The sequence below is a fragment of the Flavobacterium quisquiliarum genome (assembly GCF_019308285.1).
Classification (GTDB): Bacteria; Bacteroidota; Bacteroidia; order Flavobacteriales; family Flavobacteriaceae; genus Flavobacterium; species Flavobacterium quisquiliarum.
Genome location: NZ_WWEM01000007.1, coordinates 1 through 57671, shown reverse-complemented (window position 1 = coordinate 57671; position 57671 = coordinate 1). Strand labels below are relative to the sequence as shown.

The following is a 57671-nucleotide window of genomic DNA, read 5'->3' as shown; positions in this document are numbered from 1 at the left end:
CAACAAATACAGCTATCCAAGGAGGAGAAACAGTAACTTATACCGATTCGTCAACAAAAGTGCGTGCCATAAAATGGACTTTTCAAGGCGGTTCGCCAGGGGCCTCAATTGAGCCAAATGTTGAAGTAAAATATACCAAAGCAGGAACTTTTACCACTACTTTAGAAATCACTTTTGTAGATAATACCATTCAAAAGAAAACGTTCACAGTTGAGGTAGAAGCACCGCCTACGCCGCCAATTGTTATTCCAACAGATGCCCTTAAAATCTACTCTGAAAATCCTGACTTTACCAAAACGGCTCCAGTTTTAAATTGGGTTTCAAGCAATCAGTTTGTAATTAAAGAAGTAGCAACTGATGGATATGAAGGCGCTTACAGAAACTTTTCTCTTCCAGCAACACCGCCAGCTGCAGAAGCAAAATGGGCAATGGCAATTTTATCATTTGTCAATTTCACAGATATTTCATCTTATACTTATATCAATATGGCCGTAAGAACCACAAGTACTGGAAAAATCAGATTTAGAATGAAAGATGCTTCCAATACTGGTTATGTTGAATTTGACGCCACAAGCAACTTATACGGACTAAAAAGAGATGGAAGCTGGAACATGGTTCAAATTCCAATTGCAGAATACAAAAAGCAAAATCCGGCATTAGATTTAACTAAAATCAAAGACATTTTGGTATTAAGAAGTGTTGATCCGGAAGATGTAAGAGCATTAAACAACTATACGTTTGATTTCGATCACATTTATTTGTCTAAATAGTTTTTTAAACACATAGGAACATAGATTTTTTTAGACTTGGAAAGAGTATAGAAAGAAACTAGTTTCTAACACATAGCTAAACTTTGTGAATGTAGATAATTAAAAATCTGCACCATCTGCAAAATCTGAGAGAAATAGCAGAAAATAAAATCTGGCTATGTGCATTTATGCAAGTGAAACGCCTTCTATGCTCAAAGTAAAGCTATGTTTCTATGTGTTAAAAAAAATGAACACAGTATTTCCTCTCAAAAAAATAATTAAAAATGAATTTAAAGAAACATTCCATTTGCGTATTGTTCTGTTTTACAAGTATGATATCGTTGAATGCTCAGAATAAAATTACCTATCAAAAAGTTGAAGCCAGACAAAATGCTTTAGATCCAAAATGGGTGGTTTATGATGCTAAAACCATTGATAAACTGCCTGGATTTAAAATAAAAAAACAAGAACCGACTTCAATTTACGGTGGATCGAAAGTCTGGCAGAAAGAAGCAACAGGATTTTTCAGAACCGAAAAAATAGACAACAGATGGTGGATTATTGATCCAGAAGGTTATCCTTATATCTATAAAGGAATTGCGGTTTTCAATGCAGGACGTTCGGTAAATCAGCAGAAAGCTTTTGATAAAAAATACGGAAGCAAAGAAAACTGGGTAAAACAGGAATCAAAACTACTTCGCGATAACGGATTCAACGGTGTAGGAGCATGGTCAAATGTTGATTTAGTTCGAAATGCTGCAAATCCGTTGGTTTATACCGTAATTATTTCGCCAATGGGAATGTATCATTCCGATCACATCAAGAAATACGGCGGAAAATACAAAGAAGCCAGCTGGCAGAATTACCGTTTTGATCTGGTAATGGTTTTTGATAAAGAATTTGACGCTTACATCGAAAAATCGGTAAAAGAGGTTGCCCAGTACAAAAATGATAAGTATTTGATGGGTTATTTTACTGATAATGAACTGCCTTGGTATAACGACGCATTAGATAAACATTTAACTTTATTGGCCAAAGATGAACAGGGATATCTTGCTGCAAAAGAATGGTTAGATAAAAGAAAAGGTTTTAATGCTTCCGTTTCAGATATCACCCAGGAAGACCGAATGGCTTTTACCGCTTTTTATTTTGAAACCTACATGAAAAAGGTAACGGAAGCACTTCGAAAAGCAGATCCAAACCACATGTATTTAGGATGCCGTTTCAATCAGGATAAAGAACAGGAATTGACCAATCCGGAGATTTTTAAAGTGGCAGGAAAGTACATGGATATTATTTCCATCAATCATTACAGAAAATGGGAACCAAGTCAGGATTTAATGAACAATTGGGGCGAGTGGTCAGGAAAACCGTTTTTAATTACAGAATGGTACACCAAAGGAGAAGATTCAGGACTGCCCAATAATACAGGTGCTGGATGGCTGGTTCGAACACAGAAAGAACGAGGGCTTTTCTATCAGAATTTCACTTTGGAATTACTGAAAAATAAAAATTCTGTAGGCTGGCATTGGTTCAAATATATGGATAACGATCCGCTGGATTTAAGTACGGATTATTCCAACAGAGATTCGAACAAAGGAATTGTGAACAGCAATTTCGAACCGTATCAGCCTTTATTAAAAGAGATGAAAGTGATTAATGATAATGCTTACGAATTGACGCGTTATTTTGATAAAATGTAAAATTTTTTATGATAGAAGCAAGATAATCAATGTTGTCTCAAAACGCTTTTCGTGGTATTGTCATTTCGACCGAAGGGAGAAATCTCCGCAAGTAGCTCCACAAAGATTGGAGAAATTCTATGCGGAGTTACTTGCGGAGATCCTTCCTTCGTCAGGATGACAAACTGGACAGAGAAATACTTTGTGTTTAAAAAATAAATCTGCTAAATCTGCGAGAGAAATTTTCGCCCGCAGATTTAGCAGATCAGCAGATAAATTAGTTTTGCGTAGATAGAACGCGGATAAAACAGATTTGCATTCGCAAAAGCGCAGAAAAAAACAGATTTTATTTTGTTGAAAAAATCCGTTTTTATCCGCGTCTTCGTGATAACGAATCCGTTTAATCAGCGTCCTAATAGAGCTCCTGAATTAAATCAGATAATTAAAAATAAAAACTATGAAAAAAATTGTAATGCTGTGTTGTACTTTTCTATTGATGGGAAAAGCCATAGCACAGGAAGTTCCATTAGTTTCCAATATTGCAGCCCGAAACAATATTACCTTAAACGGAAAATGGAGTTATATCGTAGATCCACTGGAAAATGGATATTACGATTATCGCTTAATGCCTTTTAAAAACAACGGATTTTTCGAAAACAAAAAATGGAATACCACAGATTTAACGGAATATAATTTCGCGACTTCTGCCACAATGGATATTCCGTCAGATTGGAACAGCAAAGACGAAAGATTGTTTTTTTATGAAGGAACGGTTTGGTTTCAGAAAGACTTTAATTATAAAAAAGATTCTAAAACCAAAGGGATTCTTCATTTCGGAGCAGTCAATTACGATGCTAAAGTGTATGTAAACGGAAAACTGGCAGGAACACACGTTGGAGGTTATACACCTTTCAATTTTGATGTAACCGATTTATTGGTCGACGGGAATAATTTCGTAGTTGTAAAAGTCGATAACAAACGTCATAAAGACAATGTACCAACCGTAAACATGGATTGGTGGAATTACGGCGGCATTACAAGAGACGTGACCTTAGCTCAGGTTCCGAATACTTATGTGGAAGATTATTTGGTTCAATTGGATAAAAAAGAAAAAGGAAAGATTTCCGGCTGGATAAAACTGAATAGTGAAACAGCAAATGAGTCGGTTTCGGTTTCAATTCCAGAATTGAAAATCAAAAAGAGCGTTACTACAGATGCAAAAGGAATGGCCTATTTTGAAATCAAAGCCAATCCCGTTTTATGGACACCTGAAAAACCAAAATTATATGAGGTAACCATTTCTAAAGCTGATGAAAATATTGTAGATCAAATTGGTTTTAGAACTATTGAAGCTAAAGGAAAAGAGATTCTGTTAAATGGAAAAAAAGTCTTTTTACGTGGCATCAGTATACACGAAGAAGCGCCTTTCAGATCGGGAAGAGCTTGGTCAGAGGATGATGCTATTACGTTACTGAATTGGGCAAAAGAATTAGGCTGTAATTATGTTCGCTTGGCGCATTATCCGCACAACGAAAACATGGTAAGACAAGCTGAAAAAATGGGAATTATGATTTGGTCTGAAGTTCCAGTTTACTGGACAATTTCATGGACAAATCCCGAAACTTATGCCAATGCAGAACGACAATTACACGATATGATTTACAGAGATAAAAACCGTTGCGGTATCGTGATTTGGTCAATTGCAAACGAAACACCACATAGTGACGAAAGAGATGTTTTCTTAAGCAAATTGGCAAAGTATGCACGTACACAAGACAATACTCGTTTAATCAGTATGGCGATGGAAGTTACCAAAAGTCCAAACAATGTAAATACACTTCATGATAATATGAATGAATATGTAGACATTGTAAGCTTCAATCAATATTTAGGTTGGTACAGAGGAACAAACGAATCTTGTAAAGATATGCAATGGGTAATTCCGTATAACAAACCTGTAATCATTAGTGAGTTTGGTGGTGAAGCGTTACAAGGTCTTCACGGAGACAAAAAAGAACGCTGGAACGAAGAATATCAGGAAGAATTGTACATTCAAAATACCCAGATGTTTAATAGAATTGAAGGTTTAGCAGGAGTTTCGCCTTGGATTTTAGTTGACTTTAGATCTCCAAGAAGACAATTGCCAAATATTCAGGATTTCTTTAATCGTAAAGGATTAATCTCAGATCAGGGAATTAAAAAGAAAGCTTTTTATGTGATGAAAGATTGGTATGCACAGAAAGAGAAAGAATATAAGTAAGTTATAGTTTTAGATAAAGTGGAAAAACCTTCAAAGTCAGAAATGATTTTGGAGGTTTTCCTTTTTTACTGTTATAACAGTAAATGTGGGTTGATTAGATTAAAAATAATCAAAAAAGATTTTTTAATATGTATTTTTACTGTTATAGCGGTAAAAATGAACTAAGTTTTTCTGAACGTAATTAATTTGATTTAAAGAGATTCGGAAGAAACAATAAAAAGAAATTGTGACAAAATGGATTATAAAGACATAGCCCAAAAAATAATAGAACTAAAGAATGCCGATTTCGCATTGAGAGAAAAACTTGTTCTTGACGGAAAACTTTCAGAAGGATATAATCCAGAAATGGAAAAATTGCATAATAAAAACGCAAAAGAATTAGAAGTTATAATAAACCAAATTGGTTATCCTTCTATTGAAAAAGTTGGAGAAGAAGCCAGTCAAAATGCGTGGATTATAATACAGCATGCAATTGCACTGCCTGATTTTATGCGAAAGTGTGCCAAAGAATTAGAAAAAGCAGTAAATGAAAATAAAGCAGATCCAATAAATCTAGCTTATCTGACAGATCGAATTGCTGTTTTCGAAGGGAAACCTCAGTTGTACGGAACTCAATTTGACTGGGATAAAAGCGGTGAAATGAGCCCGAATTTTTTTGATGATGTAACCAAAGTAAACGAAAGAAGAAAACAGATCGGTTTTAATACTTTGGAAGAACAAATCGGAATTATGAGAAAAAGAGTTAAAGATGAAAATCAATTTCCACCAATAGATTTTGAAAAAAGAAAACTGGAAATGGAGGAATGGCGAAAAAAGACTGGTTGGATAAAATAGAAGACATTCTTTGATTTATTTTGAAAACAAAAAATCCTTAAACAGTAACGTTTAAGGATTTTCTTTTTCCAGGCATATAATTTTATTTCACCAAATAATCAACCTGATCTGCTTCGCAAAGTCTGAAATAACCAAAAGCAAAGTCATTCGCATTACTGGTATTTATAATATTTCCTCTGATATTTCCTGGAGGAACAAGAAACGGATTTGAACTTGATGCTTCCAAAATTAATTTCCAATAATTGAAGAAATTTTTAGAAACACCTCGATGTGTAATTTTTACTGTATTTCCAGCTTTCATGTCTTCGTTAGAAAATCGGGTGCTGATTTCGTTTCCATTATAAAATTCATCATTTGTGATTTCATATTCCGGATAAATCAAAAATTCGCTTTGATAATCGGTTACATAAAAATTGGTTTGATCAGCTGGGTCGTTGTAATAAAAAGTTAATTCAATAACATCTTTACCTCCAAAATCGGGAACCATTTTTTGCTCTACTTTATTAATTGGAGTAGCAGAAGTTAGTTTTTCTGTTGCGGTATAACTTTGTCCTTCGGCAGTTACAAACAATTTATACTCCATATCAATTACAGGAGCAAAATTGATGCATTTGTAAACTCCAGCTTCTGTTTCATTAAAGGTAAAAACATCTCCGTTGCTGTTTTCCACTCTAACCTGCGCACCAGAAACTTTTGGTGTTGAACCGCTGTAATAAGATGCCGTTTTACTGACTTTTATAATTTGTTCGTTTCCTGCAGTTCCTTTTTTCCAAATAATTTCAGCATCAATTACCAATTTGGTTTCTCCTGTTTCCAGATCCAGATTTACTACATCTTCGCAAGAAGTAAAAGCGAATACAAAAAGAATACTTATTAATGCCAGTGCTTTATTCATTACCGTATATTTTTTCAATTTATTCATAGCATTAAAATTTAAAATTATATGAAACCCCAGGTACAATTCCGAAAATCGAAAGTCTTCTCGTTTCATTTGCGCCAGTATCTTCATTGGTTGTAAAACTCATAGAAGCTGCATTTTTTCTGTTGTAGATATTGTAAAGGCTGAATACCCAATAGCTTTGCCAACCTTTCTTTTTGTCTGGTTTTGGCGTATATGTTGCCGCAACATCTAAATGATGGAAAAGCGGTAATCGATTTTCATTTCTCAAAGAATAATTTGGAACATGAATACTTCCCATCTCGTAATAACTGTTTGCATACGTTACAGGCTGACCAGACTGCAAAGTGAAGTTTCCATTAAAAGACCATTTTGGGTTCAATTCATAACTTCCTACAATACTTAGGTTGTGCAGTTTGTCGTAGCCAGATAAATACCAATTACCGTTTGCAACGCCTGGTTCTTCAGCAGTTCTTCCTGGTGTTTTTTGTTCCGCGCGAGACAAAGTATACGAAACCCATCCAGTAAAAACACCAACGTTTTTTCTAAATAATAATTCCATTCCATAAGATCTTGCTTTTCCGTTTAGGATTACCTGCTCAATATTATTGTTAGCCAGAACATCAGCTCCGTCAATATAATCAATACGATTTTGGACATTTTTATAAAATAATTCGGTTTCTAAAGAATAATCGCCGTCTCTGAAATTTCTGAAATAACCCATTGCATATTGATCCAAAAGCTGAGGTTTTGTAAAAGGCCCGCTTGGAGTCCAAATACTCATTGGTAGCGGAGATTGTGTATTGGATAAAATATGAATGTACTGCGCCATTCTGTTGTAACTTGCTTTTATAGAGGTTTCGTCATTAAAAGCATAAGACAAGGCTGCTCTCGGCTCTAAATTATTAAAAGTACTGATTGCCTGCCCTTTTTTGTAATTGATGGTTCCAGTCGGTGTTCCTTCTTCGTAGATTTTATATAAAGGATTGTAAACAACCGCCTGACCATTTTCGTAAGTACTGATTGGTTCTGGTCCTAAACGATAAAATGAACTGTAACGAAGGCCGTAACGGAAATTCAATTTCTCTGTAATTTGGTTTTCAAAATCAATAAAAGCAGAAGCTTCCAGAGCATATTTTTTATCTAATTGTTTATAATTGAACCGAGAGTCTGAAGTGGTTGGCTGTACAACTCCTGGATTAAAATTATAATACAAACCGTCAATACCGTAGTTGATTTTAAACTTCTCAGATGGCTGGTAATTCCAATTGTATTTCAATCCGTAGCTCTGAATGTTGCTGTCCCATTTGAAGCTTTCAATCGGAATTTCAAGATTAAATCTGTAATCGCTGTAAAAACCAGATAAATTGCTGTTTAAACGATCTGAAAATTTATGTTTCCAGCTTAAAATACCCATTGTGCTACCGTAAGTACTTGCAAAACGATCATTAATATCAAATAAATCATTTCCGAAATAACCAGAAAAAGACAGCGTATTATTGGCATTAAAGCGGTGATTTATTTTTGCGTTCAAATCATAAAACATGGCGGAGTTTTTATTATCCGCCAGTTTCATGAACAAATGCGCATACGAAGCACGTCCGGAAAGGATGAACGAACTTTTCTCTTTCTGTATTGGCCCTTGAACCAATAGACGACTCGAAATAATTCCGATTCCTCCATTTACTTTATATTCTTCAAAATCTCCTGTTTGCTGTGCTACGTCCAAAACAGAAGAAACACGGCCTCCAAATTTAGATGGAATTCCTCCTTTATATAAATCTAAGCCATTTACGATATCAGCATTAAAAATAGAAAAGAAACCAAACATGTGTGAATCAGCATAAACTGGAGCACCATCTAAAAGAATCAAATTCTGATCGGCAGCACCTCCGCGGACATTAAATCCTGAAGAAGCTTCTCCAGCGTTGGTAACTCCTGGCAGAGTCAAAATCGATTTCAACGGATCTGGTTCTCCCATCGCAACCGGAATCTTTTTGATTTCCTGCATCGAAAGCTTGTTGACACTCATTTGAGTTGTTTTAATATCAACGGCTTTGTTATTCATGACAATAACTTCTCCCAATTGCTGGCTGTCTGAATCTATGTTGAAATTAACTTTAGTATCATCAGAAACAGCAACACGTTTTTCCTCATTTTTAAATCCAACATAACTTACCTGAACTATATAACTTCCGTTTGGAACTTCCATGCTGTATTTTCCGTTAACATCTGTTACAACACCAGTTTCCAGTTCTTTAATGTAAACATTGGCGCCAATAACAGGTTGTTTTTCATCGTCAAATATGTGTCCGGTTAACTTGCTTTTTTTTTTAGCCGGTTTAGTTGTTTGAGATTTCTGTTTCACAAAAATATTATTGCCCACTATGGAAAATTGTACAGATGCTGTTTTGTTTAGTTCTGCAATAAGCTTTTCAATATCAGTCTGCTTAAAAGTACTTTTTTGATTAAAGTATTTTTTATTGGTGTCAATTTGATCTGTAAAGGCAAATTTATAATCGGTTTGATTTTCAATTTGCTTAAAGAATTCTTTTAAAGTTACATTTTGATCTACAGTTACTGTAACGCTTTGAGCGGACATACATAAGCTGAATAAAAAAAAGCATGCTGAAATTATATGCTTCATGAAATTTTGTATTTTTGAATAATTATTAACTGGAATAACCTCGTGTTATCCTGAATATGAGGAGGATGTGGAGTTTCGCGGCTTACATCCTTTTTTCTTTTCTACTGAAAAGTAATCTGCTTTAAATCTTCATTGATCTCAAAGTTTAGGTTATACATTTCTGATATTAATTGTACAATTGTTTTTAAATCTTCTTTTTTATTGATTCGGATTGTGATTTTCTGATTCAGGTATTCACTTGGAAGAATAACTTTATAACCATAGTTTTCATCTATATATTTGCTTAGGTTGGTTAGTTTTTCGTTTTCAAAATCTACAAAACGGCTGAATTCGGTTACCGATGCAGTTTGATTTCCATACGTGAATTTCTCGCCTGGTTTTAAAATCCATTTTTGATCCTGACCTTTTACATTCATTTGAACGCTTCCTTCAAAAAGTTCAACCGTTATTTGTTCATTTTCAGCTTCTTTTACAATAAAGGATGTTCCTAAAACCGTAGTTGTCGTTTCATTGCAAAAAACCTGAAAAGGATGCTGTTTGTCTTTTTTGACTTTAAAATAAGCTTCACCGTCAATTTGAATTTTTCTGTTCAAAGCAAAATTGTTGCCGTAAGAAATTTTAGAGTTCGGACTTAATTCTACTTTCGAACTGTCTGGCAGAATCACATATTTAATTTTTGAAGTTGTATTTTCAATTATATTTTCTGTTGAGGCAATTGTATTTTTTTCCAAAGGCTGATTGTTGAAATAAATTCCAGTTCCAATCAAAACAAAAAGCAATACAGATGCTGCAACGAGATAACGCCACGGCTGCGATTTGCGTTTCTTTTCGGCGAAAGCCTTAGAATGAAATTCGTCCCACGAAGCTTTTTTTATTTCATCTGAATGTGAGGCAGGGGTTTCGTTCCATATTTTATCAAACTCATCATCAAAATTTTCCTTTTCCATGTTTGTTAAGTGTTAAAGCTTTTTACAATAAAATCCTTGTTTGGTAAAAACACCATAAACCATTTCCTTGATTTCTCTATTGGTTTCGATTCTAAGAATTCTTTCACGTTTTGTGAAATCAAAATTTATGATACAATCGGAAATAACGAATTGTAAAAGAGCGACAATCAAACTGGCGTCTTTTTTAGTTCGAACATTGGTTTTATAAGCCTCAATATGCATTTTTTGTTCTTGTTTTTATAGATAACAAACGAGAACAAAAAAGTTCCTAATGGTTTTTGATTTTTTTTCGAATAAATTTACTGGCGAGATAAATATGATTGGCAATGGTCTTTTCAGAAAGATCCGTCATCTCTGCAATCTCTTTATAGCTAAGGTTTTCCAGTTTGTGTAAAGTAAATATTTTTTGCTGTTGTTCAGGAAGCTGATCGATAAAGTTTTGTAGTTTTTCTTTTCTTTCTTCAAAAATTCCTGAGTCGGTTTCTTCGTCTAAGATGTGAACTTGGGAAGGATCAAGCTGTACAATTCTATTTTCTCTGTTCACATGATTTATAATAATGTTTTTACAGATGGTATATAATTGCTTATCAAATAAAATATCTTCGTTAAGTAAATCTCTTTTATTATATAATCTTAAAAGACTTTCCTGAACAAAGTCATCTGGCGTAAGTACCGTAAGATTAAATCGGCGGGCAATGTTTATCAGTTTATCATAGTAGTCGAAGTAAACCTTTTTGAAGGCTTCCTCATTCCCTTTTTTCAAACTTAAAATAAACTTTTTATTGTCCATAACGAAAATATCGCGACTAGTTTTTAACTAATCTAAACTCATTGGTTTCAATATTATTGCATTCAAAAATTATCAGTTTTATATTATGAATGCAATAAGTTGCAAAGAACCGTAATTTAATTTAAGTTTTGACGCTGTTGTCAAAAAAATGTTACATGCTTATGCTTTAAAATACTATAAATAGTCGGATTTTTTGAGCTTTTAAAGAAATAAAAGAATTTTTATGCTTAAATTGTAAATAACAAAATCCAATTATCATGACGTTAAAAAAACTTTTAGTTGTACTATTTATCCCTTTTTTATTTTCCTGCAATGACAAAAAAGAACAAGAACTAACCAAAAGAGAAAATGAGCTTCTTGAGCGCGAAAAGAAATTTGCTGATAAGGAAGCGGAATATGAATTATTATTAAAAATGAAAGATAGTATTCAATTGACTCTTCAGGTAAAAGATACAATTCCTAAAATACAAATTTGGCCAGATAGTCTAAAGATTAAATGGAATAGTAAAATGATCTGCAGAGAATCAAATTGCAGTAATTATGTCATTGGAGACCAGCGTACAGAAGTTTGGGATTTTGTATCAGATTCTACAGGAATGTATACCAATGTGGTAAGTAATAAAGAAATTAAGAGAGTTTTTAGAGGACAATATTTGGTTAATAAAGTAATACTTGATTCAGCAAAAGAGACCTCTGCTAAAAACAATATAAAAGTTAGTGTCGTATTGGATGATATTAAAAAGAATATCATAAAAGGAACGCAAACGATAACAGGTCAAGACAATTGCACGGCAAAATTCTCGGTTGAACTTACGCCATCTAAAAAATAATTTATGTTTTTAAGTATACATCATATTAGTCTTCCTATTGAAGATCCGCTTTTAAAATTTCTTATAGAACTAATTATAATATTATGCATTCCGCTTTTATTAAATAAGATTAAAGTGCCTCATTTATTGGGGCTTATCATTGCGGGAGCAGTTATTGGTCCAAATGGTTTTGGAGTTTTGTCAAGAGACAGCAGTGTTGTGGTTACAGGAACTACAGGACTTTTGTATATCATGTTCTTGGCTGGATTAGAAATCGATATGGCCGATTTTAAAAAAAATAAATGGAAAAGTATCTTGTTTTCGCTTTATACTTTTGCTGTGCCTTTTATATTGGGGCTTGTTGGAGGTTATTTTGTACTGGGTTTTTCGTTATTAACATCAGTTCTTTTTGCTAGTTTGTTTTCATCGCATACCTTAATTGTATATCCAATGGTTAGCAGTTTAGGAATTGCAAAAAATCTTTCTGTCAATATAACCGTCGGAGGTACAATGATTACCGATGTTCTTTCGCTTTTGGTTTTGGCAGTTGTGGTTGGAATGTCGCAAGGAGAAGTTGGAACTGCTTTTTGGCTGAAACTTTCTATTTCGATGATTCTTTTTACGCTCATTGTGTTGCTGATTTTTCCAATAATTGCCCGCTGGTTTTTCAAAAATGTAGAAGATAAAATTTCGCAGTATCTTTTTGTTATTGTAATGATTTATCTGGCTGCACTTCTAGCCGAACTTGCCGGAATAGAATCTATCATCGGAGCATTTTTTGCAGGATTAGCCTTAAACAGATTGATTCCGCATACTTCCTCTTTAATGAATAGAGTAGAGTTTGTGGGAAATGCTATTTTTATTCCTTTTTTCCTGATAAGTGTCGGAATGCTAATTGATTTCAGTGCTTTCATTCAAAGCTGGGAAACATTATGGGTAGCAGCAATTATGTTAGTGGCTTCAATTGGAGGGAAATATTTTGCAGCCATGCTTACTAAAAAAACATTCAAACTTACAAACGATGAAGGCCAGCTGATTTTTGGAATGAGTGCAGCGTCAGCAGCGGCGACATTAGCCTCTGTAATGGTCGGATATAATATTATTATTGGGGAAAATGACGCAGGCGAACCGATAAGACTTTTAAATGATCATGTTTTAAATGGAAGTATACTTTTGATATTAATTTCATGTACCGTTTCTTCTTTTGTTTCTATGGCAAGCGCCCAGCGAATAGCAGAAGCAGATAAAGACAATAAAGTATCGGGTAATAGTGAAGAAAAAGAGAATATTCTTTTGGCACTTAATCACGAAGAAACTGTCGAAAAAATGGTTAATCTTGGCCTTATTGTGAAAACTTCAACAAATAAGGATAGGGTTTTTGCTGTGAATGTGATTAACGAAGAAGAAAACGAATCATCAGTAAAAAATGCAGAAAAGATTTTAGAGACAGCCGTAAAAGCAGCGTCTGCAGCCGATGTTAAATTGAATCCAATTACTCGACATGATAATGATACCGCCACCGGAATAAGTAATGTAATTAAAGAAAAAGAAATAACAGATCTTATTATTGGACTACAAGGTGAAAAAGGTTTTTCGGCTTCTTTTGGATACAATTTGTATAATGGTTATCTTCAGAATAAAAATATAAATCTGATGGTTTATCACGCTGTACAGCCTGTATCTACAATTAAAAAGTACGTAGTATTAATACCTGAGAATGCAGAGATGGATGCTGGTTTTTTTCATTCAATGTTAAGAATATGGAACATTGGACGTAATTCAGGAGCTAAAATGAATTTTTATGGAAAAGATAAAACCATGAAGATTTTAAAAAGAATTGTAAAGAAAGCAACAATTGAGGCAACATTTGATATTATTGGTTCTTGGGAAGAAGCTCAAAAAACAGCTTTTGATCTAAAAGAAGATGATGGACTAATTATTATGATGGCTAATAAAGGAATGTATTCTTATTTTTCAAAGATGCAGGACGTACCAAATTTATTGAACAGTAAGCTAAGTAATAATAATTACATGCTCATTTATCCTTTTTCAAAAATTGAAAAAAGTACTGCTGAGAAAAGGGCGGTAAGCAGTCACGACGATTTTGCAGAAATCGGTAAAGTGATTCGCAATATTTTTAAATGATTTATAAACAACAAACCCTTAAGCCTTTTCTGTTTAAGGGTTTGTTGCTTTTAGGACTAATTCAGTTTTTGTAAGCCTCTAAAAGTTTATCCAGAAATTGAAAAAGCTTCTCATTCATTTCAGTATAGTCGTAAGAAAGAATTGTTTCAGAATTTTGAACAAAATGATATTGCTGGCTTTCAGTTAATGAATTTAATAAGTTGCAAAGAACCGTAATTTGATTTTTATATTTTGATGCTGTTATTCGAAAATGTTACAGTCAAATGAATATTTTTTTATCTATTAAGAATTTACAGGTTCTCGTTTTTGTATAAATAGTGATTTCAATTTAGAATTCTTTTTTATTTGAAAACTAAATTAAACCAATAATTCCTACATTAGCCCCAACCAAAACCTAAACTATGGAGAATTTTATTCTTTTTGCCTTAATCGTGTGCATTGTCGTGTTGTTTAATAAGTTTAATAGCTTAAAAGAAGAAAATGATCATCTGGATTCACTTTACAGAAAAAACAGGGACGATTATAATACTTTAAAAAATGAGTTAGCCGAAATCAAAAGGCAACTCTCACAATCTGATTTTATTCCTGAAAATCCAAAACCTGTAATTGAGGAACGAGAGATTATTCTGGAACCTGTAGAAGAAGTTTTCTCGCCCGTTGTTACAGATTCATTTGTGGTTAGCGAGGAAGTTCAAAATGAAAAAGAGGTTATTGAAGAATCAATCGAGCCAGTGGTAAGTTTTGAATCTGCTTCAATTCCTGTGTTGGATAAAACTGAAATTACAGCGCAAAAAGAAACTCCAGAATTAGAAGAAGTTTTAGAAACGCATTCATTTAATGCATTGGAATCCAAGCCAGAAACGCAGGTTCGTGAAGAAGAAGTTTATGTAGAAAGTGCTTTTTCCCTTTTCATGAAAAAGATGGAACAGCAGTTTGTCGAAAACTGGACGGGAATTCTTGGAACGGCAATTATGGTTTTAGGAATTGGCTATCTGAGCATTTACACAGCTTTGAAAGTGTCGCCAATGTTTAGGATTTTAATTCTTTGGTTATATGCGGGAATTTTGGTTGGATCATACTATTTTCTGGAGAAAAAAGAAAAATGGTTTAAAACAGGACTTTGGTTACGCAGTGCGGGAGCGAGTTTGTTTTTGTTTGGCTGTTTTGGTGCTTCGCAAATTCCAGCATTGACTTTTATAACTAATATCCCAATTGCTTATTCGCTAATCGGATTCGGGATTGCGCTCAATTTGTATGTCGGATATATTATAAAACAGCAGACCTTTTTATCTCTTCATGTAATTTTAAGTATTTTGATTTTATGTGTAATTCCGGAGAAACTCTTAATTACATTTTTATTGGCTTCGTTAACTGCAACAGCGGGAATTGTTTTGTCTTATAAAGAAAAATGGGAATATCATTTATTAATTGTTATTTCAGGCTTTATCATATTTGATATTTGGTTTACGCAGGGCGCAAATGCTTTGACTTCAACAGAAAATCTTTTTGCGATAATAGGAATTATTTTGGTTTCAGTAAGCTGTATGTACATGCAGTACAGAAGTATTTATGCCGATACTCGTTTTGATAGAATTGCTTTTATTACACATTTAACCAATTGGGTTTTATTTGCGGCAGGTTTAATATTACATTCTACAGGCAGTAAAATCAAGATTTTTGTTTTACTAGTGGCGGGGATACTTTGCCTTTTTGCGACACTTTTTGCCAGAAAGAAAAAGATTTTTTGGCTGTATCATTTAGACGGAATGGTTTCCTTTATCCTTTTTTCTCTAAGTATGATTATGCTTAACGATTGGAAAATTGGTTACGATATTATTATTTGTGGTCTGTACTTTTTAATTGTCACTTGTCTTTTCATCGTTTATAAAAACAAAGAAACATTACTGCATAAAATATTTTTAGTGATCAATCATATTTTTTGTGTGTTTATCTTCATCTTTTTTATTTCGCATATTAATCCGTTTTTTGTTCAAACCTACATAACAAACACTTTTGCTGCGCTGATAGTACTTGTAATTACATCATTAATGGTTCCAGTTTTTTGCTCAGTAAAAAAAGAATTTTTGGAGGTTGATGCTTTTATTTCAAAACAAAACTTGAGTTTAAACGGAATTTTCTCTGTTGTGTCCTCCATATTGTTTTTTATAAGCTGGTATCATACTATCGAAATTTCATTCTACTATCCAATTGTGTTTATTGCTTTACTGTGGTGTTCTTTACGATTTAAATTCGAAACAAATACTTTTGATCTTGGCCGATTTGTGTTTTTATTAATTGCTATTGGTGTGGGATTAACTTCGATTCTGGTAGAGCCAAAATCAAATTTAGATCTTCTTTTTGCTTTAGGAATTATCGTTGTAATAACGCTTAACTGGTTTGTGAAATCTTTTTACAAAGACGATTCAATTGTCAAAACAATCGGAATTATTGGGGTAAATGCTTTACTTCTTTCGATTGAGTACAAATATTTAACATCGGATGATATTATTCAGATTTTTGGATTGTTTGCAATCGCTTTATTGAATCATGAATTTTTATGGATTCAGTTTAGACAAAAACGACTTTCTGTAGGGAATCAAATTTTATTATATGGTTTTTGTCTTGCTTTTTCGGTATTTGGAAGTTTGTTGTTTTTACATAATACGAGATTCTTAAATAATACTGAAATCGGATTAATTGCCGTTGGGATTTCTTTAATTGAAGTTTATATTTTCTTTGGAGAAAAAATCAGAAATAAATCAAACGAAATAATATTGGGCTGGAAAAATTTCAATATTCTAAATTCTGATTTCATTCTTTTTAATGCTTTGGTGTTTGGTTTTTCTTGTGTCGAGATGAACTACATTCCTGTTTATTTAGGAGTTTTAGCATTAATCACTTTTTGGATTTTTCAAAAAATCGAAAGCATCAAACGCTTCAATATTTATTCTTTTGTACTTTTAATTGGCACTGTGATGCTGAGTATTTATTTAAGTGCTTTTGAGTTGAATGCAACCAATCAAATCGTTCTTTATGTTGTAGAGACAGTCAGTGTTTTATTGTCTGTTGTTTATGTCTATCTGCAAACTAAAAGTCCGAGAGAAGAAGGAAAAATGGTTATTGCAATTTTACCTATTATTCAAAATTTATGGGTAATCGCTTTGTTGTTTATTCAGGTTGAAACGGTTTATCTGCCTTTGCTATTCATGATTTTAGCAATAGTGAATTTTGGTTTGATTCTTTACAGAAAAATAGTTTTAGCGTCAGAATCGGTTTTAGTGATAGGAGTTTTAGCTATTCTGACGTCTGTTTTTTATAACATTAAAACCCTTAACGCTTTTACTTTACAGGATTGGATTTTACAGCTTTCGGCAGTTGCATTGTTGATCGCATTAACTTTCCTGATCCACAAAAAAGAATTTATCAAATCATTACAGCTTGACTATCAAATTGTGGTAAACGTTTGGCTTTCGATTATTATGTTCTCGCAATTGGAACACAAATGGCTTCCGGTGTTTTGGGCAGTAACAGCGATTGTAAATGCTTCGCTTTATTATAAAAAGATTGGCAGTAAAAAAGAAATCAGCATCGTTTATTATTTATTGGCTAATTTTCATTTAGCTTTTGTCAGTTTCAACTATTTTGAATCTAAATTCGAATATGTTTACCTGATTATATTTGCGCTTCTGGCATTGTATGTTTTTATCGTTTACAAATTCATCGAAGAGTTTCCATTCAAAAACAGTATTATTATTTATCCGGCAACTTTTAGTATTGGATTGTTTTTATATCTCACATTCGACAAAGGAATCTTAACGTTCTTCTGGATTTTAGAATCTTTAGGATTGTTAATTCTTGGAATTATGCTGAAAGAAAAATACTTCCGCTATGTTTCTCTTTCTTTGGTTGGAGTCTGCGTCATACGATTAATGTTTTTTGATCTTTCGAATTCTGATTTCTTAATCAGGGCATTAGTTTTATTGGGAGTAGGAGTAGTGCTTTTGGTTATGAATACCTTATTCAAGAAATACAAACACCGATTTGATTAAAAAAATAGAAAGCCACAAATTAAGTAAATGAATTTGTGGCTTTTTTGAATTTATTTTGAACTGAAACTTCTTTTATCCCTAAAAATTTCAGTAGACGATAGTTTTAATTAAAGTGAATTCTGGTTTTTGTAAGCTAATACAAGTTTATCCAGAAATTGAAAAAGTTTTTCATTCATCTCATCGTAATTATAAGCTAAAATCGTTTCAGGATTTTGAACATATTGATATTGCTTGCTTTTAGCTAATAAATCAGTTTCACTTTCAATTAAAAGAGCAACTACTTCTGTTGTCAATTCCATGTGGCACTGAAAACCATAAACAAGATTCGAATACGAAACAATCTGAACAGGACAGCCTTCACTTACAGCCAGAACCTTACTTTCTTTTGTTAAACCTGGCATATCATTATGCCAATGTCCCACATTTAGAACTGAACCAAAATGATTTACTTTTTCGTCTTTTATTCCATCTTCAGTTAATATAATAGAAAATACTCCAATTTCTTTTTCTGGACTATGGTTGAATTTTGCACCAAAAGCTTCGCCAATTAACTGTGAACCCAGACAAACTCCAACAACAGCTTTTTTAGCAGTAATACATTTTTGGATTAAAGAAATTTCGGATAATGCATCAAAATGAGGACATTCTTGAATAGTGGTATTTGGACTTTGCGGCCCGCCCATAACAATGAGCAAGTCTATAAAATCGATATTATCCGGCAGTTTATCGTTTTCATAGACTTTAGAAAAAGATACATTATAATTTCGTTCTGTTGCCCAATTGAGATAAGCGCCGGGAGCTTCGTATGTTTCGTGTTGTATAATATGGATGTTCATTGTTTCTAAAAATTGATTACAAATGTATTTTTCTAAAGTACGTTTTTAATAGTCCACTTTTGCTTTTAATGAAATAGTCCAGTACAATTTAATCTAAGAATTAAGAACAAGCATCATCTGAATATCCACTCTGTTGTAACTTGATGAAATGCCTTTAATTTCTTTAAAACCTAGTTTTTCGTATAATTTAATTGCAGGCTGAAGTTTGGTATTGCTTTCCAGATAAATTTTTGAAGCACCTTTTTCAGAAGCCCATTTTATAGCTTCTTTTGCAAGTAATAATCCAACTCCTTTTCCTTGCGCTTTTGGACTTACAGCCATTTTTGCCAATTCGTAATCGTAATCCTTAGTATTGCTTTTGATTAAAGCGCAAACACCCAAGACTTCATCGTTTAAAATAGCCGAAAAGATTTCGCCTCCTTTTTCAATAATATATTCTTCGGCATGATCGAGCGCTTTGATGTCATTGGGTTCAACTTCAAAATAATTCGAAATCCATTCGATATTTAAATTCTTAAAACTTTCTTTGTATTTGGGAGTATAAGTTTTTATTTGAACGTTATTTTTCATAATGTTAAATGCTATTCTTTATAATTCTGCCTAATTTTTCCAAATCAGATTCCACGCGCTCATTCCATTCCAGAGCATAAGTAAGTCGCATGCAATTATTGTATTGATTGTATTGCGAAAAAATTCTTCCGGGCGCAAAATTAATTTTTTGTGATAAGGCAGTGGTATATAATTCTGTTGTTGAGATTCTTTCATCCAGTTCGAGCCAAAGCATAAAACCGCCTTTTGGCTGAGCAATTTTAGTATTGTCAGGGAAATAGGTTTCTACAGCACGATTAATTTGGATATAATTCGTGTAAAGTTTGTTTCTAAAAGTTCTAAGGTGATGATCATAGCGTCCGTGTTCCAGAAAGTCGCTAATAACATCCGAAAACAAAGAAGAATTACAAACGGTTTGTACCAGTTTCTGGCGTATGATTTTATCTTTAAATTTTCCCGGAGCAATCCATCCGACACGATATCCAGGTGCAAGAGTTTTAGAAACAGATCCAATCCACAAAACCAAGCCTGCTTCATCATAAAATTTGCAAGGTTTTGGGCGCTCCGAACCAAAATATAAATTGCCATAAAGATCATCTTCAATCAATGGAACATTATACTGTGTTATCAATTTAACTAATTCCTTTTTGTTTTCGTCAGGCATTTGAAAACCCATCGGATTATTGAAATTAGTAATAAAACAACAAGCCTTAATTTCGGGAAGTACTTTTTTTAAAGCCTCAAGATCCAGTCCATATAAAGGATGAGTTGGAATTTCAACTGCTTTTAAACCTAAAGCTTTAATTGCCTGAAGTATGCCAAAATAGGCAGGACTTTCTACAGCAACACTATCTCCGGGAGAAGTTACAGCCATTAACGCATTGTACATAGCATGCATGGCACCAGAGGTAATGACAAGATCATCTTCTGTAATTTTCCCTTCCATAACAAGCGCCCATTTTGCAATGGCGCGCCGAAGACTTTCAGATCCCTGAACCGGTTCGTAGGCAGTTCCGGCATCGTCTCTGTTGCGAACAGCATTGATAATCCCTTTATTAAGTTTTGCAATTGGGAGGAAATTTTTTCCTGGTAATCCAAGTGCAAACTGTGTCACATCTTTTCTGTTGATGGTGCTGAAAACTTTATCGATAAGTTCCTCAGGAGTATTTTTAGTTTCGTGATTATTTATGCTGGCAATGCTGGGAAGTGCCGTGGTACGTATCGCGCTCTTACTCACATAATAGCCCATTTTTGGGCGTGATTCTATAAGTGAACGACTCTCCAGTTCCAAATAAGCCTGCTTGATGGTATTTAAACTAACATTATAAAGTTTCTGTGCACTTCGAACAGAAGGCAGTTTGTCGCCAAGTACCAAAGTTTCATTATGAATTTGATCTTCGATAATTTTGGCAATTTTTAAATATAATGTTTGATTGTTCTTCATTTTTGTTATTTGTTAAACTTTCAAAAACTAAGGCAATGAACAAGATGTTCTGTACTTTGTTTTAATTGTGTGACATTATTGAAATTGGCACTTCTTTTTTTCTTTAGAAAATTTATAATGTATTCATTAAAAACTTCTTTTTCTTGATCATTGAGACTTCCGTCATCATAAATTTCAAATTTGATTTCATTGTTCTGATCCAAAATCAAACTGGCAAAAGCATTAATCTTATTGTTTTTTTTACTGAGAAGAAAGGGAATGCCAAAAAGCATTTTATCTTCAGTTTTTTCACAACTATTTTGACTAAAGATGTTTTGTAGCGCCTCCATGTCAAATATATAAACCTCTCTAAATTTTGTTTTTTCCTGTGTTGATGCTGTAGACTCCATATCTTTTTTTAGCAAAATTATTGCGATTCTAGATTTGGGTACAGACACAGAAAATACTTTTTTTAAGGATACAGATTAAAAGTAATACTTTATTTTGAAAAACAGAGTATAAAAGAAAACCCTCAAACTTTTTGTTTGAGGGTTTTGAATATTTTTAAATCAAATTAATGATTAGTAAATTAAATAAAGAAAATCTGTTATTTGTTCTCCTGATCAAGTTTATCAATATCAGAAATCTGATCCAATATATTGGTTTGATTTGGCGAAATATAGTTTTTTGTTTCAGTTGGAGTTTCTTTTTTAAAAAGTATATCTAAAGCATTATACAATTTTAATAAAACATCTTTGTCTTCTTTTTTAATATCTAAAACATTATTAAAATTGAAAACATAATTATTCGAATTACGTACTTCTACTTTTATCGTTTTCGATGTGATTTTAAATTTAACTATATCCATTTGATTATAAAATGCTTAGTTTGTAAAATGCTGTTTTTGATGGTCTGATTTAGAATATTAAGTTGCAAATCTAATGCAAATTACAAATACTTATAGATAAAAAAAACACCACTTTAAAAAAAAAGTGGTGCTTTACCTTGTAGCGAGGACGGGAGTTGAACCCGTGACCTCAGGGTTATGAATCCTGCGCTCTAACCAACTGAGCTACCTCGCCTGGACTGCTATCATGAATTCCTGATTGCGGGTGCAAAGATAGAAATAATATTAAAGCTTGCAAGCATAAAATGAAGAAAAAAAAATATTTTTAAAAACGCATTGTTTTTGGACATATATTCTTATATTTCCAAAAAAATTAAAAGTAGCACATGGAGTCAAAAATACGTTACGAAATAGAGTTTCCGATCAATTCTTCACCGCAATTATTGTATCAATATATATCAACTCCGTCAGGTTTACAAGAATGGTTTGCTGACAATGTTAATTCAAGAGGAGAGTTTTTTACATTTATGTGGAATGATTCACAGGAAAAAGCACGTCTAGCATCTAAAAAATCTGGCGAAAAAGTAAAATTTAAATGGGTTGACGAAAGCAGTAAAGACACTGATTACTTTTTTGAACTTCATATTTTAGTTGATGAATTGACTAAAGATGTATCATTAATGGTGGTTGATTTTGCGGAAAAAGAAGAATTAGGAGAAGCTAAACAATTGTGGGAGAATCAGATTTCAGACCTAAAACATCTTATAGGTTCTGTTTAGTAAAAGTCTATTTTATACCTTATATTTGCCCTGAACAAAATTCAGGTTTTTTTTATGATTAATTTTAACGGAAACATAGCAAAGGAAGATAATATATTAACTCTAAACCGTGCTTTCTTGTATGGTGACGGCATATTTGAAACAGTAAAAATTGTCAACGGAAAAATCTTGTTTCTTGAAGATCATTATTTTAGATTGATGGCTTCCATGCGTGTGGTTAGAATGATGATTCCTATGGATTTTACAATGGAATATTTTGAAGAGCAGATTTTAAATTTGGTTAATCAATTAAACATTGCTTCTTCAGCAAGAGCCAGAATTACTGTTTTTAGAAAAGATGGAGGTTTGTATCTTCCTAAAACAAATGACATTTCGTTTTTAATAAATGCTATTTCTCTTGGAAATAAAGCATACAGTATAAATGCAAACGAATACGAAGTAGATTTATATAAAGACTTCTATGTGACAAAACAATTGTTATCGTCTCTTAAAACGACTAACAAGATGATTAATATAACAGGAAGTATTTTTGCAGACGAAAATGGTCTTGCTAACTGTATTTTATTGAATGACAGTAAAAATGTAGTAGAAGCACTTCAAGGAAATATTTTTATGGTTTTGGGGAATAAATTGATCACACCACCAGTTTCAGAAGGAGCTTTAAACGGAATAATGCGTAAACAAATTTTAGCTGTGGCTAAGAAAATAGAAGGCATAGAGGTTTGCGAAGAAATAATTTCGCCATTTGATCTTCAAAAAGCAGACGAATTATTTCTCACAAATGTAATCACAGGGATACAGCCGATAACTAAATATCGTAAAAAGGAGTTTAAAGCGAATCTGGCTCATTTATTAGTGCAGAAACTAAATGAATCCATTTCTGAAAATTAATTCAGATATGGATTTTCAGGTGCATTAGACCAAATAAGATAATCGCCTCCAAGTTCTATAATCTGCTCTTTCCAAAAATGGGTAGTAGATTTTCCGATAATTTTATTTTTATAATTATTATCAGCAATGATCCAAGAGTTTCCCTGCATTTCATTTTCAAGCTGATTTTCGTCCCAGCCAGTGTAACCTAAGAAAAAGCGAATGTTATTTTTGCTGATAGCACCGCTGTTTATAAGGTCTTTGGTGGACTCAAAATCGCCACCCCAATAAATTCCGTTCGAAATCTCAACACTGTTTGGGATTAGTTCAGGAATATTGTGAATGAAATAAAGATTGTCTTGTTCTACGGGACCTCCGTTATATATCTTAAAGTTGGCCTCAATTTCTGGTATTAAGTCACTAATAGTATATTTTAATGGCTTGTTAATTATAAAACCTATTGATCCTTCTTTGTTATGGTCTGCTAATAAAATTACCGATCTGTTAAAAGATAAATCTCCAATTATTGAAGGCTCGGCAATAAGCAGGTGTCCTTTTTTTAATTTTTCTGAAATCATACGGTTACAATTTTTATTAAATTTAATCATAAAAAAATTAAAATCACAAAAAAAATCGTTAAACCGCATAAAAAAACCTTCCATAAGGAAGGTTTTAATTATATTGTAAGTTTAGAGAACTTTCTTACTTAGTTCACTGCACCTTCTAATTCAGCACCAGCTTTGAATTTTACAACATTTTTAGCTGCGATTTTGATTGTTTTTCCTGTTTGAGGGTTTCTACCATCTCTAGCAGCTCTAGAAGAAACTGACCAAGATCCGAAACCTACTAATGAAATTCTTCCACCTTTTTTCAAAGTTGTCCCTACATTACCTAAAAAAGACTCTAAAGCTAATTTCGCCGCAGCTTTTGTAATTCCTGCATCAGCAGCGATAGCATCGATTAATTCTGATTTGTTCATAATAATTAGTTATTAATTGTTGGTTAAAAAAAATTGTTAATACACAAATTTAGTAGGAAATCCGTTGCGTGCAAGTCTTTTCTTTAATTTTAGCAAAAATTGTTAATAACTTGCTTTTTTTGTTCATAAAGAATGTTATTCATCGATGAAAATCAAGTACAAACCCCTGTTTTACTGATGTTAATAGACTTTTGCAGCATCTGAAAAACTCACTCCATTTAATATTTCTGAGGCAAGCATTCTCTTTTTTCCTGGAAATTGTAGACTTAATAACTGAATAAAACCCTCTTTTATTGCAATCTTGATTTCTTTTTTACTGCTAATTAGTTTTCCAATCTCATAAGAATGGGACTCTGAGACCAGTTTTGCTTCATAAATTTTAATGTTAAGTTCCTCATTTTGATCTTTTAAAAAACACCAAGAAGCAGGATACGGACTCAAACCTCGAATCAGATTATTGATTTCTGTTCCAGATTTTGTCCAGTCAATTTTGCAGTTTTCTTTGTTTAATTTGTAAGCTGTTTTTATATCGTCGTTATCTTCTTGAATCGTGGTTGTTACATTTCCTGTTTCAATAACTTTTAAAGTGTCAATAACGGTTGTACTTCCTAAATGCATTAAACGATCATGTAATTGCCCTGCTGTTTCTTCTGGTTCGATTGCAATTTCAGAATTTAAAATCATCGCACCAGTATCGATTTTATCATCAATAAAGAAAGTGGTAACCCCAGTTTTGGTTTCTCCATTTATAATGGCCCAGTTAATAGGGGCAGCGCCACGATAATTTGGTAATAAAGAAGCATGAAGATTAAAAGTGCCTAAACTTGGCATTTCCCAAACTACTTTTGGTAACATTCTAAACGCTACTACGATTTGTAAGTTGGCGTTTAAAGCTTTTAATTCGGCTAAGAAATTCTCGTCTTTTAAATTGGTTGGCTGTAATAAAGTAAGATTGTTTGCTAAAGCATATTCTTTTACAGCCGAATATTTTATTTTTTGCCCGCGTCCTGCTGGTTTGTCTGCAACTGTAACCACGCCGACAATTTCATAGTTATTTTTAATAATGGTATCCAAAATGCCAACAGCAAATTCTGGCGTTCCCATAAATATAATTCTCAATTTCTCCATTATGATTTTAAAGTGTATTTATTATTCGCTTGTATAATGATATGATTGTTTTCGAGTAATTCCTGAAGAACCGAAATAATGTCTTTTGTATCCATTTTGATTTGGGTTTCAATTTCTCTCGAAGTCAAAGAAGCTGTTTTTAAAAGTGATAAAATTTTATCAGCAATCGAATCTGCTTCTGTAATTTTTCCTTTTTGGGTAATGCAGTATGAACAAATACCGCAGTTTTCGTTGGTTTCTTCTCCAAAATAATTCAAAACCAATCTGTTTTTGCAAGTTTTGGTGTCTTTTATATAATGTAAAACAGAATGAAGCTGTTCTTTTTTAACTTGATTTTGTTTCTCTAAATATTTTGAAACCCTATTTATAGTAAGATCGTCTTCGCGGACTTCATTAAATAAAATAGTAGCGTCGTTGTTTTTGGATTTGTACTCGATAATTTCCTTTTCCTTTAGTTTTTCTAAAACCGCAACAACTTGTTCTTCGGTATGATTAGATTTTTTAGCAATCAGTCCTAAATTCAGATTTGATTTTACTTCATAAACACCAGGATAGGTTCTCAAAATGGCCAGCATAATTTCTTCATCATTTGGATTCAGACTCATGTATCGAATTACCTCTTTAGATTCAATCAAAAACTGAACATTAATTTTTTCAGAAAATTCCTGCGACATGGTAATAATTCCCTGCTGACTCAAAAACTGCAAAGCATTATAAGTTTTTAAAGTAGGGAAGTCGTATTTATTGCAAAAATGATTCAATTTAAACGAAAAAGATTCATCTAAACCCTCTCCGTAAGCAATTTGGAAATAAGTACAGAGTTTGATGTACATCGTTTTGAGAAACTTCTTGTCTGGAAGTACATTAATAAACTGTTGTTCCGTCTGGATCATATCTGAATTATTGTAAAGCAAAACCGAAAAAGCTTTAGCGCCATTTCGTCCCGCTCTACCAGATTCCTGATAATAATTTTCTAAGTTTTCCGGAAGCTGTGTATGAATAACCGTTTTAACATTGTCTTTGTCAATTCCCATTCCAAAAGCATTCGTTGCCACAATCACTTGTGCTTGCTGTGACATCCATAACTGCATGTTCTTGTCTTTTTCTTTTGCCGAAAGTCCGCCATGATAATACGTCGAAGTGAATCCTAACGACTGTAATTGTGAAGACATGTTTAAACAAGACTTTCTATTTCGGACATATATGATAGAAGGCTGTGGATTCTTTTTGAGAATTTGTTCCGTTCTGTACAATTTATCTTCCACTTCAAAAACCATATAAGCAATATTTTTTCTCTCAAATGATTGCTGAAAATGTTTCGGATTTTTTAATTCTAACTGCGTTCTGATATCTTCAATAACCCTGGGAGTTGCTGTTGCAGTTAAAGCCAGAAAAGGAATTTTAGGAAAGAATTTCTTTAGTTCAGAAATTTTAAGATAGGCCGGTCTAAAATCATGGCCCCATTGCGAAACACAATGCGCTTCATCAATAGCAATTAAATTAATTGGAAGATTTTTAATGCGCTCGAGAATCCAGTCCGATTGTAATCTTTCTGGCGACATGTATAGAAATTTATAATTTCCGTATTGACAATTGTCCAGTAAATCTATGATTTCTTCAGTGTGAATACCGCCAGTAAGTGCAATAGCTTTAATTTCTCTTTTCTGAAGATTCATTACCTGATCTTTCATTAAAGCTATCAAAGGCGAAATAACGAGACAAATTCCTTCCTGCATCATAGCGGGAACCTGAAAACAAATCGATTTTCCACCTCCCGTCGGAAGTACGGCAAAAGTATCCTGTCCTTCCAGAACCGAATCGATAATTTCTTTTTGCAACGGTCTAAAACTGTCGTGTTTCCAGTATTTTAGAAGAATATCCTGCGCTCCGAGCATTGCGTAAGTTTTAAAGTTAAAAATTTAGAAAACAGCTTCTAGTTTTACAACTTTAAAACCTTTTGCTAAATTTTGTCTAAGATATAAAGAATTCTGTTTTCAACCGTATCTTTTGGGACTTCAATCAGTTCGTACCCATATTTTTTATAGGTCTCGATAAGATGTTCCTGAATTTTAACTGCTTGTTCAAAATTTTCATAACGCTCTGCATCACTTTGGTAAATTTCTTCCCAAGGCGGCAGAATAAAAGTTTTAGAATATTTATAGTCTTCGCAAGCCTTAGTAAAACGTTCTGGATATTCGTCTCCAATATAATCCATATACGCCACAACATCGGGAATTCCGCGGTCAATAAAAACGACATTATCAGGTTCTTCAAGAGCATTTTTGTACTGTTCGATACGACCTTCCAAAAGCATTTCGCTAAACAAAAGTGGCTGTTCCAGAAACAGTTGCTCAATGCCTTCCTGCTGCGCTTTCATGGTAACCTGTCTAGAAATTTCAGGATAGCAGCAAAAGCCACGAGCTACCAATTCGTTAATAAGTGTTGATTTTCCAGTACCAGGACCGCCAAGTAAGACTATAATTTCTTTTTGCACTATTCTAAAAATAAAGCGCAAATTTACCTAAACTTATTTATAATTAAAAAGAATATTTACTTGAAGCGAAAGATTTGGCATTTTTAGTAGGTATGGGTTCCTGCTTTCGGCTATATCTTTTATGGTCTCGTTAGAAAAAAAACGAGACCATAAAAGGATACCGCCTCAATCAGGGCTAGGAGAGAGACATGGTTTTGTTTTTGGAATTATTTATACGATGATTCCTCCTGCAAGGTTTTCAAAACCTTGTAGGTATATTTAGATATTCAATTTTATATGTTTCGTTCCGATGGAATTTCTGTTAATGTTCGATAAAATTCAACGGATTAATCCCGATAGCTATCGGGGGGTGCTACAAAATAAATCGTTCCTTTGGGGCTTTAGCAAAAGAGCCGTTGGCTCGATCAATATTGTATGGCCGAATTTTAATTCGTCCATCAAATAAAAGTCTGAGATGTAAAGAAACGTAGGTTCGGCTTATATTTTATACCTACAAGGTTTTGAAAACCTTGCAGGAGGCAAATGAACTACTCACAAAACAAATATCCACAAGAACTTTTCCCTTTTTTAGAAGGCTCAATCAAATGCGACTCAAATTTCTTTCCATTCAAAACATCATTTGCAAAATTCAAAACATATTGTTGTCCTTCATGAAAAAGATAACCAGAGAATTCATGTCCGCCACCGCAAAAAGTAATTAGTTCAATGTCTTTATGTAAATCTTTCATCTGGTTGTAAACCGCATAAGAACCAAAAAGAATCAGCCAGCCTGAAGCATTTGTTGGACAAGAACGATGTGAACCCGCACTGTATGGAACTGTATCATCATTGCTTCCATGCGCCAATAACATCGGAATAGCTTTATCTTTCGTAATCAAATTAATATCCTGAATGGCTCCCGAACCGCCAATAAAACCTTTATATTTAAAATTTTCAGGCAAATTATTTTTGTATAAATTCATTAGTTTATAATCCCAAAACGAAGCATGAAAACCAATTTCAGCGCCTGCGCTAATTCCAGAGATAAAGATTTTTGAAGTGTCCAAATTATATTTATCAGCATTTTCAATTAAAAAAGAGGTCGCTTGCCACATATCGCTCACGCCAATCTGAATTGCTTTTATTTTTTCAGTCAAAGTTCCTTTACATCCAAAATCTTTTCCTTTCATATATAAACTATACGAAATACTCGCAACGGCATAACCGTTTTGAGCCATAAATTTTCCGAAGTCTTTCTCACTTGTGCGCTCTCCGCCAGAAAATCCTCCGCCAAAAGCAAACATAATTAGAGGGATTTTGTCGCCAGCTTTTTTCTTTGGCAGATATAAATCTAAATCCAGTTTTAAAGTATCGTTTTGGAAATAAGTTAGTGTTTTGACTTCTTGCGCTTGAATGTTGTTGAGTATAAGAACGATAAAAAGTAAAAGGAGTTTTTTCATTATAGTATTTTTTTAATCTCGCAAAGTTGCTAAGATGCAAAGTTTTCGCAATTTTTGTCATTTCGACGAAGGAGAAATCTTCACGAGAAGCTCGACAAAGATTGGCGAAAATACCGTGAGGAGTTACTTACGGAGATTTGCTTCGCCAGTTCGCTATCGCTCGAGTCTCCTTCGTCGAAATGACAAACAGTACTTTGTATGCTTCCTTCTGAGAAACTTTTCGAGAAATATTTTAAGTATTGTTTTTCTCAAATATAACAGTAAATTTTACAAAGAAATAATCTTCGATTGCTTTTTTCTCTGCACCTTTGCGCCTTTGTAACTTTGTCCCTTTAAAACAAAGTTTTAAGCCCAAAAAAAATCTAAAATCTAAACTCAAAAGTCTAAAATCAAAACCGTATATTTGCGTTTATTTTTAATTACGAATGGAGAACGATAAAGAAAAAAATACAGCCGAATTTTACGAAAGATTAAAATTAGAGCTTGATAACGCAAACACTTGGCCAGCAGAATATTTATATAAATTTATTGTGCCTTCTGTTGCAGACAATGTGGAGCGTGTTGAAAAAGCTTTTGATCGAATGGGAGCGGTTATTAAAACAACAAAATCTAAAACAGGTAAATTTACCAGTGTTTCTATAGATGTTACGATGCACAGCTCAGACGATGTGATTAGTAAATACAAGGAAGTTTCTACAATAGAAGGTATAGTTTCATTATAACTTATGATCGAAAAATATAAAAGAGAAGCCGCAAGTGACGTTGTCTATAATTTAGAATACAATTCTGAAAGACAACGATTAATTATTCCGGAGTATGGTCGTCATTTACAAAAACTGATCGATCAGGCTACTGCAATCGAAGATGATGAAACGCGCAACAAAGCAGCGAAATACATTATTCAGGTTATGGGAAGTTTGAATCCGCATTTGCGTGACGTGCCAGATTTTCAACATAAACTTTGGGATCAGCTTTTTATTATGTCTGATTTTAAACTGAATGTTGAATCGCCATATCCGATTCCATCAAGAGACGTTTTGCAGTTAAAACCAGAGATTTTACAATATCCGCAGAACTTTCCAAAATACAGATTTTATGGGAATAATATCAAATACATGATTGATGTTGCCAATAAATGGGAAGAAGGAGAGATGAAAACGGCATTAGTAATGGTTATAGCTAATCACATGAAAAAATCTTTCTTAAGCTGGAACAAAGATACCGTGAAAGATGATGTGATTTTCGAACATTTATATGAGTTATCAGGCGGAAAAATCAATTTATTGCACAGTACAGAAGAGTTGTTGAATACAACAGATTTAATGCGTACCAATAAACGCATGTCTAATAAAACAGCTTCTGGTGCGCAGCCAAAAATTCAGAATAACAACAAAAACAACAACAACAACAACAACAACAACAACAAAGGCGGTCAAAAAAAGACATTTCAAAAAAACAATAATCAAAAATAAAAAAAGTTACTTAGACGCTAAGTTTCTAAGATGCTAAGTTTTTTACTTAGAGTCTTAGAATCTCAGAATCTTAGAAACTTTGAAAGAACCTTAACAAAGATCTATGGGAATTTTTAAAATCGAAGGAGGAACTCCTTTAAAAGGAGAAATCACTCCGCAAGGAGCAAAAAATGAGGCATTACAAATTTTATGTGCCGTGCTTCTAACAGGAGAGAAAGTAAAAATTAATAACATTCCTGATATTATAGACATCAATAAATTAATCACTTTGCTGGGTAATTTAGGGGTAAAAATTCAACGTAATGAACCAGGTTCTATTACATTTCAAGCTGATGAAGTTAATGTTGGATATTTAGAAACCGAAGCTTTCAAAAAAGAAGGTGGAGCGCTTCGTGGTTCTATTATGATTGTTGGGCCTCTTTTAGCTCGTTTCGGAAAAGGATATATTCCAAAACCGGGTGGAGATAAAATTGGACGTCGTAGATTAGATACGCACTTTGAAGGTTTTATTAATCTTGGAGCAAAGTTCAGATATAATAGAGAAGATCATTTTTATGGAGTGGAATCTCCTGCTGAAGGTCTTCAAGGAACAGATATGCTTTTAGACGAGGCATCTGTAACTGGAACCGCAAACATTGTAATGGCTGCAGTTTTAGCAAAAGGAAAAACTACTGTTTACAATGCAGCCTGTGAACCATATTTACAGCAACTATGTAAAATGCTGAACTCTATGGGGGCAAAAATTACAGGAGTTGGTTCAAACTTATTGACTATCGAAGGTGTTGAAAGCCTTGGTGGTTGCGAGCACAGAATTCTTCCTGATATGATCGAAATTGGTTCTTGGATTGGTCTTGCGGCTATGACAAAAAGTGAAATCACAATCAAAAATGTAAGCTGGGAAAATTTAGGTTTGATTCCAAATACTTTTAGAAAATTAGGAATTACAATCGAAAAACGTAACGACGACATTTACATTCCAGCTCATAAAAACGGATATGAAGTAAAAACAGATATCGACGGTTCTATCTTAACAATTGCTGATGCACCTTGGCCAGGATTTACACCTGACTTATTAAGTATCGTTTTGGTTGTAGCAACACAGGCAAAAGGAGATGTTTTAATTCACCAAAAAATGTTCGAAAGCCGTTTATTCTTTGTGGACAAACTGATTGATATGGGAGCAAAAATCATGTTATGTGATCCGCACAGAGCTGTGGTTATGGGGCATAATTTTGAATCTCAATTAAAAGCTACAACAATGTCTTCTCCTGATATTCGTGCGGGAATTTCATTGTTGATTGCGGCGCTTTCTGCAAAAGGAACAAGTACTATTCAAAATATTGAGCAAATCGACCGTGGATATGAGCGTATCGATGAGCGTTTAAGAGCAATCGGGGCAAAAATCGTGAGAGCTTAAAAGTTGATAGCCACGAATTCACGAATTCAAATCGTCAAAGATTATAAAAAATAATTTGTGAATTCGTGGCTAAAAAAAAAATAGTCTAAATGACAAACGAACAAAAAGCTATAAAAGCTACTATTTTTAGTATAATAGGAAACACCTGCCTGGCCTTGATAAAAGGATTGGCAGGTTTTTTTGGCAATTCTTATGCCTTAATTGCTGATGCAATCGAATCAACTACAGATATATTCTCGTCTTGTCTGGTTTTATTCGGAATTAAATATTCTAATAAACCGGCAGATGAAAATCATCCTTATGGTCATGGTCGTGCTGAACCTCTAATTACTTTTTTGGTGGTTGGGTTTTTAATAACATCGGCCACAATTATTGGATACGAAAGTATTGCCAATATTGGAACTTCACACGATTTACCAAAATCTTGGACATTGTATGTTTTGGGAGCCATTATTATATGGAAGGAATATTCTTTTCGTTTGGTAATGAAACGAAGTAAACAGACCAATAGTTCTTCTTTAGCGGCAGACGCATGGCATCATAGAAGCGATGCAATAACTTCTGTAGCGGCTTTTATCGGAATTTCGATTGCTTTAATAATGGGGAAAGGCTACGAATCGGCAGATGATTGGGCTGCTCTTTTTGCTGCATTTTTTATTTTATATAATAGTTATAAAATTTTCAGACCTGCGCTTGGCGAAATTATGGATGAAAACCTAAACGATGACTTAGTAGAAGAAATTCGCGTTGTAGCTCTGACAGTTCCTGGAATTTTAGGAACAGAAAAATGTTTTATCCGTAAAGCAGGAATGCGTTATCATGTTGATTTACATGCGATAGTTTCAGCTGCAATTTCGGTAAAAGAAGGGCATGATTTGTCTCATAAACTACAAGACACTTTAAAAGAAAAAATTCCGCAGTTAGGAAATGTTTTGATTCATATTGAACCGGATGATTATCATTGCTAAAGGTGCTAAGGTTTTGAGATGCTGAGATTCTAAGTTTTTCTTTAGCATGTAAATATCATTTCCTTGAAATCATAAAAAAACTGCTTAATTTACAATCTACTTTAACAAGATTGTAAATTAAGCAGTTTTTTAGTTAGAAAATCTTTGCGCGGCCTTCTCCCGAAGCTTCGGAATCGCTCAGCCTGACAAAAATTAGTATTAAGCACTAAACGAAAACTTAGAATCTTAGCATCTCAGCATCTTAGTATCTTAGTCTAACGCATTCAAAATCTTCAGCCCAAATACAACACCATTTTGCTGAACTCCTCCTTGATAAGAATGCACATAATCTACGCGGAATAATTTGAATTTTCCGAAACCTAAATTGTCTAAACCAATTGTATATTCTGTATAAGGTTTTCGGTCTGGGATTGCCAAAGAATGAAACCCGATATTCATTGTCGATTTTAAAAGATTCAATAATGGAATTTTATTCATTACATATCCGTTATCATTGTGTTCCAGATGCATTTCAAGATAACTGTCATTCGTACTGTTGGCATAATAAGGCATTAAATTGAAAACATTTAAGTAACGTCCCGTCGTTCCAACATGAGTTTGATTTCCGTTGAAATGTCTGTAATCTATAAAAGCAATATTCTCGGCATTAAAGAATTTTCCAGCTCTGAAATTCATGCCTAAAGTGCCTTTGTTATTTAAGTTTAAATCATATTGAAGAGAAGCTCCAATTCGTTCAAATTCGTATTTCTTTTCACTTGCTGCAAAAGCTTTTTCGAAACCTAAAGTTAAAGTAGGATATCTATCGTCTTTAAAATTATATCTTCCATCAGGTCTTGAAATGTATTTATTGCCAAAATTAATTCGTGCATTAATCCCTGTTTTAAACAAATGATGTTGTTCAAACGGAGCGATGGTGAAGTCATTTGGATCTAAAGGATTGTTGGAAGAATACAAATCGTCTCTTTTAAAGAAAGAATAGTCGGTTGTGTTAAAGAGCGGTTTTCGCTGTTCGTAAGCCACTTTCGCAAATAAATTAACGCCATTTGATACGTCTTGGGAATAATTAACTTGTGCATATTCTAAGTTGTACAACTTCATGTAATTATCTTTAAAGAATAAAGAACTTACAGAATTGACCAGTTTTGTAATGGGTTCTGAGCTATTAAATTGAGCTACTTTTGTTCCTCCGGAAGCCCCAATTGTAGCATAATTTATATTGTTGAATTTATGCGAAAAATATCCAGTTGCTCTAAAACGTTCGTCTGAAAAACCATAATTAAAAGTGGTTCCAATTGAAGTTGATTTTCCTTTCTCTTCATTTTCTTTTTTAAATGAAAAACCGGAGTCTAAATTGAATCCCTGAACAGTATTGAAACTTAAAGAAGCAATATTCAATAAACCTTGATAATTGAAGGAATATTGTTTGAAGGTATTTTTATAGTCATAACCCATCAAAATATCCCAAACTTTAAATTTGTTGTTTTTGGCATCTATAGAGTCCGTATATTTTTTTGATTTTCGAATGACTAAGAGGCTGTCTTTTTTTGTATAATCGTTGCTTTCTTCTATTGTTAGCGGAATGGGGCGAATTTCATTCCAAAAGGCATTGTCTTTTTTATTGGCATTGGCTTCAAAAGAAACAATTTCATTTCCAAACGTTTTCTTTTCAAAAGAAGCAGGAAACTCATAATTAGAATATACATAATTAAAGTTTCCAGAAAATTTTATTCCAAAAAGACCAGCTGTAAAAGAAAGTGTCTGGGCGTTTTTAGACCAGATTTTATTTTTTGCATTATAACTGAAACTCTGTGTTAATGACATTGTTTCGGTGAATTCGTTTTTCATTCGATAACCTTTAAGATCTAGATCGATGGCATAGATCGCAAAACTATCATCTACAATGTAAATATAACCTTCAAAAACAGGTTCTTTATCTCGTTTCGGAATGATCTTTATTTTATAAATCTGCTTATTGTTATCATCATAAAAACTTCCTTCTAATTTGTATTTGTAATAATTGAAAGCATTATCGGCAATAGGAGAAATCATTTTGACATCAAAATCTAAAGTATTGTCATAGAAATCATAAGTAGACAAAGCAGCTGTATTATAGCTATAGCCTCGGTTATTTCCAGAAATTTTAGAAGCAATAATTTTCTCTTTTAGTTTGGCTGGTTTTTCAAAAGCAATTTTAGAAACCGTTTCAGATAAATACAAAATCCCTGATCCTGTTGAATCCAAATTGGAAGCCATGTCAGCACCAAGATCTACTTTTTGACCTAGAATTTTTTTAGGAAGATCTTTGACTTTAAACATTCCTTTTGAATAGAAATCGGCTGTAAATCTTCCTGTTTTATCTGAGTTTTCTTTTTTGTTTACTATGGCACTTTTGATTATAGCATTGGCAGGATTGTTTTTGGGATCAATTACAACTTCGTTTAAGGCAAAACTTTCTTCTACGAGTTTTACGTCCAAAGTAACGTTTTTGGAATCTGGGGAAACCGTTATTTTTTGTGTTTTAAAACCTAAATATTGAAATACAATTCGGTTTTTACCAATTTCTTTTACTTGTAATTGATATTGTCCCTGTTCATTTGAAGTGGTTCCTCTATAAGTTCCTTCTTCAAAAATGGAAACAAACGGAAGCGGATTTCCCTTTTCATCGGTTATAGTTCCTTTGATTTGGGCGAAATTAGAAATAGAAAAAATTAAAAAGGCAAGTAGCGTAAAGTTTCTCATGTAAGTAGTTTCTCTTACAAAAATAGAATAACTTAAAAACGAGCTTATTAATAATTTGTTAAATTAAAATAAGTGAATTGATGAACTTAGGAGTTCTGTTATTTAGGGAACGAATTTGATTATCAAGCTGAGCGAAGTCGAAGCTTTTTACAGTAGATGAGTCCTTCGATTTCGCTCAGGGAGACGATATTTATAAAAAAGATTGAATTGCTAATTCGTAACTTTTTAATCCGAAACCTAGAATAACCCCTTTTGCATTTCCTGATAAGTATGATTGATGTCTGAAACTTTCTCTCGCATAAGTATTAGAAATATGAACTTCGATAACTGGAGTCGTTACGGCTTTCATTGCATCACCCAAACCAATTGAAGTATGAGTATAAGCTCCTGCATTCAAAATAATTCCATCAAACGAAAAACCAACTTCCTGAATTTTTCCAATCAATTCGCCTTCAATATTGCTTTGATAATAAGAAAGTTCAATGTTTGGGAATTTTTGTTTCAACGTTTCAAAATAATCTTCAAAGGTCTGGCTTCCGTAAACTTCTGGTTCACGTTTTCCTAAAAGATTCAAATTTGGGCCATTGATAATGCAGATTTTCATGTTTAATTATTTATGTTGAGGTATTTTATTGAAGTTGACATTGACTTTTGATATTGCCATTGAATTGTGTAAAAATAAAAAAACCGCTCTAATTAATAGAACGGTTTTTATAAAAGTATGTGATATTCTTTTAGAACATGTAACCAGCTGAAAGTTGGAATACAGAGTTTTTAAAGTCAGCTTCTTTTGAAATTTCAGTTAAACCAATTCCGTAACGAGCTTGAACAAAAAGACCGCCAACAACTTTTAATCCTAAACCTGCATTAAGAGAAAAATCAAATGTTTTTGGATCTGCAACGTCAAATTCTTTTTTATTGCTTACAAGAAATGAAGCTTGTGGACCAAGTTCTAAGCTAAGAGATTTAGTCATATAGATTTTTGCCATTACTGGAATAGCAATATAGCCCATTTCATTTTTAAATTCAGAAAAAGCATCTTTATAAGTCGCTCCTTGTGTAGTATACAAAAGCTCAGGCTGAATGGAGAATTTTTCTAATAATTTAAGTTCTGCCACAAGACCTGCATGGTAACTTGTAATACCTTCTTTGTCAACTGAAATTCCATTAAAGTCAGAACCTCCAGTTTGGTTAGCAAAGTTAACCCCTGCTTTAACCCCGATTTGTACAAATTGTGCATTCATCGTTGCTGATGTTGCTAGGAACAATACAGCGGCTACAATTATTTTTTTCATAAAAATGTTTTTTAAATTTTTGGTATTTAAATGTTATTCTAAAGTTCAAAACTACATATTTAGCATTTTATTGCCTTATAATTTAGATTAAATAATTACTAAAATTCCCACTATATTTTGTTTTTTGAGTAGTTAGACGACGATTTTTTAAGGTATGGCGTTGATTATCAGGTTTCTTTTTGAGTATTTTTTTATGTCTTATTTTGATATTTTTTAGACTTTTGGAGGATTTTTTTTTGTAGGCCTAATCTTAGTTTTGATCTCAATAATTAAAAAATATAAACATGAAAAAAATTGTTTTAGCTGCTATTGCAGTAATGGCTTTTGGATTTGCTAATGCACAAGAACAAACAGCAAAAGGGAAATGGTTAATTGAGGCTAATACAGCTTTTGGAGCAAAAACTGGTAATACAGCATTTAGTTTGACTTCGGTTGATGGAGACACCTCTTGGAATGTTGGAGCAGAGGGAGGTTATTTTGTTGCAGATAATTTGGCTGTTAAATTAGGTTTAGGTTATGGAGATGATGGTGATTCTAGTATTTTCTCGTACAAGGTTGGAGCAAAATATTATTTATTGAATAAATTTCCACTTGAAGCTTCTTATACAGGAGTTAGTATAAAAGATGTTGATCATAATCCTTCTTTTATTGGACTTCAAGGAGGATATGCCTTGTTTCTTGGAAATAATGTTTCTATTGAACCAGGTTTAAGATACAATGTAACGACTAATGAAGATTATGGGAAAAGCTTTTTGCAATTCAACGTTGGATTTGCATTACACTTCTAAAAATTAATTTGTTAATTTTTTTAAAGAGCCTTTTCAGTATTGAAAAGGCTTTTTTCTTTTTCTTTTTTTGAGGATTTAAAAACAAATTGATCTACAGTTAACAGTATCTATACTTATTACTATTTTATTTGTTAAAAACCAAATTAGTTTTTATGAAGAATATTTTTATATTTGGTTAAAATTTAACCAAAACAAATTAAGATGAAGAAAATTATTTTATCTGCCATTGCTTTAATGGCATTTGCATTTACCAATGCTCAAGAAACTAGATTTGGGGTAAAAGGAGGTTTAAACATATCTTCTTTAGTTGGAGGAGATGTTGATGATACAAAAGCTTTAATAGGATTTCAAGTAGGTGGTTTTGCAGAAATTAAAATCATTGAAAGGTTATCTATTCAGCCAGAGCTTTTATTTTCAACTCAAGGGACTAAAGTTGACGGTTTTGGAGGGCAAGACGAAGACTGGAAATTAAACTATATTAATGTTCCTGTATTGGCAAAGTTTTATGTAACAAAGCAATTTACTGTTGAGGCAGGTCCGCAAATTGGATTTTTAGTTTCTGCTAAAGCTGATGGAAATGATGTAAAAGATAGTTTTAAATCTGTAGACCTTGGGTTCAATTTTGGAGCAGGTTACAATTTTACAGATAATTTCTCTGCTGGTATTCGCTACACAGTTGGTTTGTCAAATGTTCTTGATTACAATGTTGATGATTTTGATGAGTACTACGATAGTCCAAAGAACAGCAACTTAGCGTTATACGCTGCATATAGATTCTAAGCTTTCTTGATAAGTATAACTAAAAGCCTTTCATTGTGAAAGGTTTTTTTTGTTATAAGTATTTTTATTGTTAAAATAAAATTAGTATATCGTAAGTAAATTTTTATATTTGACTCAATTAATTTAACCAAAAACAAAAAAATGAAAAAAAATATTTTAACTGCAATTGTAGTTATGGCATTTGGATTTGCAAATGCACAAGAAGTTAAGTATGGAGTTAAAGGTGGTTTGAACTTGTCAAGTTTGTCAGGTGATACGGAAGGGATGGATTTGAAGTCAAAATTTGGATTTCATGCGGGTGCTTTCGTTGAAATAAAATTTTCTGAGAAATTTGCATTACAACCTGAGCTTTTGTATTCTACTCAAGGAACTAGATTTGATGATATCGAATTAGATGGATATGAAGCTAAAACATGTTTTAACTTAGATTATATCAATGTGCCGGTTATGTTTAAATATTTTGCGGCGGAAAAGTTCTTTGTTGAAGCTGGTCCGCAAATTGGATTTTTAACTTCAGCAAAAGCAAGAATAAAGGTAGATGATCTAAATGTTGATAATAAACAAGATATTAAAGAAAATTTTGAATCAATTGATTTTGGGTTGAATTTTGGAGCAGGTTACGAATTTACCGAAAATATATTTGCAAGCGCCAGATATAATTTAGGTTTGGCTAATATTGCTAAAACTGAAGCTGGTGATGATTCAAAAGTTCACAATGGTGTTTTTTCATTATCAGTAGGATATAAATTTTAATCAAGATTTTAAAATATAGAAAAAGACCTTCCTCTAAAAAAGGAAGGTTTTTTTATGCCAAAAAATCACTTACTTTGTAAATATGAATTGGAGCAGATATATTAAAGATTATCAGTCGTATTTAAGGATAGAAAGAGGTTTGTCTAAAAACACGATTGAAAACTACAGCTTTGATATTGAACGTCTGTGTCTTTTCTTAGAAACCAATCAAATAGATGTTTCTCCAATTAAAATTTCCGATGAAACATTGCAACAGTTTATTTACAGTGTTGCAAAAGAAGTAAATCCAAGATCTCAGGCACGTATTATTTCGGGACTGAAAAGTTTCTTTAATTACTTGGTTTTTGAAGATTACAGAAATGATAATCCTTTAGAATTAATTGAAGCCCCTAAAACAGGTCGCAAGCTGCCAGATACCTTGTCTCTTGAAGAAATTGATAATTTAATAGATGCAATTGATTTAAGTACCAATGAAGGTGAGCGAAATAGAGCAATTCTTGAAACATTATATGGTTGTGGACTTCGTGTTTCGGAATTAACAACTCTTAAAATTTCTGATTTGTATTTTGATGAAGGTTTTATTAAAATTACAGGTAAAGGAAACAAAGAGCGATTTGTGCCAATTGGCTCATTAACCCAAAAGTATATTGATATTTACAGAAATGCCGTGCGATCAAATCAAACGATTAAAAAAGGCGCTGAAGATACCCTGTTTCTCAATAGAAGAGGAAATCAATTAACAAGAGCCATGATTTTTACGATCATTAAAGATCTCGCTCAAAAAATAGGTTTGAAAAAAAGTATAAGTCCCCATACACTACGACATTCTTTTGCTACACATTTACTTGAAAATGGAGCAGATTTAAGGTCAATCCAACTAATGCTAGGTCACGAATCAATTACAACAACAGAAATTTATGTGCATTTAGATCGCAGTTTCTTGAAAGAAGTGATGTATAGTTTTCATCCAAGAAAATAATTTTTTAAATGTTACGTTTGTTTTGTTGGAAAAATTTATATATTGTGTTAAAAAGTTGTTGTAATAAAAACAATATCGAAATAAGTTGTGATTTTTCTCTCTTTTTTGAAGAAAAAAGTCTGAATATTTTATTTACATAAAAGAAGTAGTATATGGTTTTTGATTTATATGGGAATGACGATTGCTTGGAGGTAAATAATTTTTATAAAAAATTGTTGGCCGAAATGCCTGACTTACTTTTTCAATTTATTATTGATGCTGATAATAATTATTCATTTCCACTTGTAAGCAAGTCGGCAGATGAAATATTTGAACTCTCCGCCACTGATTTTACTGATGATATAAAGGTTGTAATCTACAATAGAATTGTAGCGCAGGATCGTGAGTTTTTTTTTCAATCTTTGGTTAAAGCCAGGAAAGAGATTAAGCCTTGGGAAATAGAGTTTAGAGCGATGCTTCCTAAGAAAGGAATTCGCTGGTTTAAAATCGCAGCGAAAACAGAATTGACCATGGATGGGAATGTTATTTTCTATGGTCATGTTTCGGATATAACAGACTTAAAAGACAAAGAAGAAAAGCTTAGGATATCTGAAGAACGTTTTCAGTTTGCTCTTGATGCTTCTACTGCCGGAATTTGGGATTGGGATATGGTGACCAATAGTGTTTTCTATTCTTCGCTGTCATTAAAAATTTTGGAGTTAGAATCTGCCGATATTTTTGACGATCCAGAACGCTGGGATAAAATTGTGCATCCAGACGATCTGCCAAAATATTACTCGGACATTCAGGAACATTTTGATAATAAAATTCCGTATTATGAAAATTACCATCGTGTAATGACATCGAGCGGTAATTATAAATGGATTTTGGATCGAGGGAAAGTAATTAAACGTGATGAAAATGGAAAGCCATTACGTGTTATTGGTACACATACCGATATTTCTGCGCAAAAAGAAAAAGAGCTTGATCTTATAAAAACAATGAAATTGTACAGTGATCAAAATAGTCGTTTGCTGAATTTTTCGCATATTGTTTCGCATAATTTGAATACGCAGGCTGGTAACATAAAATCGATTCTAGATTTTATTGATGCTGATGTAAGCAGACAAACGGTAGAGGAAATGTTGGAACATTTGAGAACGGTTTCAAATGACTTAAATGAGACTATTTCAAATCTAACGCAGATTGTAAAAACACAGAGTAATATCAATATTGCAGTTGTGCCTTTAAAGTTGTGTGAGTACATCGAAAAAACGATTTCAACAATCAAAGGATATGATAAGCAGCGTAAAGTGACAATTGTAAATAATGTTCCGAAATATTTGACGATTAATTTTAATCCAGCTTACATGGAAAGTGTTTTATTAAACTTTACAACCAATGCTATCAAATATGCACATCCAGATAGAGATCCAGTTATAGTGTTTGATTTTGCGTTGGAGCCAGAAGGTTTTAAATCTCTTAAAATTACCGATAACGGACTTGGAATAGATCTGAAAGTGTACGGAGATTTATTATTCGGAATGTATAAAACTTTCCATAAACACGAAGAAGCCCGCGGAATTGGATTGTATATTACCAAAAATCAAATAGAAGCGATGAAAGGAACTGTTTTGGTGGAAAGTGAAGTAGGAGTGGGAACGAGCTTTAAAATCGTTTTTAATGATATGTGAGGTTTAAATTAGAGATAAAAATAAAGGCTGTCGATTGACAGCCTTTATTTTTTTATGTATGTTATCTTGATTACTTAGCAATATTAACAGCTCTAGTTTCTCTAATTACTGTTACTTTTACTTGTCCAGGATAAGTCATTTCTGTTTGGATTTTTTGTGAAATTTCGAAAGATAAGTTTGCAGCATTGTCATCTGAAACTTTTTCGCTTTCTACAATTACACGAAGCTCTCTACCAGCTTGGATTGCATAAGCATTCTTAACTCCGCTGAATCCGTAAGCTACGTCTTCAAGATCTTTTAAACGTTGGATATAAGAATCCAAAACCTGACGTCTAGCTCCAGGTCTAGCTCCAGAAATAGCATCACAAACTTGAATAATTGGAGAAAGCAATGATTTCATTTCGATCTCGTCGTGGTGAGCTCCAATCGCATTACAAACTTCTTCTTTTTCACCGTATTTCTCAGCCCACTGCATACCTAATAATGCGTGTGGCAAATCACTTTCTGTATCTGGCACTTTTCCAATATCGTGTAATAAACCGGCTCTTTTTGCCAATTTCACGTTTAGTCCTAATTCTGCAGCCATGATACCGCAAAGTTTAGAAACTTCTCTTGAGTGCTGTAATAAGTTTTGTCCGTAAGAAGAACGATATTTCATTCTACCTACAACTTTAATCAATTCTGGGTGTAAACCGTGAATCCCTAAATCGATTACCGTACGTTTTCCAACTTCGATAATTTCATCGTCGATTTGTTTTGCTGTTTTAGCCACAACTTCTTCGATTCTTGCAGGGTGAATACGTCCGTCGGTTACTAATTTGTGTAAAGACAAACGAGCAATCTCTCTACGAACAGGATCAAAACAAGAAAGAATGATTGCTTCAGGTGTATCATCAACAATGATTTCAACTCCAGTAGCCGCTTCAAGTGCTCTAATATTACGTCCTTCACGTCCGATAATTCTACCTTTTACATCGTCAGATTCAATGTTAAAAACAGAAACACAGTTTTCAACTGCTTCTTCAGTTCCAACTCTTTGGATCGTATTGATGATGATTTTCTTAGCTTCTTGCTGTGCGGTAAGTTTAGCCTCTTCAATAGTTTCTTGAATATGAGACATAGCTTTTGTTTTAGCTTCAGCTTTTAAACCTTCAACCAGCTGCTCTTTCGCTTCTTCTGCAGAAAGACCAGAGATTACTTCTAATTGTTGTAGCTGACTTTTATGAAGTTTGTCAACTTCAGCTTGTTTTTTGTCTAAAACTTCAATTTTATTATTGAATTCAGCGGTTTTAGCTTCAAAATCGTCATTGATTTTTTTAGCTTTAGAAAGTTCATTTGAAACTTGAGATTCTTTATCTCGAACGCGTTTTTCTACTTCAGCTACTTTTTTATCTCGCGCTAAAATAACTTGTTCATGTTCTGATTTCAATTCGATAAAACGCTCTTTTGCTTGAAGGATTTTATCTTTTTTAATATTTTCAGCTTCTAAATTAGCGTCTTTCAAGATTGAAGCGGCTTCTTTTTTGGCGTTTTTGATAAGGTTTGAAATATTGCTTTTCTCGATAATTTTAGCTATTGCAAAACCAGCCGCAATACCTACAATACCAATAATGATCGTTATGATGTCCATGTTTGTTAGGGTTTATATATAAAAAAAGCCTACATTAATTGCTTGTATAAACTCGTAAAGACAAGTTTTGAGCTAACTCACTGTTCAAGTTTCCCAGCCAAAAGGAGGGCATACTATAGTAGCGACGATTTGCTCATTCTAAATTGTTAGTGTTGAGTTTACCAATTGTGAACTAATGTAGGCAGTATCTTAGTTTCTGTAAAGAACGTTTAATTTTCGAGATATTGATCTAAAAGCGTGTTTAATCTTTTAATTCTTTCGATAGTTTCTTCTCCATCGATTGCGTTATCAATTTGTTTTTGTTCAACCTGCGATGCAAATTGTAGTGCACACATGGCCAGAACATCTTGTTTGTCACGAACTGCGTAATTTTCTTCGAATTGCTTGATCATAGCATCAATTTTTTTTGAGGCACTTCTAAGTCCTTCTTCCTGAGATGGTTCAACCGTTAAAGGATAAACGCGGTCTGCAATTGATATTTTAATTTTAAGCTTTCCGTCCATATTACTAATCTGATAATTGTGCTATACAGTAATCAATTTCGCGAATTAATGAATTTATTTTAAGCTTTGTCTCTCTCTTGTTGTTGTCGCTGCCAAGCAACGAATTGGCTATCTTAAGTGTTTCATTTTGCTTTTTCAAAGCTTCAATTTCTTCAGATTGTTTCTGGATAATTTGCGCAGCTTTGGATAATTCTAATCGTAATACTTGATTGTTTTTCTCCAAACCTTTTGATTTTTCAAAAAGCTTTTCGACTTTATATTCAAGAGTATCAATTATTTCTGCAATTACACTCATTATACATCCTATTCATTACTTAATCCTACAAAGTTAGTATTCCTTTTTATTAATGCAATTTTTTATCGATTTTTTTACATTAAAAATAGGCAAATTAATGAATTTCAGGTTATTGTATTTTTATGGATTTCTCTTCGGTTTTACCCTGTTAATTTTTTATCTTAGCAAAAATGTTGCTTATGAGATTTTCTGTACTTACCCTTTTGATTTGTAATTTTATATTTGCTCAAACGCAATATCCTAAAGACTATTTCCGCCCTCCGCTTGATATTCCAATGCAGCTTTCTGGTAACTTTGGAGAGTTAAGACCTAACCATTTTCATGCTGGTTTTGATTTAAAAACCAATCAGAGAGAAGGATTGAGTGTGCACGCAGTTGCTGATGGTTATGTATCGAGAATTAAAATTTCAACCTTTGGAAATGGAAAATGTATTTACGTAACCCATCCTAATGGATACACTTCTGTTTATGGGCATTTACAAACGCCAGTTGGGGCAATTTTAGATTATGTAAAAGCAACTCATTACAAAGAGAGAGCTTATGAAATTGAGATGTTTCCAAAGCCAGGAGAACTTCCTGTTGCAAAAGGTGATATAATTGGGCTTTCAGGAAATACCGGTTCATCTGAAGGTCCGCATCTGCATTTCGAAATTCGTGATACCAAAACAGAATTTGTAATTAATCCAATTTTCTTTGGCTTTGACCAAAATATAAAAGATACCAAAAAGCCAACTTTGTCAAGTTTGTATGTTTATCCGTTGGATAACGCAACTGTGAATCAGTCTAAACAACCATTGTTATTGGCTATGACACTTCAGAAAGACGGAAATTATTTAGCTTCAAAAGTAAAAGCAAACGGGAAAATTGGTTTCGGTATCAATGCCATAGATACAGATGACGTTTCTTTTAATAAAAATGGTGTTTTTAATGTGACCAGTTTTTTAAACGGAAATCAAAATTATAACTATCAGTTTAATACCTATTCTTTTGATGAAATGCGTTACATCAATGCTTTTATTGATTATTCGAGATACAAAAAAACAAGTCAACGTGTGCAGAAGCTTTTTATGAAAACGCCTTTTGCTTTGAGTATTATTAAAACAGATTCACTTCGCGGTATTATAAAAACAGAACCGAATCTGGCTTCGACTTACAGAATCGAAGTTTCGGACTATTTCGGAAATTTAAGAACGGTTACTGTGCCAATTGAGTTTGATAGCGCAACCCCAATTGTAAATGCTGAATCGGTTACTTCTCCTTATTTTGTTCGATATAACAAAGATTCAAATTTCGAAAAAGACAATATGTCGGTATTTTTTCCGGCTGGAACTTTCTATGAAGATTTTAATATGAACTTTGATGTTCGAAACAAAAAACTCTACATTCATGATGATACTGTTCCAGTTCATTCCAATTTTACCATAACAATAAAAGATGATTCGTATCCGGAAAACTTAAGAGATAAATTATATATCGGAAGAGGAACGAGCCATAACGGAACGATTAGGAAAGGTGATGTGTTTACAGCGAAAGCTAAAATATTAGGTCAGTATGGTTTGGTTTTAGATACTATTGCGCCAGTTGTAAAAATTGCAAAGCCAATTCAGGACAAATGGATTAGTGATCAAAAGAAAATTGATCTTACAATTAGTGATTCTTTGTCTGGAATAAAATCATATAACGGTTATATCAACGGAAATTGGGTTTTGTTTGAATATGAAAATAAAGCAAGAAGAATTACGCATGTTTTTGATGATGCTTTATTGAATGAAGGCGCCAATGATTTAAAAGTTGAAGTTGTTGATAATGTAGGAAATACTACTATCTTTGAGACTCATTTTTTTAGAAGTCAACAAAAATAAAATCCTAATCTTTGAGTCATAACAGGTTTATATTCGCTTTTCTTTTCGTACTTGTCAGCAGTATTTCATTAGCACAGACGGCCAGTATTAAAGGAGTAATTTTAGATTCAGAAAAACATCCAGTATCAAGTGTCAATGTTTCTTCGCAGGGAAATTCAGTACAATCTGATTTAAATGGTTTTTTTGAAATGACAGTTCCTTCCAATAGAAAGGTTTCTTTGATATTTACCCATGTTTCTTTAAAAATGATCAGCTTAACAGTCAGTTTAAAAACAAATGAAGTTTTCGTTTTTAATCCGATTATGAACAATTCGCAGGAGCAAATGGGAGAGGTTTTTGTTTCTTCTGGAAATAGAAAACGAGTTCAAGGAATTGCTACTATTGATGCCGAAACCATAAAAAAGATTCCAGGTGCTAACGCAGGAATCGAGAATGTATTGAAAACGCTTCCAGGGGTAAACTCTAATAACGAGTTAAGTTCACAATATATGGTTCGTGGCGGAAATTATGACGAAAATCTGGTTTATGTAAACGAGGTCGAAGTCTACCGTCCGTTTCTAATTCGTTCAGGACAACAGGAAGGTTTGAGTTTTACCAATACCGATTTGGTACAAAATGTTGATTTTTCTGCTGGTGGATTTCAGGCGAAATTTGGAGATAAATTATCTTCTGTTCTAGATATTACTTATAGAAAACCTACTCAGTTCGGCGCTTCTTTTGAAGCCAGTTTTTTGGGCGGAAGCGCTTCTGTAGATTTGGTTTCTGAAAATAAAAAATGGTCAGCTGTAACGGGAGTTCGTTACCGAAATAATAGTCTGTTGGTAAATAGCCAGGATACACAAACGAATTATACACCAACTTTTGCAGATATTCAGACTAATATTAATTATGATATTTCTGAAAAGTGGCAGATGAGTTTTCTTGGAAATATTTCAGAAAACAAATATCTGTATCAGCCTTTAACACGCGAAACCAAATTCGGAACAATTGATCAACCGATGGCACTTGCTGTTTATTATCAGGGACAGGAAAAAGATCAGTATGATACGTATTTCGGAGCTTTGAAAACAACTTATAAAGCTTCGCCTTCGCTTACGCTAAAACTAATTGGTTCCTTATTTCATACGACAGAAAAAGAACATTTTGATATTTTAGCGCAATATCGTTTAGGAAATGTTGATCCTGAAAATCCAACAGATCCATCAACAATTGATTTTACGCGTGGAATTGGTTCGCAACTAAATCATGCCCGAAATGATTTGGATGCATTAATTGCTAATATCGAATTAAAAGGGACAAAAGAGTGGAAAGAAAGTCAGCTGGAATTTGGCTTAAAATATACTAGAGAATCTATTTGGGATAGAGTAGTAGAGTGGGAAATGATTGATTCTGCTGGATTTTCTATAAATCCGCCAATCGCAATTTTGCCAGAAAATAATCAGCCTTATAGTCCTTATACTGGACCGTTATTGCCTTATCAGGATATTCGCGCCACAAATTTCAATACAATCAATAGGTTTTCTGGTTATGCTCAATGGAATAAACAATCTGAAATAGGTTCGAGCAGAGTTTGGTATCATCTTGGAGCCCGTTTTCAAAGCTGGAATGTTTCAGGAGCTTCTGAAGAAGGAAAAAATCAGACCGTTGTAAGTCCGCGTGCGCAGTTTGCCATAAAACCGGATTGGGATCGTGATATGGTTTTTAGGATTTCTGGAGGATTATATCATCAACCTCCATTTTACAGAGAACTTCGTGATTTAGATGGTGTTGTAAATCCGAATGTGAAAGCGCAGGAAGCGGTTCATGTCGTTTTGAGCAACGATTATAATTTTAGAATGTGGAACCGTCCTTTTAAATGGGTGACTGAACTGTATTATAAATCGCTTTCTGATGTCAATGTATACTCGATTGATAATGTCCGAATTCGTTATGTAGCCAATAATAATGCAAAAGCGTATGCGCAAGGTTTAGATTTTAGGCTGAATGGGGAATTTGTTCCAGGAACAGAATCGTGGGTGAGTTTTGGTTATATGAAAACGGAGGAAAATTACGAAAACAAAGGATATATTGCCCGTCCGACCGACCAGAGACTAAAGTTTGCCATGTTGTTTCAGGACTATATGCCGAATATTCCAAGTGTAAAAGTATATTTGAATTTAGTTTACAATACAGGACTTCCGGGTGGAGCACCAGCTTATTCTGACCCATATTTGTATCAAAGCAGATTAAATGATTATAGAAGAGCTGATATTGGTTTTGCAAAAGTTTTCGTTGACAGTAGTACGCAAAACACGAAAAAAGGCTGGCTGAAAAACTTTAAAGAATTAGCTGTAGGATTAGAAATTTTCAATCTTTTCAATAATCAAAATGCTATTACAAATACCTGGGTTCGTGATGTGTATTCTAAAAATCAATATGCGATTCCAAATTATATGACTTCGAGGGTTTTTAACGTTAAGATTAATGCGAGGTTATAATCCTTAACTCGAATTACTCAGTAAAATTCAATAAAAACAGAAATTACAATCAAAAATAGTATATTTGATAATCGTATATAATCGTTGTAGATGAAAAAGTATTTTAAATATATCGCCCTAATCCTTGTCGGAACCGTAATTAGTTGCCGAGAGGAAGTAAAAAAGCCAAAAGTAAGTTATGATGTTTCAAACAAAGTAAGTATTGCAAAAACAGATACGACTCAAATTGAAATTGCTGATCTTCCGATCCAAATGGAAGGAACTAATTACTTGATCCATCCCGTTGGCGATTTAAGAGTTTTTGAAAGAGGCTCAAAAGCACGTTACGGATCGTCAAGCGTAAACGATGTGAGTTTCACGATTTCTAATTTAGGCGAATATGAAATTACAGGTTATCTGCAGAATTTGAAATTCCAAAAAGTAGATTCAGATTCTATTCGTCCTTTGTCTGATAAACCAGTTTTGATTTTAACCGCAACGTATTTAAAAACCGTTGCAGATAAAACTCATAACAATGTAATGGTTTATACACTGACAGATTCTGATACCAACAAAGATGGGAAAATCGATACCAGTGATATTAAAACTTTATACTTAAGTGATATCAGCGGAGAAAATTTCACCAAAGTTTCAGCAGATCTGGAAGAACTGGTAGACTGGAATTTAATCGAATCTAAAAACCGTCTGTATTTTAGAACAATTGAAGATACCAACCAAAATGGTCAGTTTGATAAAAATGACGTTTTACATTATAATTACATAGATTTAGCTTCAAAAAAATGGGAAGTGAAAAGTTATAAACCTATTTAAGTTGCTATCCCGATAGCTATCGGGACTGAGATGCTAAGATTTTCTAATATTTGACATAAAGAAAGCCTGTTGAAAATTTAATTTTTAACAGGCTTTCTTCTTTTTTTAAATGAAAAAGAATCCTTCTAATCCTTTTAATCTGTGGCTAAGAAAACTTAGAATCTTAGTATCTCAGAACCTTAGCGTCTCTAGATCAATATGTCACTTTCCAAATCTGATTTTTCGATTTCGAAATCAAATCCAAGGCGTTCCACCAATTCAATAACCAGTTTTTTATACCAGTTTTCAGATTTTGGATGAATGTAAATCTTTTCGATTAATTGATTAATATCGACATTGATTTTTAAACCATCGTTGAGCTTTATAGTGCTTTTTGAGGTATCAGTTAGAATGCGGACTTCTCTTTCGTATTGAAAGCTTTTTCTTTTGAATAAAAAGGGAAAGAATAAATCTTCAAAAGGAATATATTCTTTTTTGTAATCGATATAATTGACTTCTCCAATATACTGATCAAAATTGTTTTCAGGTTTAACCGCTTTCTGCAATCGCCCAATTGTAGACTGAATGGCAAGTCCTTCACTGTTTTGAGTGAAAATCTGCCACATGGCAAATGATTCGTATTCATTAATATGCCAACTACTTACAGCAACTTGTTCCCGATGTATTTTGTAATAATTAAGAAACTCAGGATTATCAATAGCTAATTTCTTAATCTCTTCATAGGTAGGCTCGCTGAAAGTACCTTCGTATTGATCTTCGAATTTGTCAGATCGTGACATGAAGAGTTTTTTAGAAAGCAGTAAATCCAGAAATTTTGATAAATCTAAATATTTCCAAACTATAGTGTCAGGGTCTTTAGGAAGTGTAAGGTTGGGGTTGCTAAGATACATTTTCTTGAGATTAAATGATTTATTCTTTAACCAACCTAAAGTTATAAAAATAAACACAGATTAAGGATATTAAACTAAGTTTTAATATTTACTTAATCTGTGTAAGATATTTTGATCTGGATATGGTTTTACGATTCGAAAGACTGCATTGTAACTAGTTTGTTGTAAGTGCCGTTGTGAGCAATTAATTCTTCGTGAGTTCCCTGTTCTACAATTTTTCCTTTCTGCATTACAACAATCACATCAGCTTTCTGAATTGTCGAAAGACGGTGTGCAATTACAATCGAAGTTCTGTTCTGCATCATGTTTTCAAGCGCAACCTGAACAAATTTTTCACTTTCAGTATCCAATGCTGATGTTGCTTCGTCTAGAATCATAATTGGTGGGTTTTTTAATACCGCACGGGCAATAGATAAACGTTGTCTTTGACCACCCGAAAGTTTGTTTCCGCTATCTCCAATATTAGTATAAATTCCTTTTGGGAGATCTTTTACAAACTCGTAAGCATTAGCAATTTTCAATGCTTCGATAATTTCATCATCTGTAGCGTCTAATTTCCCTAATGAAATATTGGCTTTAATCGTATCATTGAATAAAATACTATCTTGAGTAACCAATCCCATTAAACCACGAAGCGATTGGAGATTTATATCTTTGATGTTGATTCCGTCAATAGAAATTGAACCGTCTGTAACATCATAAAAACGAGTTAATAAATTAGCGATTGTACTTTTTCCACTTCCAGACTGACCAACAAGCGCAACAGTTTGCCCTTTTTTGATTTGAAGAGAAAAATCTTTTAAAACCGTTTCTTCTTCGTATTTAAAGTTTATATTCTGAACGTTGATATTGTCATCAAAAGTTGTTTTTTCAACAGCATTTTCCTTTGATACGATGGTGTTTTCTTGTTCCAGAACTTCAAGAACACGTTCTGCCGCGGCATTTCCTCTTTTTACACCATAAGAAGCTTTAGAAATTGCTTTTGCAGGAGTTAAGATGTTGTAAGCTAAACTCATGTATCCAATGAAAGAAGCGGCGTCTAATGTTTTGTCAATTAATACCATTTGTCCTCCAAACCACAATAAGATTGTAATAACCAAAATTCCCATGAATTCGCTGGCAGGAGAAGCAAGATTTTGTCGGTTTCCAATGCTGTTGGATAATTTAAAGAAACGGTCTGTGGAATTTTGGAATACAGAGTTAAAGTAATTTTCTGCATTGTATCCTTTTACAACTTTCAGTCCTCCAATAGTTTCTTCAATTGTAGATAAAAAAGTACCTTGCTCTTGTTGCGCTTTCGTAGATTGTTTTTTTAGCTGTTTTCCAATTAAAGAAATTAGATAACCTGAAATCGGAATAAAAACAAAAACGAATACAGTTAGTTTAACACTAATGTATAGCATGGCAAAAATCGTAAAGATTATAGTTAAAGGTTCTTTTACGATAAGTTCCAAAATTGCTAGAAAAGAAGTTTGTACTTCGTTTACGTCGCCCGAAATTCTTGAAATAACGTCGCCTTTTCTCTTTTCAGAATAAAAAGCTAAGGGTAGTTCCAATGTTTTTTTGTACATCGCATTTCGCATATCTCTCAATATTCCGTTTCGTAAGAAATTGATAAAAAACATTGCAAGATAATCGCATAAGTTTTTTAATAAGAAGATGCTAATAATACCCGCAACCATTATGCCTAAAGTATGGCCTGCTCCATAGTTATCGGTTGTGGTTGTGATGAAATAGCTCAAAGAATCCTCTGCGTATTTCTTGATTTCACTAATTCCTGTATATACTGGTTTGATGGTGTTTCTCTTCGTTTGGTCAAATAAGACCTGAATCATTGGAATTAATGATACAAAAGAAAGTGTGCTGAAAAGTGCATATAGAACATTAAAGAAAATGTTTAGGAATGCGTATTTTTTATATGGATATATAAAAGGAACTATTTTTTTGAAATTACTCATTTAAATTTGAATATTACTTTTTCTTTCATGCTAAGATTCTTTCGAATCGCAGCATTTTTTTTGGTTATAATTAGATTGTTTTGTTGAGTTTTTACCTCACAAAATTAATCCAATTGGTTTGGTTTCAATTTTTTTTGGCTTTTTTTTATCAAAAAAACTCTGATTTGCATTTGTTTTAAATGTAAATCAGAGTTCTGGAAATTGAACTTAATCTAGTGTGCCAAGATTTAGCGCAGAATTATATTAAGTATATTGAGAGTTTATGACTCTCTTTTAAAATTATTTCAATTGCATGTCAGCAATGATGTTCTGTATTTTTTGATCTAAGAAACTTTCTGCTTCGTCAAAATCAGCAACCGATTCTAATTCGGCATTTACACTGATATAGAATTTAATTTTAGGCTCAGTTCCACTTGGTCTTGCGCAAATTTTAGAGCCGTCTTCAGTGTAATAAATCAATACATTTGATTTTGGAATATCCATAGAAGATTCTTCATTTGTCAATAAATTCAATGCAGTAGATGATTGGTAATCTTCAACCATAATTACACGTTGACCGTTGATTTCTTTTAAAGGATTCTGACGTAAATTGATCATCATCTGATTAATTTCTTCTAAACCTTCCATTCCTTTTTTAGTTAATGAAACTAAATATTCTTTGTAGAAACCATTTTCAACATAAAGCTGTAAAAGTTCTTTATAAACAGAACTTCCTGCAGCTTTCGCCTGAGCAGCAACTTCACATATTAATAGAGTGGCAGCAACCGCATCTTTATCTCTAACAGCATCGCCAACCATAAAACCGAAGCTTTCTTCGCCACCTCCAATAAATTGAAGTTCCGGAAAATCTACGATCATTTTAGCGATCCATTTAAATCCTGTTAAACCAACTTTGCATTCAACACCATAGCTTGTTGCCAATTCCATCATCATTGGAGTTGAAACAATAGTAGATCCAACAAATTGTTTTCCGTTAATCTTGCCTGCTTTTTTCCATTGTTTCAAAAGGAAAGAAGTCATCAAAACCATAGTTTGGTTTCCGTTCAATAAAATCATTTTCCCGTCATTGTTTCTAACGGCAACACCCAAACGATCACAATCTGGATCAGTTCCTACAACGATATCAGAATTTGTTTTATCGGCCAAAGCCAAAGCCATTGTTAAAGCTTCAGGTTCTTCTGGATTTGGAGACTTTACCGTTGGGAAATCTCCATCTGGAACCGCTTGTTCAGGAACAATGTGGACATTTTTATAACCAGCCTGCGATAAAACATCTGGAATAGATTTTATAGAAGTTCCATGCAGAGAAGTAAAAACAATGTGAAGATTGTCTTTTGCTTCAGCCGGAGTATTAAAACTTGCGTTCTCGATTGATGATTTTACAAACGCTTTGTCGATTTCAGTATCAATATATTGAATTAAGCTTTCGTTCGCGTTGAATTTGATTTTATCGTAGTCTAAGTTTTCGATTACTTGAATGATTTCACCATCTTGAGGAGGAACAATTTGTCCGCCATCTTGCCAGTATACTTTATATCCGTTGTATTCCGGCGGATTGTGCGAAGCGGTAAGAACAATTCCGCATTGGCATTTTAAATATTTAAGGGCGAAAGATAATTCTGGAGTTGGTCTTAAATCAGAAAACAAATAAACTTGAATTCCGTTTGCAGAAAAAACGTCTGCAACAACTTTAGCTAGTGTATTACTGTTATGACGGCAATCGTAAGCAATAACCACTTTTAGAGGTTCATTTGGAAAAACTTTGTGCAAGTAATCGGATAATCCTTGAGTATTTTTTCCAAGAGTGTATTTGTTGATTCTGTTGTTTCCAACTCCCATAACTCCTCTCATGCCTCCAGTACCAAACTCTAAGTTTTTGTAAAAACTCTCTTCAAGGTCTTTAGGAGAAGTTGTCATTAATTCTTTTACTGCTGCCTGCGTTTCTTGATCAAACGTAGGCGTGAGCCATTCATTTACAGCGTTTAAAATATTAGGTGCTATGTTCATGTAAATTTTCTTTTATGTTTTGATAAAGATAGTTTTTCTTCAAAGGTTCATTTGAGGTGAAAAGATTTTTTTTTCCTGATTGGTGTCAAAAATTCACTTCACGAGCTACTTTATATCTTTCTTCATTGTTTTTGGTTCTTAAAATAATTTCTCCTAAGAACCCTGCAAGGAAAAGCTGAGTTCCTAAAATCATAGTAGTTAGTGCGATGTAAAACCATGGATTACTAGTAACCAAAGAATATTTCATTCCGTTATACATATGGTATAGTTTTGAAATGCCAATATACCCAGCAGATAAAAATCCAATGATGAACATGATGGAACCCATTGCTCCAAACAAGTGCATTGGTCTTTTTCCAAAGCGAGATAAAAACCAAATTGTAATTAAATCCAGAAATCCGTTTATAAAACGTTCCATTCCGAATTTAGTTTCACCATATTTTCTAGCTTGGTGGATAACCACTTTTTCACCAATTTTTCCGAATCCGGCATTTTTAGCTAAAACAGGAATATAACGGTGCATTTCGCCCGAAACTTCGATATTTTTAACTACTACATTTTTGTATGCTTTTAATCCGCAGTTGAAATCATTTAGTTCAACGCCAGAAGTTTTTCTAGCTGCCCAGTTAAATAATTTTGAAGGAAGATTTTTGGCTACAACAGAATCGTAACGTTTCTTTTTCCATCCAGAAACCAAATCGAATCTTTCTTTTGTAATCATGTCATATAGTTCTGGAATCTCATCAGGACTGTCCTGTAAATCGGCATCCATTGTAATGATGACATCACCTTTTGCTTTTGCAAAACCAGCATGTAAAGCCTGAGATTTTCCAAAGTTTTTCATAAAACGAATGCCTTTTACATTCGGATTTTCATTAGAAAAACCTTCAATAATCTGCCAAGAATTATCTGTACTACCATCATCTACAAAAATGATTTCATAAGAGTAATTGTTAGATTGCATCACTTTAATGATCCATGAATAGAGTTCTTGAAGTGATTCCTCCTCGTTTAGAAGCGGTATAAGTATAGATAAATTCATTTATATTTTTATTCTTGTGTAGATTTGCTTTTAAAGAACGCAGCTAAAATTAATCCTAAAATAGAATAACCAATAATGCTGAAAACAAGTCCTTTTAATTGCTCTGTTACTGAGAAAGGATTGTTTTCTCTCATTTTGGTCAAAGCTTCATTTATAGCAGAAGCAGGAGTTCCAAACTTCTGTAAAGTTTCGGCCATATACTTAACTAATAAATCACTTAGCGTGTTTTTTGCCTCGGGATCAATTACATTAAATAATAAAATGCTAAATAATGAAGAAATCGCTACAGCAATAATTGTAGCTATAAAAAAAGTGGTGAACGCATCTTTAAAAGAGAAAAAGCCATTGATTTCTTTTTTTGTTTTAGTAAGCAATAGGATTCCAACGACTACATAAATAACGAAAGTAAGACCGCCAATCCAGCCTGAAACAAATAATTTAAGATCTATAGCGTAAAGAGTCGCCGTAATTAATGCAAGAATAACTCCTAAAGCGATTCCATAAGTAATTCCATTCTTTTTGATAACTTCATTAATCATATTTCTATAGGTTTTAAAATTAATCCACAAATATAGTAATTCCCACTATAATCGGATATAAAAAAAGCTTTTCGAAATAAACTAAAAAAAAGTGTGCTAACTATTTGTTTATTAAAAAAGAATTGTAAATTTGCACACTCAAAAATAATTAAATTTTTAAACAAAAAAGAGTAGAGTTGTTTATACCTTTTTCTAATCTATGGAAAAGCTTCAAAATAAAAATACTCTAAAACAATAAATAAAAGAAAAGATGAAAAAAGGAATTCACCCAGAAAATTACAGATTAGTTGCATTTAAAGACATGTCTAATGATGACGTTTTTATCACTAAATCTACTGCAGATACAAAAGAAACAATTGAAGTTGACGGAGTTGAGTATCCAGTTGTAAAAATGGAGATTTCTAGAACATCTCACCCTTTTTATACTGGTAAATCTAAACTTATCGATACTGCAGGACGTATTGATAAATTCAAAACTAAATACGCTAAACACGCTAAAAAATAATAGCTGTTTTTACTGAGTCGTCCTGAAATAGGTTGACAGGTTTCACAATATTAATTAAAACCAGTAAAGTTCTCTTTGCTGGTTTTTTGATATACAAAATTAGGTGTTTTCATTTTCAAGCTTAAATGCGGCCTTTTTTGATTATAGCATTCTATAGATTCTTTAATTAATTTATTTAATTCTACTGCTGATTTACATTTATAGATTAAAAATTCATGCTTTAAAATCCCATTGATTCTTTCTGCTAAAGCATTCTGATAGCAATCATATCCATCGGTCATTGATGGTTCAATATTGTTCTTTCTTAATTCATTCTGATAAATCTGGGAACAATACTGAAGCCCTCTGTCTGAATGATGTATAAGTGCAAGTTTGTTTTTTCTATTTTTAACTGCCATTTTCAGGGCTTTAACAACATTCTCTGCACTCATATCGTCACTTAAATGATAGCCGACAATTTTCCTGCTGAAAACGTCTGTAACTAATGAGAGATAATGGGTTCTTTCATATGATTTTACATAAGTTATATCACTTACAAAGACCTGTTCGGGCCTATGCACATTAATATCTTTTAGAAGATTAGGATATTTATGAAGCCAGTGTTTAGAAAAAGTTGTTTTAATATAACTCTTTGCAGGCTTTATAAGCAGCTGCTCTCTTTTTAAATACTTGAAAAATGCATCTCTACCGATTTTAATTCCATTTTCAGCAAAACAATGCTCCAATAAAAAATAAAGTTTTCTTGTGCCTAATCTAGGCATTATTCTTCTTTGTTTTTCAACCAGTTCCCTAACTTTGAGCAATTGTTCTTCGCGTATTAGTAAACGTGATTCATGCTGATAAATCGATTGTCGGCTTATCCCAAATAATCTACAGGCATAGGACATACTTATTCCTTTTTCCTGCCGGATGCTTCTGATGGTTTGGGAGAAAACTTTTTTCTGATTTGAGTTCCATATTGACTGTCAGAAATATCAATCATAGTATTAAGAACCATGTTTTTCAGTTTTTCATCTGCCAGTTCTTTTTCTAATCTTTTGATAATCTGTGCCGGAGTTTCTTTTGATTTTGACATAAAAAGAAGATTAGGTTTGCTCCAGTCTAAGTTACCAAATTTTCGTAACCAAACCAAAAC

The 57671-nt window shown here is 33.1% G+C and carries 50 protein-coding genes, 1 tRNA gene and 1 pseudogene (1 of these 52 running past the window's edge); 22 read left to right on the top strand and 30 right to left on the bottom strand.

Translation table 11 applies throughout. The features are described 5' to 3' along the window. The 4 genes from GSY47_RS01445 to GSY47_RS01430 form a co-directional block, all read left to right on the top strand. Positions 1-770 carry the 3' portion of a PKD domain-containing protein gene (locus GSY47_RS01445; protein WP_179008058.1) on the top strand. The gene continues 130 nt to the left of window position 1, outside the view, so only the last 770 of its 900 coding nucleotides appear in the window; its start codon lies beyond the left edge, outside the window; it ends in the stop codon at positions 768-770. A gap of 263 nt (positions 771-1033) precedes the next feature. Further along, positions 1034-2452: a hypothetical protein gene (locus GSY47_RS01440; RefSeq protein ID WP_179008060.1), complete on the top strand. Its 1419-nt coding sequence runs from the start codon at positions 1034-1036 to the stop codon at positions 2450-2452. 436 nt (positions 2453-2888) lie between these two features. Beyond that, positions 2889-4691 (top strand): glycoside hydrolase family 2 protein, encoded by a 1803-nt coding sequence (locus GSY47_RS01435; protein WP_179008065.1) that lies wholly within the window; start codon positions 2889-2891, stop codon positions 4689-4691. Positions 4692-4925: 234 nt separating this feature from the next. Continuing rightward, positions 4926-5525 (top strand): DUF6624 domain-containing protein, encoded by a 600-nt coding sequence (locus GSY47_RS01430; RefSeq protein WP_179008067.1) that lies wholly within the window; start codon positions 4926-4928, stop codon positions 5523-5525. Between the two features lie 82 nt (positions 5526-5607). On the opposite strand, the gene GSY47_RS01425 is transcribed toward GSY47_RS01430, so the two are convergent. The 5 genes from GSY47_RS01425 to GSY47_RS01405 all read right to left on the bottom strand — a co-directional run bounded on the left by GSY47_RS01425 (position 5608) and on the right by GSY47_RS01405 (position 10807). Then, the gene (locus GSY47_RS01425; protein WP_246611234.1) at positions 5608-6447 is read right to left on the bottom strand and encodes a DUF4249 domain-containing protein; all 840 of its coding nucleotides are present in this window, start codon (positions 6445-6447) and stop codon (positions 5608-5610) included. Between the two features lie 4 nt (positions 6448-6451). After that, positions 6452-9070: a TonB-dependent receptor gene (locus tag GSY47_RS01420; RefSeq protein ID WP_179008070.1), complete on the bottom strand. Its 2619-nt coding sequence runs from the start codon at positions 9068-9070 to the stop codon at positions 6452-6454. A 101-nt stretch (positions 9071-9171) separates the two neighbouring features. Further along, complete coding sequence (locus GSY47_RS01415) at positions 9172-10017, bottom strand: FecR family protein (protein ID WP_179008072.1); 846 nt, start codon at positions 10015-10017, stop codon at positions 9172-9174. Between the two features lie 12 nt (positions 10018-10029). Next, a complete protein-coding gene (locus GSY47_RS01410; protein ID WP_179008074.1) occupies positions 10030-10239 on the bottom strand; it encodes a hypothetical protein in 210 nt (69 codons plus the stop codon). Between the two features lie 46 nt (positions 10240-10285). Continuing rightward, positions 10286-10807: an RNA polymerase sigma factor gene (locus GSY47_RS01405; protein WP_179008076.1), complete on the bottom strand. Its 522-nt coding sequence runs from the start codon at positions 10805-10807 to the stop codon at positions 10286-10288. Between the two features lie 257 nt (positions 10808-11064). Between GSY47_RS01405 and GSY47_RS01400 the strand changes: the two genes are divergently transcribed. The 3 genes from GSY47_RS01400 to GSY47_RS01390 all read left to right on the top strand — a co-directional run bounded on the left by GSY47_RS01400 (position 11065) and on the right by GSY47_RS01390 (position 17810). Next, positions 11065-11637 carry a hypothetical protein gene (locus GSY47_RS01400; RefSeq protein ID WP_179008078.1) on the top strand — a complete coding sequence of 191 codons (573 nt, stop codon included), beginning with the start codon at positions 11065-11067 and terminating at the stop codon, positions 11635-11637. 3 nt (positions 11638-11640) lie between these two features. Next, the gene (locus GSY47_RS01395; protein WP_179008080.1) at positions 11641-13761 is read left to right on the top strand and encodes a cation:proton antiporter; all 2121 of its coding nucleotides are present in this window, start codon (positions 11641-11643) and stop codon (positions 13759-13761) included. 401 nt (positions 13762-14162) lie between these two features. After that, the gene (locus GSY47_RS01390) at positions 14163-17810 is read left to right on the top strand and encodes a DUF2339 domain-containing protein (RefSeq protein ID WP_179008082.1); all 3648 of its coding nucleotides are present in this window, start codon (positions 14163-14165) and stop codon (positions 17808-17810) included. A 107-nt stretch (positions 17811-17917) separates the two neighbouring features. Here the strand turns inward: GSY47_RS01390 and GSY47_RS01385 are convergent, their stop codons facing one another. From GSY47_RS01385 to GSY47_RS01360, 6 genes are all read right to left on the bottom strand, one after another. After that, positions 17918-18646 carry a type 1 glutamine amidotransferase gene (locus GSY47_RS01385; protein ID WP_179008084.1) on the bottom strand — a complete coding sequence of 243 codons (729 nt, stop codon included), beginning with the start codon at positions 18644-18646 and terminating at the stop codon, positions 17918-17920. A gap of 93 nt (positions 18647-18739) precedes the next feature. Then, positions 18740-19216, bottom strand: a complete 477-nt coding sequence (locus tag GSY47_RS01380; protein WP_179008086.1) for a GNAT family N-acetyltransferase — start codon at positions 19214-19216, stop codon at positions 18740-18742. A gap of 4 nt (positions 19217-19220) precedes the next feature. Beyond that, the gene (locus GSY47_RS01375; protein WP_179008088.1) at positions 19221-20639 is read right to left on the bottom strand and encodes an aminotransferase-like domain-containing protein; all 1419 of its coding nucleotides are present in this window, start codon (positions 20637-20639) and stop codon (positions 19221-19223) included. Between the two features lie 20 nt (positions 20640-20659). Continuing rightward, positions 20660-21043, bottom strand: coding sequence for a hypothetical protein (locus GSY47_RS01370; RefSeq protein WP_179008090.1), 384 nt, complete (start codon positions 21041-21043; stop codon positions 20660-20662). Positions 21044-21225: 182 nt separating this feature from the next. After that, a complete protein-coding gene (locus GSY47_RS01365) occupies positions 21226-21486 on the bottom strand; it encodes a hypothetical protein (RefSeq protein ID WP_179008093.1) in 261 nt (86 codons plus the stop codon). A 140-nt stretch (positions 21487-21626) separates the two neighbouring features. Then, positions 21627-21700, bottom strand: a tRNA-Met gene (locus GSY47_RS01360). Between the two features lie 151 nt (positions 21701-21851). Between GSY47_RS01360 and GSY47_RS01355 the strand changes: the two genes are divergently transcribed. Together GSY47_RS01355 and GSY47_RS01350 are read left to right on the top strand one after the other, a co-directional pair. Further along, a complete protein-coding gene (locus tag GSY47_RS01355) occupies positions 21852-22244 on the top strand; it encodes an START-like domain-containing protein (protein ID WP_179008185.1) in 393 nt (130 codons plus the stop codon). 54 nt (positions 22245-22298) lie between these two features. After that, on the top strand, positions 22299-23135 hold the full coding sequence (locus GSY47_RS01350) for an aminotransferase class IV (protein ID WP_179008187.1): 837 nt from the start codon (positions 22299-22301) through the stop codon (positions 23133-23135). On the opposite strand, the gene GSY47_RS01345 is transcribed toward GSY47_RS01350, so the two are convergent. The 6 genes from GSY47_RS01345 to GSY47_RS01320 form a co-directional block, all read right to left on the bottom strand. Beyond that, positions 23132-23692, bottom strand: a complete 561-nt coding sequence (locus GSY47_RS01345) for a YqgE/AlgH family protein (RefSeq protein WP_179008189.1) — start codon at positions 23690-23692, stop codon at positions 23132-23134. The genes GSY47_RS01350 and GSY47_RS01345 overlap by 4 nt on opposite strands. A gap of 128 nt (positions 23693-23820) precedes the next feature. Next, on the bottom strand, positions 23821-24093 hold the full coding sequence (locus GSY47_RS01340) for an HU family DNA-binding protein (RefSeq protein ID WP_219071075.1): 273 nt from the start codon (positions 24091-24093) through the stop codon (positions 23821-23823). A gap of 180 nt (positions 24094-24273) precedes the next feature. Further along, a complete protein-coding gene (gene fmt, locus GSY47_RS01335; RefSeq protein WP_179008191.1) occupies positions 24274-25221 on the bottom strand; it encodes a methionyl-tRNA formyltransferase in 948 nt (315 codons plus the stop codon). Then, positions 25221-27116 carry a RecQ family ATP-dependent DNA helicase gene (locus tag GSY47_RS01330; protein WP_179008193.1) on the bottom strand — a complete coding sequence of 632 codons (1896 nt, stop codon included), beginning with the start codon at positions 27114-27116 and terminating at the stop codon, positions 25221-25223. The genes fmt and GSY47_RS01330 overlap by 1 nt, the downstream gene beginning before the upstream one ends. Positions 27117-27181: 65 nt before the next feature. Then, the gene (locus GSY47_RS01325) at positions 27182-27715 is read right to left on the bottom strand and encodes an AAA family ATPase (protein WP_179008195.1); all 534 of its coding nucleotides are present in this window, start codon (positions 27713-27715) and stop codon (positions 27182-27184) included. Between the two features lie 527 nt (positions 27716-28242). Next, the gene (locus GSY47_RS01320; RefSeq protein WP_179008197.1) at positions 28243-29154 is read right to left on the bottom strand and encodes a carboxylesterase family protein; all 912 of its coding nucleotides are present in this window, start codon (positions 29152-29154) and stop codon (positions 28243-28245) included. Between the two features lie 425 nt (positions 29155-29579). Here GSY47_RS01320 and GSY47_RS01315 point away from each other — a divergent pair, with 425 nt between their 5' ends. The 4 genes from GSY47_RS01315 (at position 29580) to GSY47_RS01300 (ending at position 33011) form a co-directional block, all read left to right on the top strand. Next, complete coding sequence (locus tag GSY47_RS01315; RefSeq protein ID WP_179008199.1) at positions 29580-29876, top strand: DUF493 family protein; 297 nt, start codon at positions 29580-29582, stop codon at positions 29874-29876. A 3-nt stretch (positions 29877-29879) separates the two neighbouring features. After that, a complete protein-coding gene (locus tag GSY47_RS01310) occupies positions 29880-30626 on the top strand; it encodes a DUF4290 domain-containing protein (protein ID WP_219071074.1) in 747 nt (248 codons plus the stop codon). A 103-nt stretch (positions 30627-30729) separates the two neighbouring features. Continuing rightward, positions 30730-32043: a UDP-N-acetylglucosamine 1-carboxyvinyltransferase gene (murA, locus tag GSY47_RS01305; RefSeq protein ID WP_179008203.1), complete on the top strand. Its 1314-nt coding sequence runs from the start codon at positions 30730-30732 to the stop codon at positions 32041-32043. Positions 32044-32132: 89 nt separating this feature from the next. Next, a complete protein-coding gene (locus GSY47_RS01300) occupies positions 32133-33011 on the top strand; it encodes a cation diffusion facilitator family transporter (protein ID WP_179008206.1) in 879 nt (292 codons plus the stop codon). Between the two features lie 249 nt (positions 33012-33260). Here GSY47_RS01300 and GSY47_RS01295 read toward each other — a convergent pair whose 3' ends face one another. The 3 genes from GSY47_RS01295 to GSY47_RS01285 form a co-directional block, all read right to left on the bottom strand. Then, a complete protein-coding gene (locus GSY47_RS01295; protein WP_179008208.1) occupies positions 33261-35750 on the bottom strand; it encodes a DUF5686 and carboxypeptidase regulatory-like domain-containing protein in 2490 nt (829 codons plus the stop codon). Positions 35751-35940: 190 nt separating this feature from the next. After that, positions 35941-36354: a type II 3-dehydroquinate dehydratase gene (gene aroQ / locus GSY47_RS01290; protein ID WP_066035150.1), complete on the bottom strand. Its 414-nt coding sequence runs from the start codon at positions 36352-36354 to the stop codon at positions 35941-35943. A gap of 130 nt (positions 36355-36484) precedes the next feature. Next, positions 36485-37045 (bottom strand): porin family protein, encoded by a 561-nt coding sequence (locus GSY47_RS01285; RefSeq protein WP_179008210.1) that lies wholly within the window; start codon positions 37043-37045, stop codon positions 36485-36487. 284 nt (positions 37046-37329) lie between these two features. Here GSY47_RS01285 and GSY47_RS01280 point away from each other — a divergent pair, with 284 nt between their 5' ends. The 5 genes from GSY47_RS01280 (at position 37330) to GSY47_RS01260 (ending at position 42018) form a co-directional block, all read left to right on the top strand. Further along, positions 37330-37833 (top strand): porin family protein, encoded by a 504-nt coding sequence (locus GSY47_RS01280; protein WP_179008211.1) that lies wholly within the window; start codon positions 37330-37332, stop codon positions 37831-37833. A 201-nt stretch (positions 37834-38034) separates the two neighbouring features. After that, positions 38035-38613: a porin family protein gene (locus GSY47_RS01275; protein WP_179008213.1), complete on the top strand. Its 579-nt coding sequence runs from the start codon at positions 38035-38037 to the stop codon at positions 38611-38613. 141 nt (positions 38614-38754) lie between these two features. After that, the gene (locus tag GSY47_RS01270) at positions 38755-39366 is read left to right on the top strand and encodes a porin family protein (protein ID WP_179008214.1); all 612 of its coding nucleotides are present in this window, start codon (positions 38755-38757) and stop codon (positions 39364-39366) included. Between the two features lie 82 nt (positions 39367-39448). Then, complete coding sequence (xerD, locus tag GSY47_RS01265; protein ID WP_179008216.1) at positions 39449-40345, top strand: site-specific tyrosine recombinase XerD; 897 nt, start codon at positions 39449-39451, stop codon at positions 40343-40345. Between the two features lie 224 nt (positions 40346-40569). Next, positions 40570-42018 (top strand): PAS domain-containing sensor histidine kinase, encoded by a 1449-nt coding sequence (locus tag GSY47_RS01260; RefSeq protein ID WP_246611233.1) that lies wholly within the window; start codon positions 40570-40572, stop codon positions 42016-42018. A gap of 70 nt (positions 42019-42088) precedes the next feature. Here the strand turns inward: GSY47_RS01260 and rny are convergent, their stop codons facing one another. The 3 genes from rny to GSY47_RS01245 form a co-directional block, all read right to left on the bottom strand. Continuing rightward, positions 42089-43648: a ribonuclease Y gene (gene rny, locus GSY47_RS01255; RefSeq protein ID WP_179008221.1), complete on the bottom strand. Its 1560-nt coding sequence runs from the start codon at positions 43646-43648 to the stop codon at positions 42089-42091. Positions 43649-43857: 209 nt separating this feature from the next. Continuing rightward, positions 43858-44151 (bottom strand): cell division protein ZapA, encoded by a 294-nt coding sequence (locus GSY47_RS01250; RefSeq protein WP_179008223.1) that lies wholly within the window; start codon positions 44149-44151, stop codon positions 43858-43860. 4 nt (positions 44152-44155) lie between these two features. Next, positions 44156-44446: a hypothetical protein gene (locus tag GSY47_RS01245; RefSeq protein WP_144218050.1), complete on the bottom strand. Its 291-nt coding sequence runs from the start codon at positions 44444-44446 to the stop codon at positions 44156-44158. Positions 44447-44625: 179 nt separating this feature from the next. Here GSY47_RS01245 and GSY47_RS01240 point away from each other — a divergent pair, with 179 nt between their 5' ends. From GSY47_RS01240 to GSY47_RS01230, 3 genes are all read left to right on the top strand, one after another. Beyond that, entirely contained in the window at positions 44626-46308 is a 1683-nt protein-coding gene (locus GSY47_RS01240) for a M23 family metallopeptidase (RefSeq protein ID WP_179008225.1), read from the top strand. 11 nt (positions 46309-46319) lie between these two features. After that, the gene (locus GSY47_RS01235; RefSeq protein WP_179008227.1) at positions 46320-48785 is read left to right on the top strand and encodes a TonB-dependent receptor; all 2466 of its coding nucleotides are present in this window, start codon (positions 46320-46322) and stop codon (positions 48783-48785) included. Between the two features lie 90 nt (positions 48786-48875). Continuing rightward, positions 48876-49595, top strand: coding sequence for a CREC-EF hand family protein (locus GSY47_RS01230; RefSeq protein ID WP_179008229.1), 720 nt, complete (start codon positions 48876-48878; stop codon positions 49593-49595). 188 nt (positions 49596-49783) lie between these two features. On the opposite strand, the gene GSY47_RS01225 is transcribed toward GSY47_RS01230, so the two are convergent. The 5 genes from GSY47_RS01225 to GSY47_RS01205 all read right to left on the bottom strand — a co-directional run bounded on the left by GSY47_RS01225 (position 49784) and on the right by GSY47_RS01205 (position 56031). Continuing rightward, the gene (locus GSY47_RS01225) at positions 49784-50485 is read right to left on the bottom strand and encodes a DUF2971 domain-containing protein (protein WP_179008231.1); all 702 of its coding nucleotides are present in this window, start codon (positions 50483-50485) and stop codon (positions 49784-49786) included. Between the two features lie 128 nt (positions 50486-50613). Then, a complete protein-coding gene (locus GSY47_RS01220) occupies positions 50614-52443 on the bottom strand; it encodes an ABC transporter ATP-binding protein (protein WP_179008233.1) in 1830 nt (609 codons plus the stop codon). Between the two features lie 279 nt (positions 52444-52722). After that, positions 52723-54450: a phospho-sugar mutase gene (locus tag GSY47_RS01215; RefSeq protein WP_179008235.1), complete on the bottom strand. Its 1728-nt coding sequence runs from the start codon at positions 54448-54450 to the stop codon at positions 52723-52725. An 85-nt stretch (positions 54451-54535) separates the two neighbouring features. Further along, the gene (locus GSY47_RS01210; protein WP_179008237.1) at positions 54536-55492 is read right to left on the bottom strand and encodes a glycosyltransferase family 2 protein; all 957 of its coding nucleotides are present in this window, start codon (positions 55490-55492) and stop codon (positions 54536-54538) included. Positions 55493-55500: 8 nt separating this feature from the next. Further along, entirely contained in the window at positions 55501-56031 is a 531-nt protein-coding gene (locus GSY47_RS01205) for a DUF4199 domain-containing protein (RefSeq protein WP_179008239.1), read from the bottom strand. A gap of 250 nt (positions 56032-56281) precedes the next feature. Here GSY47_RS01205 and GSY47_RS01200 point away from each other — a divergent pair, with 250 nt between their 5' ends. Continuing rightward, positions 56282-56536, top strand: coding sequence for a type B 50S ribosomal protein L31 (locus GSY47_RS01200; protein ID WP_011921626.1), 255 nt, complete (start codon positions 56282-56284; stop codon positions 56534-56536). A 50-nt stretch (positions 56537-56586) separates the two neighbouring features. Here the strand turns inward: GSY47_RS01200 and GSY47_RS01195 are convergent, their stop codons facing one another. Further along, positions 56587-57423, bottom strand: coding sequence for an IS3 family transposase (locus GSY47_RS01195; protein WP_219071033.1), 837 nt, complete (start codon positions 57421-57423; stop codon positions 56587-56589). 2 nt (positions 57424-57425) lie between these two features. Further along, a pseudogene (locus GSY47_RS01190) lies at positions 57426-57671 on the bottom strand (IS3 family transposase); the annotation flags it as partial.

Excerpts from the sequence above, each read along its gene's own strand:
- GSY47_RS01440 (WP_179008060.1), top strand. The coding sequence starts at position 1,034 with ATGAATTTAAAGAAACATTCCATTTGCGTATTGTTCTGTTTTACAAGT.
- GSY47_RS01435 (WP_179008065.1), top strand. The coding sequence starts at position 2,889 with ATGAAAAAAATTGTAATGCTGTGTTGTACTTTTCTATTGATGGGAAAA.
- GSY47_RS01430 (WP_179008067.1), top strand. The coding sequence starts at position 4,926 with ATGGATTATAAAGACATAGCCCAAAAAATAATAGAACTAAAGAATGCC.
- GSY47_RS01425 (WP_246611234.1), bottom strand. The coding sequence starts at position 6,447 with ATGAATAAATTGAAAAAATATACGGTAATGAATAAAGCACTGGCATTA.
- GSY47_RS01420 (WP_179008070.1), bottom strand. The coding sequence starts at position 9,070 with ATGAAGCATATAATTTCAGCATGCTTTTTTTTATTCAGCTTATGTATG.
- GSY47_RS01415 (WP_179008072.1), bottom strand. The coding sequence starts at position 10,017 with ATGGAAAAGGAAAATTTTGATGATGAGTTTGATAAAATATGGAACGAA.
- GSY47_RS01410 (WP_179008074.1), bottom strand. The coding sequence starts at position 10,239 with ATGCATATTGAGGCTTATAAAACCAATGTTCGAACTAAAAAAGACGCC.
- GSY47_RS01405 (WP_179008076.1), bottom strand. The coding sequence starts at position 10,807 with ATGGACAATAAAAAGTTTATTTTAAGTTTGAAAAAAGGGAATGAGGAA.
- GSY47_RS01400 (WP_179008078.1), top strand. The coding sequence starts at position 11,065 with ATGACGTTAAAAAAACTTTTAGTTGTACTATTTATCCCTTTTTTATTT.
- GSY47_RS01395 (WP_179008080.1), top strand. The coding sequence starts at position 11,641 with ATGTTTTTAAGTATACATCATATTAGTCTTCCTATTGAAGATCCGCTT.
- GSY47_RS01390 (WP_179008082.1), top strand. The coding sequence starts at position 14,163 with ATGGAGAATTTTATTCTTTTTGCCTTAATCGTGTGCATTGTCGTGTTG.
- GSY47_RS01385 (WP_179008084.1), bottom strand. The coding sequence starts at position 18,646 with ATGAACATCCATATTATACAACACGAAACATACGAAGCTCCCGGCGCT.
- GSY47_RS01380 (WP_179008086.1), bottom strand. The coding sequence starts at position 19,216 with ATGAAAAATAACGTTCAAATAAAAACTTATACTCCCAAATACAAAGAA.
- GSY47_RS01375 (WP_179008088.1), bottom strand. The coding sequence starts at position 20,639 with ATGAAGAACAATCAAACATTATATTTAAAAATTGCCAAAATTATCGAA.
- GSY47_RS01365 (WP_179008093.1), bottom strand. The coding sequence starts at position 21,486 with ATGGATATAGTTAAATTTAAAATCACATCGAAAACGATAAAAGTAGAA.
- GSY47_RS01355 (WP_179008185.1), top strand. The coding sequence starts at position 21,852 with ATGGAGTCAAAAATACGTTACGAAATAGAGTTTCCGATCAATTCTTCA.
- GSY47_RS01350 (WP_179008187.1), top strand. The coding sequence starts at position 22,299 with ATGATTAATTTTAACGGAAACATAGCAAAGGAAGATAATATATTAACT.
- GSY47_RS01345 (WP_179008189.1), bottom strand. The coding sequence starts at position 23,692 with ATGATTTCAGAAAAATTAAAAAAAGGACACCTGCTTATTGCCGAGCCT.
- GSY47_RS01340 (WP_219071075.1), bottom strand. The coding sequence starts at position 24,093 with ATGAACAAATCAGAATTAATCGATGCTATCGCTGCTGATGCAGGAATT.
- fmt (WP_179008191.1), bottom strand. The coding sequence starts at position 25,221 with ATGGAGAAATTGAGAATTATATTTATGGGAACGCCAGAATTTGCTGTT.
- GSY47_RS01330 (WP_179008193.1), bottom strand. The coding sequence starts at position 27,116 with ATGCTCGGAGCGCAGGATATTCTTCTAAAATACTGGAAACACGACAGT.
- GSY47_RS01320 (WP_179008197.1), bottom strand. The coding sequence starts at position 29,154 with ATGAAAAAACTCCTTTTACTTTTTATCGTTCTTATACTCAACAACATT.
- GSY47_RS01315 (WP_179008199.1), top strand. The coding sequence starts at position 29,580 with ATGGAGAACGATAAAGAAAAAAATACAGCCGAATTTTACGAAAGATTA.
- GSY47_RS01310 (WP_219071074.1), top strand. The coding sequence starts at position 29,880 with ATGATCGAAAAATATAAAAGAGAAGCCGCAAGTGACGTTGTCTATAAT.
- murA (WP_179008203.1), top strand. The coding sequence starts at position 30,730 with ATGGGAATTTTTAAAATCGAAGGAGGAACTCCTTTAAAAGGAGAAATC.
- GSY47_RS01300 (WP_179008206.1), top strand. The coding sequence starts at position 32,133 with ATGACAAACGAACAAAAAGCTATAAAAGCTACTATTTTTAGTATAATA.
- GSY47_RS01295 (WP_179008208.1), bottom strand. The coding sequence starts at position 35,750 with ATGAGAAACTTTACGCTACTTGCCTTTTTAATTTTTTCTATTTCTAAT.
- aroQ (WP_066035150.1), bottom strand. The coding sequence starts at position 36,354 with ATGAAAATCTGCATTATCAATGGCCCAAATTTGAATCTTTTAGGAAAA.
- GSY47_RS01285 (WP_179008210.1), bottom strand. The coding sequence starts at position 37,045 with ATGAAAAAAATAATTGTAGCCGCTGTATTGTTCCTAGCAACATCAGCA.
- GSY47_RS01280 (WP_179008211.1), top strand. The coding sequence starts at position 37,330 with ATGAAAAAAATTGTTTTAGCTGCTATTGCAGTAATGGCTTTTGGATTT.
- GSY47_RS01275 (WP_179008213.1), top strand. The coding sequence starts at position 38,035 with ATGAAGAAAATTATTTTATCTGCCATTGCTTTAATGGCATTTGCATTT.
- GSY47_RS01270 (WP_179008214.1), top strand. The coding sequence starts at position 38,755 with ATGAAAAAAAATATTTTAACTGCAATTGTAGTTATGGCATTTGGATTT.
- xerD (WP_179008216.1), top strand. The coding sequence starts at position 39,449 with ATGAATTGGAGCAGATATATTAAAGATTATCAGTCGTATTTAAGGATA.
- GSY47_RS01260 (WP_246611233.1), top strand. The coding sequence starts at position 40,570 with ATGCCTGACTTACTTTTTCAATTTATTATTGATGCTGATAATAATTAT.
- rny (WP_179008221.1), bottom strand. The coding sequence starts at position 43,648 with ATGGACATCATAACGATCATTATTGGTATTGTAGGTATTGCGGCTGGT.
- GSY47_RS01250 (WP_179008223.1), bottom strand. The coding sequence starts at position 44,151 with ATGGACGGAAAGCTTAAAATTAAAATATCAATTGCAGACCGCGTTTAT.
- GSY47_RS01245 (WP_144218050.1), bottom strand. The coding sequence starts at position 44,446 with ATGAGTGTAATTGCAGAAATAATTGATACTCTTGAATATAAAGTCGAA.
- GSY47_RS01240 (WP_179008225.1), top strand. The coding sequence starts at position 44,626 with ATGAGATTTTCTGTACTTACCCTTTTGATTTGTAATTTTATATTTGCT.
- GSY47_RS01230 (WP_179008229.1), top strand. The coding sequence starts at position 48,876 with ATGAAAAAGTATTTTAAATATATCGCCCTAATCCTTGTCGGAACCGTA.
- GSY47_RS01225 (WP_179008231.1), bottom strand. The coding sequence starts at position 50,485 with ATGTATCTTAGCAACCCCAACCTTACACTTCCTAAAGACCCTGACACT.
- GSY47_RS01220 (WP_179008233.1), bottom strand. The coding sequence starts at position 52,443 with ATGAGTAATTTCAAAAAAATAGTTCCTTTTATATATCCATATAAAAAA.
- GSY47_RS01215 (WP_179008235.1), bottom strand. The coding sequence starts at position 54,450 with ATGAACATAGCACCTAATATTTTAAACGCTGTAAATGAATGGCTCACG.
- GSY47_RS01210 (WP_179008237.1), bottom strand. The coding sequence starts at position 55,492 with ATGAATTTATCTATACTTATACCGCTTCTAAACGAGGAGGAATCACTT.
- GSY47_RS01205 (WP_179008239.1), bottom strand. The coding sequence starts at position 56,031 with ATGATTAATGAAGTTATCAAAAAGAATGGAATTACTTATGGAATCGCT.
- GSY47_RS01200 (WP_011921626.1), top strand. The coding sequence starts at position 56,282 with ATGAAAAAAGGAATTCACCCAGAAAATTACAGATTAGTTGCATTTAAA.
- GSY47_RS01195 (WP_219071033.1), bottom strand. The coding sequence starts at position 57,423 with ATGTCCTATGCCTGTAGATTATTTGGGATAAGCCGACAATCGATTTAT.